The sequence below is a fragment of the Pseudofrankia inefficax genome, assembly GCF_000166135.1.
Lineage (GTDB): Bacteria > Actinomycetota > Actinomycetes > Frankiales > Frankiaceae > Pseudofrankia > Pseudofrankia inefficax.
Map to the genome: position 1 here is coordinate 1,323,646 of NC_014666.1, position 57,000 is coordinate 1,380,645.

56 protein-coding genes and 1 pseudogene (2 of these 57 cut by a window edge) are annotated in these 57,000 nt (G+C 72.9%); 51 read left to right on the plus strand and 6 right to left on the minus strand.

Annotation, left to right across the window (positions count from 1 at the left end; genetic code table 11):
- Positions 1-826: the 3' portion of a bifunctional hydroxymethylpyrimidine kinase/phosphomethylpyrimidine kinase gene (thiD, locus tag FRAEUI1C_RS05270; RefSeq protein ID WP_041260179.1), read on the plus strand. 53 nt of this gene lie to the left of the window's left edge; 826 of the gene's 879 nt are visible here — the last part of the coding sequence; its start codon lies off the left edge, out of view; the stop codon is at positions 824-826.
- A gap of 85 nt (positions 827-911) precedes the next feature.
- Here the strand turns inward: thiD and FRAEUI1C_RS05275 are convergent, their stop codons facing one another.
- The gene (locus tag FRAEUI1C_RS05275; RefSeq protein ID WP_013422244.1) at positions 912-1,361 is read right to left on the minus strand and encodes an SCP2 sterol-binding domain-containing protein; all 450 of its coding nucleotides are present in this window, start codon (positions 1,359-1,361) and stop codon (positions 912-914) included.
- A 248-nt stretch (positions 1,362-1,609) separates the two neighbouring features.
- Positions 1,610-1,798, minus strand: a complete 189-nt coding sequence (gene rpmB / locus FRAEUI1C_RS37375) for a 50S ribosomal protein L28 (RefSeq protein ID WP_013422245.1) — start codon at positions 1,796-1,798, stop codon at positions 1,610-1,612.
- 276 nt (positions 1,799-2,074) lie between these two features.
- Between rpmB and FRAEUI1C_RS05285 the strand changes: the two genes are divergently transcribed.
- The 9 genes from FRAEUI1C_RS05285 (at position 2,075) to FRAEUI1C_RS05325 (ending at position 10,090) form a co-directional block, all read left to right on the plus strand.
- Complete coding sequence (locus FRAEUI1C_RS05285; protein ID WP_041260184.1) at positions 2,075-4,321, plus strand: ATP-dependent DNA helicase RecG; 2,247 nt, start codon at positions 2,075-2,077, stop codon at positions 4,319-4,321.
- Positions 4,318-4,875, plus strand: a complete 558-nt coding sequence (gene rsmD, locus FRAEUI1C_RS05290; protein WP_013422247.1) for a 16S rRNA (guanine(966)-N(2))-methyltransferase RsmD — start codon at positions 4,318-4,320, stop codon at positions 4,873-4,875. Before FRAEUI1C_RS05285 ends, rsmD begins: the two co-directional genes overlap by 4 nt.
- On the plus strand, positions 4,872-5,354 hold the full coding sequence (gene coaD / locus FRAEUI1C_RS05295; RefSeq protein WP_013422248.1) for a pantetheine-phosphate adenylyltransferase: 483 nt from the start codon (positions 4,872-4,874) through the stop codon (positions 5,352-5,354). The genes rsmD and coaD overlap by 4 nt, the downstream gene beginning before the upstream one ends.
- Positions 5,355-5,517: 163 nt before the next feature.
- Complete coding sequence (locus tag FRAEUI1C_RS05300) at positions 5,518-6,120, plus strand: YceD family protein (protein ID WP_041258892.1); 603 nt, start codon at positions 5,518-5,520, stop codon at positions 6,118-6,120.
- Complete coding sequence (gene rpmF, locus FRAEUI1C_RS05305) at positions 6,120-6,290, plus strand: 50S ribosomal protein L32 (protein ID WP_013422250.1); 171 nt, start codon at positions 6,120-6,122, stop codon at positions 6,288-6,290. The genes FRAEUI1C_RS05300 and rpmF overlap by 1 nt, the downstream gene beginning before the upstream one ends.
- Before the next feature lie 7 nt (positions 6,291-6,297).
- Positions 6,298-7,332, plus strand: a complete 1,035-nt coding sequence (locus tag FRAEUI1C_RS05310; protein ID WP_041258894.1) for a phosphate starvation protein PhoH — start codon at positions 6,298-6,300, stop codon at positions 7,330-7,332.
- Positions 7,329-8,288 (plus strand): ribonuclease III, encoded by a 960-nt coding sequence (gene rnc / locus FRAEUI1C_RS05315; protein ID WP_013422252.1) that lies wholly within the window; start codon positions 7,329-7,331, stop codon positions 8,286-8,288. Before FRAEUI1C_RS05310 ends, rnc begins: the two co-directional genes overlap by 4 nt.
- Positions 8,289-8,291: 3 nt before the next feature.
- Positions 8,292-9,230 carry a bifunctional DNA-formamidopyrimidine glycosylase/DNA-(apurinic or apyrimidinic site) lyase gene (mutM, locus tag FRAEUI1C_RS05320; protein WP_013422253.1) on the plus strand — a complete coding sequence of 313 codons (939 nt, stop codon included), beginning with the start codon at positions 8,292-8,294 and terminating at the stop codon, positions 9,228-9,230.
- 125 nt (positions 9,231-9,355) lie between these two features.
- Positions 9,356-10,090 (plus strand): DUF2786 domain-containing protein, encoded by a 735-nt coding sequence (locus tag FRAEUI1C_RS05325; RefSeq protein ID WP_013422254.1) that lies wholly within the window; start codon positions 9,356-9,358, stop codon positions 10,088-10,090.
- Between the two features lie 20 nt (positions 10,091-10,110).
- On the opposite strand, the gene FRAEUI1C_RS05330 is transcribed toward FRAEUI1C_RS05325, so the two are convergent.
- Entirely contained in the window at positions 10,111-10,431 is a 321-nt protein-coding gene (locus FRAEUI1C_RS05330) for a hypothetical protein (protein WP_013422255.1), read from the minus strand.
- Positions 10,432-10,456: 25 nt separating this feature from the next.
- Between FRAEUI1C_RS05330 and FRAEUI1C_RS05335 the strand changes: the two genes are divergently transcribed.
- From FRAEUI1C_RS05335 to FRAEUI1C_RS05415, 17 genes and pseudogenes are all read left to right on the plus strand, one after another.
- Positions 10,457-10,813 carry an acylphosphatase gene (locus FRAEUI1C_RS05335; protein ID WP_232425302.1) on the plus strand — a complete coding sequence of 119 codons (357 nt, stop codon included), beginning with the start codon at positions 10,457-10,459 and terminating at the stop codon, positions 10,811-10,813.
- A gap of 316 nt (positions 10,814-11,129) precedes the next feature.
- A complete protein-coding gene (locus FRAEUI1C_RS05340; RefSeq protein WP_013422257.1) occupies positions 11,130-11,324 on the plus strand; it encodes a hypothetical protein in 195 nt (64 codons plus the stop codon).
- An 864-nt stretch (positions 11,325-12,188) separates the two neighbouring features.
- Positions 12,189-15,848: a chromosome segregation SMC family protein gene (locus FRAEUI1C_RS05345; RefSeq protein ID WP_013422258.1), complete on the plus strand. Its 3,660-nt coding sequence runs from the start codon at positions 12,189-12,191 to the stop codon at positions 15,846-15,848.
- 52 nt (positions 15,849-15,900) lie between these two features.
- Positions 15,901-17,103 (plus strand): signal recognition particle-docking protein FtsY, encoded by a 1,203-nt coding sequence (ftsY, locus tag FRAEUI1C_RS05350; protein ID WP_013422259.1) that lies wholly within the window; start codon positions 15,901-15,903, stop codon positions 17,101-17,103.
- A gap of 656 nt (positions 17,104-17,759) precedes the next feature.
- Positions 17,760-19,319: a signal recognition particle protein gene (gene ffh / locus FRAEUI1C_RS05355; RefSeq protein WP_013422260.1), complete on the plus strand. Its 1,560-nt coding sequence runs from the start codon at positions 17,760-17,762 to the stop codon at positions 19,317-19,319.
- A gap of 222 nt (positions 19,320-19,541) precedes the next feature.
- Complete coding sequence (gene rpsP / locus FRAEUI1C_RS05360) at positions 19,542-19,967, plus strand: 30S ribosomal protein S16 (protein WP_013422261.1); 426 nt, start codon at positions 19,542-19,544, stop codon at positions 19,965-19,967.
- 3 nt (positions 19,968-19,970) lie between these two features.
- Positions 19,971-20,204, plus strand: a complete 234-nt coding sequence (locus FRAEUI1C_RS05365) for an RNA-binding protein (RefSeq protein WP_013422262.1) — start codon at positions 19,971-19,973, stop codon at positions 20,202-20,204.
- Positions 20,205-20,282: 78 nt separating this feature from the next.
- Positions 20,283-20,819 (plus strand): ribosome maturation factor RimM, encoded by a 537-nt coding sequence (gene rimM / locus FRAEUI1C_RS05370; RefSeq protein ID WP_013422263.1) that lies wholly within the window; start codon positions 20,283-20,285, stop codon positions 20,817-20,819.
- Positions 20,820-20,850: 31 nt separating this feature from the next.
- Positions 20,851-21,594, plus strand: a complete 744-nt coding sequence (gene trmD / locus FRAEUI1C_RS05375) for a tRNA (guanosine(37)-N1)-methyltransferase TrmD (protein ID WP_013422264.1) — start codon at positions 20,851-20,853, stop codon at positions 21,592-21,594.
- Between the two features lie 254 nt (positions 21,595-21,848).
- A complete protein-coding gene (rplS, locus tag FRAEUI1C_RS05380) occupies positions 21,849-22,190 on the plus strand; it encodes a 50S ribosomal protein L19 (RefSeq protein ID WP_013422265.1) in 342 nt (113 codons plus the stop codon).
- A gap of 306 nt (positions 22,191-22,496) precedes the next feature.
- The gene (gene lepB, locus FRAEUI1C_RS05385; protein ID WP_013422266.1) at positions 22,497-23,582 is read left to right on the plus strand and encodes a signal peptidase I; all 1,086 of its coding nucleotides are present in this window, start codon (positions 22,497-22,499) and stop codon (positions 23,580-23,582) included.
- A complete protein-coding gene (locus FRAEUI1C_RS05390) occupies positions 23,579-24,301 on the plus strand; it encodes a ribonuclease HII (RefSeq protein ID WP_013422267.1) in 723 nt (240 codons plus the stop codon). Before lepB ends, FRAEUI1C_RS05390 begins: the two co-directional genes overlap by 4 nt.
- Positions 24,298-24,594, plus strand: coding sequence for a DUF2469 domain-containing protein (locus tag FRAEUI1C_RS05395; protein WP_013422268.1), 297 nt, complete (start codon positions 24,298-24,300; stop codon positions 24,592-24,594). The genes FRAEUI1C_RS05390 and FRAEUI1C_RS05395 overlap by 4 nt, the downstream gene beginning before the upstream one ends.
- Before the next feature lie 468 nt (positions 24,595-25,062).
- A pseudogene (locus FRAEUI1C_RS05400) lies at positions 25,063-25,428 on the plus strand (YraN family protein); the annotation flags it as partial.
- The gene (locus FRAEUI1C_RS05405) at positions 25,428-26,966 is read left to right on the plus strand and encodes a YifB family Mg chelatase-like AAA ATPase (protein ID WP_013422270.1); all 1,539 of its coding nucleotides are present in this window, start codon (positions 25,428-25,430) and stop codon (positions 26,964-26,966) included. The pseudogene FRAEUI1C_RS05400 and the gene FRAEUI1C_RS05405, both read left to right, overlap by 1 nt.
- Positions 26,963-28,207 (plus strand): DNA-processing protein DprA, encoded by a 1,245-nt coding sequence (gene dprA, locus FRAEUI1C_RS05410; protein ID WP_013422271.1) that lies wholly within the window; start codon positions 26,963-26,965, stop codon positions 28,205-28,207. Before FRAEUI1C_RS05405 ends, dprA begins: the two co-directional genes overlap by 4 nt.
- On the plus strand, positions 28,207-28,680 hold the full coding sequence (locus FRAEUI1C_RS05415) for a hypothetical protein (RefSeq protein ID WP_157734827.1): 474 nt from the start codon (positions 28,207-28,209) through the stop codon (positions 28,678-28,680). Before dprA ends, FRAEUI1C_RS05415 begins: the two co-directional genes overlap by 1 nt.
- Before the next feature lie 256 nt (positions 28,681-28,936).
- On the opposite strand, the gene FRAEUI1C_RS05420 is transcribed toward FRAEUI1C_RS05415, so the two are convergent.
- Positions 28,937-29,638, minus strand: coding sequence for a murein hydrolase activator EnvC family protein (locus FRAEUI1C_RS05420; protein WP_013422273.1), 702 nt, complete (start codon positions 29,636-29,638; stop codon positions 28,937-28,939).
- Between the two features lie 583 nt (positions 29,639-30,221).
- Between FRAEUI1C_RS05420 and rpsB the strand changes: the two genes are divergently transcribed.
- From rpsB to FRAEUI1C_RS05500, 16 genes are all read left to right on the plus strand, one after another.
- Entirely contained in the window at positions 30,222-31,100 is an 879-nt protein-coding gene (gene rpsB / locus FRAEUI1C_RS05425; RefSeq protein WP_013422274.1) for a 30S ribosomal protein S2, read from the plus strand.
- A gap of 335 nt (positions 31,101-31,435) precedes the next feature.
- Positions 31,436-32,050 (plus strand): translation elongation factor Ts, encoded by a 615-nt coding sequence (locus FRAEUI1C_RS05430; RefSeq protein ID WP_013422275.1) that lies wholly within the window; start codon positions 31,436-31,438, stop codon positions 32,048-32,050.
- Positions 32,051-32,293: 243 nt separating this feature from the next.
- A complete protein-coding gene (pyrH, locus tag FRAEUI1C_RS05435; protein ID WP_013422276.1) occupies positions 32,294-33,073 on the plus strand; it encodes a UMP kinase in 780 nt (259 codons plus the stop codon).
- Positions 33,070-33,627: a ribosome recycling factor gene (gene frr, locus FRAEUI1C_RS05440; protein WP_013422277.1), complete on the plus strand. Its 558-nt coding sequence runs from the start codon at positions 33,070-33,072 to the stop codon at positions 33,625-33,627. The genes pyrH and frr overlap by 4 nt, the downstream gene beginning before the upstream one ends.
- 138 nt (positions 33,628-33,765) lie before the next feature.
- The gene (locus FRAEUI1C_RS05445) at positions 33,766-34,704 is read left to right on the plus strand and encodes a phosphatidate cytidylyltransferase (protein WP_013422278.1); all 939 of its coding nucleotides are present in this window, start codon (positions 33,766-33,768) and stop codon (positions 34,702-34,704) included.
- A gap of 49 nt (positions 34,705-34,753) precedes the next feature.
- Positions 34,754-35,947 (plus strand): dual-specificity RNA methyltransferase RlmN, encoded by a 1,194-nt coding sequence (gene rlmN / locus FRAEUI1C_RS05450; protein ID WP_013422279.1) that lies wholly within the window; start codon positions 34,754-34,756, stop codon positions 35,945-35,947.
- A complete protein-coding gene (locus FRAEUI1C_RS05455; RefSeq protein WP_013422280.1) occupies positions 35,934-37,199 on the plus strand; it encodes a CE1 family esterase in 1,266 nt (421 codons plus the stop codon). Before rlmN ends, FRAEUI1C_RS05455 begins: the two co-directional genes overlap by 14 nt.
- 85 nt (positions 37,200-37,284) lie before the next feature.
- A complete protein-coding gene (dxr, locus tag FRAEUI1C_RS05460; RefSeq protein ID WP_013422281.1) occupies positions 37,285-38,505 on the plus strand; it encodes a 1-deoxy-D-xylulose-5-phosphate reductoisomerase in 1,221 nt (406 codons plus the stop codon).
- Positions 38,505-39,683, plus strand: coding sequence for a M50 family metallopeptidase (locus FRAEUI1C_RS05465; protein WP_013422282.1), 1,179 nt, complete (start codon positions 38,505-38,507; stop codon positions 39,681-39,683). Before dxr ends, FRAEUI1C_RS05465 begins: the two co-directional genes overlap by 1 nt.
- Positions 39,684-39,803: 120 nt before the next feature.
- On the plus strand, positions 39,804-40,958 hold the full coding sequence (ispG, locus tag FRAEUI1C_RS05470) for a flavodoxin-dependent (E)-4-hydroxy-3-methylbut-2-enyl-diphosphate synthase (protein WP_013422284.1): 1,155 nt from the start codon (positions 39,804-39,806) through the stop codon (positions 40,956-40,958).
- A 21-nt stretch (positions 40,959-40,979) separates the two neighbouring features.
- Positions 40,980-41,831, plus strand: coding sequence for a GNAT family N-acetyltransferase (locus FRAEUI1C_RS05475; RefSeq protein WP_013422285.1), 852 nt, complete (start codon positions 40,980-40,982; stop codon positions 41,829-41,831).
- Positions 41,832-42,154: 323 nt separating this feature from the next.
- Positions 42,155-43,177: a sulfate ABC transporter substrate-binding protein gene (locus FRAEUI1C_RS05480; RefSeq protein WP_232425304.1), complete on the plus strand. Its 1,023-nt coding sequence runs from the start codon at positions 42,155-42,157 to the stop codon at positions 43,175-43,177.
- Complete coding sequence (gene cysT, locus FRAEUI1C_RS05485) at positions 43,174-44,031, plus strand: sulfate ABC transporter permease subunit CysT (protein ID WP_013422287.1); 858 nt, start codon at positions 43,174-43,176, stop codon at positions 44,029-44,031. The genes FRAEUI1C_RS05480 and cysT overlap by 4 nt, the downstream gene beginning before the upstream one ends.
- Positions 44,024-44,878: a sulfate ABC transporter permease subunit gene (locus FRAEUI1C_RS05490; RefSeq protein WP_013422288.1), complete on the plus strand. Its 855-nt coding sequence runs from the start codon at positions 44,024-44,026 to the stop codon at positions 44,876-44,878. Before cysT ends, FRAEUI1C_RS05490 begins: the two co-directional genes overlap by 8 nt.
- Positions 44,879-45,814 carry a sulfate/molybdate ABC transporter ATP-binding protein gene (locus tag FRAEUI1C_RS05495; RefSeq protein WP_013422289.1) on the plus strand — a complete coding sequence of 312 codons (936 nt, stop codon included), beginning with the start codon at positions 44,879-44,881 and terminating at the stop codon, positions 45,812-45,814. It abuts the gene before it with no gap.
- A gap of 110 nt (positions 45,815-45,924) precedes the next feature.
- On the plus strand, positions 45,925-46,380 hold the full coding sequence (locus tag FRAEUI1C_RS05500) for an RrF2 family transcriptional regulator (RefSeq protein ID WP_013422290.1): 456 nt from the start codon (positions 45,925-45,927) through the stop codon (positions 46,378-46,380).
- Between the two features lie 24 nt (positions 46,381-46,404).
- Here FRAEUI1C_RS05500 and FRAEUI1C_RS05505 read toward each other — a convergent pair whose 3' ends face one another.
- Together FRAEUI1C_RS05505 and FRAEUI1C_RS05510 are read right to left on the minus strand one after the other, a co-directional pair.
- Complete coding sequence (locus FRAEUI1C_RS05505) at positions 46,405-46,935, minus strand: DUF4439 domain-containing protein (RefSeq protein WP_232425306.1); 531 nt, start codon at positions 46,933-46,935, stop codon at positions 46,405-46,407.
- 54 nt (positions 46,936-46,989) lie between these two features.
- Positions 46,990-47,589 carry a hypothetical protein gene (locus FRAEUI1C_RS05510; RefSeq protein WP_157734828.1) on the minus strand — a complete coding sequence of 200 codons (600 nt, stop codon included), beginning with the start codon at positions 47,587-47,589 and terminating at the stop codon, positions 46,990-46,992.
- A gap of 410 nt (positions 47,590-47,999) precedes the next feature.
- Here FRAEUI1C_RS05510 and rimP point away from each other — a divergent pair, with 410 nt between their 5' ends.
- The 8 genes from rimP to truB form a co-directional block, all read left to right on the plus strand.
- Positions 48,000-48,833, plus strand: a complete 834-nt coding sequence (gene rimP / locus FRAEUI1C_RS05515) for a ribosome maturation factor RimP (RefSeq protein WP_013422293.1) — start codon at positions 48,000-48,002, stop codon at positions 48,831-48,833.
- Entirely contained in the window at positions 48,830-50,005 is a 1,176-nt protein-coding gene (nusA, locus tag FRAEUI1C_RS05520; protein ID WP_013422294.1) for a transcription termination factor NusA, read from the plus strand. Before rimP ends, nusA begins: the two co-directional genes overlap by 4 nt.
- A 193-nt stretch (positions 50,006-50,198) precedes the next feature.
- Positions 50,199-50,414, plus strand: coding sequence for a YlxR family protein (locus tag FRAEUI1C_RS40760; protein ID WP_232425307.1), 216 nt, complete (start codon positions 50,199-50,201; stop codon positions 50,412-50,414).
- A 266-nt stretch (positions 50,415-50,680) separates the two neighbouring features.
- Entirely contained in the window at positions 50,681-53,896 is a 3,216-nt protein-coding gene (gene infB / locus FRAEUI1C_RS05525; RefSeq protein ID WP_013422296.1) for a translation initiation factor IF-2, read from the plus strand.
- 68 nt (positions 53,897-53,964) lie between these two features.
- Positions 53,965-54,309 (plus strand): DUF503 domain-containing protein, encoded by a 345-nt coding sequence (locus FRAEUI1C_RS05530; RefSeq protein ID WP_013422297.1) that lies wholly within the window; start codon positions 53,965-53,967, stop codon positions 54,307-54,309.
- Between the two features lie 51 nt (positions 54,310-54,360).
- A complete protein-coding gene (rbfA, locus tag FRAEUI1C_RS05535) occupies positions 54,361-54,909 on the plus strand; it encodes a 30S ribosome-binding factor RbfA (RefSeq protein ID WP_013422298.1) in 549 nt (182 codons plus the stop codon).
- 44 nt (positions 54,910-54,953) lie between these two features.
- Entirely contained in the window at positions 54,954-56,108 is a 1,155-nt protein-coding gene (locus FRAEUI1C_RS05540; RefSeq protein ID WP_232425308.1) for a DHH family phosphoesterase, read from the plus strand.
- Positions 56,109-56,141: 33 nt separating this feature from the next.
- Positions 56,142-57,000 carry the 5' portion of a tRNA pseudouridine(55) synthase TruB gene (gene truB, locus FRAEUI1C_RS05545; RefSeq protein WP_013422300.1) on the plus strand. Its footprint extends 95 nt past the window's final position, so 859 of the gene's 954 nt are visible here — the first part of the coding sequence; it begins with the start codon at positions 56,142-56,144; its stop codon lies beyond the right edge, outside the window.

Genomic DNA, 57,000 nt, shown 5'->3' on the forward strand with positions numbered 1-57,000 from the left:
TTCCGATTCGGGTGGCGGCGCGGGAATTCAGGCCGACCTGAAGACGGCGGCCGCTTTCGGCGTCCACGGGATGACCGCGGTGACGGCCGTGACGGCGCAGAACTCGGTCGGCGTCCAGGGCGTCTGGGAGCTGCCGGTCGAGGCCGTTCGGGCCCAGATCGCCTCGGTCGTCGGCGACATCGGCGTGGACGCTGTCAAGACCGGGATGCTGGCCAGCCCGGAGCTGGTCCGGGCCGTGGCCACGGAGCTGCGGGGCCTGGCGGCACCGCTCGTCGTCGACCCGGTCGGGGTCTCTAAGCACGGCCACCGGCTGCTGGCGCCCGAGGCGGTGGCCGTGCTGCGGGACGAACTGCTGCCGCTGGCGACGGTGACCACCCCGAACCTCGACGAGGTCGTGCTGCTCACCGGCGTCGAGGTCCGCGACGAGCCGGGCCTGTGGCGCGCGGCCAGAGCGATGCTCGACCTCGGACCGCGGTGGGTGGTGGTCAAGGGCGGCCATCTGCCGGGGGAGGCCGTCGACCTGCTCACCGACGGCACGACCGAGGTCGTCCTGCGGGCCGCGCGGGCGGACAACCGGCACACGCACGGGACGGGGTGCACGCTCGCGTCCGCGATCGCGGCCGGTCTCGCGATGGGCCTCGACGTGCCGGCGGCGACCCGGGCTGGCAAGGACTACGTGACCGGCGCGCTGCGCACCGGCTTCGCCCTCGGCGCGGGGATCGGGCCGGTCGACCACGGCTGGCGCTGGCGGGCGACCGCCAGCCCCACGGCCAGCACCGCCACAGCCAGCACCGCCACGGCCACTGGCGCCGGGGCGGCCGGCTGACGGCCCGCGCCAGCCACCGGGCCAGCCCCGCGCGGGCTGGCCCGGGTCATGCCCGACCGACCCCGTCAGCCGAGGTCGGCGGGCGTCACGGGGTGGGGATGTCGAACCAGCTCATCACCTTGCCGCCGAAGATCATGTCACCGCTGATCTTCAGCTTGCGGGTGAGGAACCACTTGGTCGGGTCGGCCTTGCCGCTGATCAGCTTGATGAAGCGGACGCCGTCGAGGGTCACGGTCACCTTCGCGGACTCGACGACCTGCTTGCTGATCGTGCAGGCGCCGTCCCGGACCACCATCTCGTAGTAGTCGACGCCGCCGTCGGGCCGCTCGGTGATGTGGAAGTGCACCACCGCGTCCTGGCCCTTGATCTTCTCCGGGATGGCCTGGCGGGCGATCCGGCCGAAGTACTCGTCCAGCAGCGTGGTCCGCTCCGGTCCGCTCATCAGCTCGGTCAACGCGGCATCGGAGAGCCCGCCGGTGTAGGCGACCAGCTCCTCGAGGCTGAACGCGGCGAGATCCGGCAAGGTCTGGGGCATGGCGGCACTCCCGTGCTACGTGTGAAAACCGATCCCTCACATATCAGCACGCCCAGGGCGGCCTCCCGCACGGGGCACCCCACACCGGCCCGGCGGCCTTGTCGGAAGCCGCCGGGCCGGTGTGGTCCCCAACGGGCGCCTGGCGGTTCCGGACACGCCGACAAGGCGCCGTCACGACCGTGACGGCGCCTTGTCGAGGAAGCCTGGAGCGTCCCGGTGCGCGCGGCGCACCGGAGGGACGGCGGGAACTACGCCCGCGTCACCTTGCCCGCCTTGATGCACGAGGTGCACACGTTGAGGCGCTTCGGGGTGCGGCCGATGAGGGCATGCACCGTCTGGATGTTGGGGTTCCAGCGCCGCCGCGTGCGCCGGTGGGAGTGGGAGACCGACATACCGAAGCCCGGCCCCTTGCCGCAGACGTCGCACACCGAAGACACGAGGAACTCTCCGCCAAGAAGTAGCTGATTGATCGGCGGCCGGGGCTCCGGCCGCACTGACCCGCCGCTGGCGCGGCTTGCACCCCGCGCCCAGGGCCTGTCGGCTTTGGGCAGTCAGCAGGAGTCACATCATTTTGTGTCGATCCTGCGACGCCGGACGCGGTGGTGCTCACAGCAGGCTACCCCAGCGATGACCGAGTTGGGTTCCGGCCCCGGCTCGGCTTCGGACGGCGTCTCGCGACCGGACTGTCACTGGTCGGGTGCAGTATCGGTTTCGTGATCGAGCTCGACACTCCGCTGACCCGCGTGGTCGAGGCACGGATGGCCAAGCGACTGGCCGAGCGCCCGCTCGGCCTGGTCACCGTCGCCGACCTGCTTGACCACCTGCCGCGCCGCTACCACCAGCGCGGCGAGCTGACGAACCTGCGCGATCTCGTCGAGGGCGAGGTCTCGACCGTGCACGCGAAGGTCGTCAAGCACGAGAGCAGGCAGGCCCGCACCGGCCGGCGGTTCGACGTACTGACCGTGACCGACGGCACCGCCCAGATGACCGTGACCTACTTCAACCCCAGCCGGTCGCCGGCCCGCCGGCTGCCCGCCGGCTCGGTGGCCGCGTTCTCCGGGAAGGTCGACCGGTTCCGCAAGCAGCTGCAGATGGTCAACCCGGAGACCAACCGCCTGGACGAGGATGACGAGAGCGACGACCCGGACCGGTGGGCCCGCGCGCTGGTGCCGATCTATCCGGCGTCGGAGCACGTCGCGTCACCGGTGATCAGCCGCAGTGTCCGGGTGCTGCTGGACACTGTCGCGGAGCTGCCCGACCCGCTGCCCGCCGACCTGCTGGCCCGCTACCGGCTCGTCGACCTGCGGACCGCGTACGAGCTGGCGCACCGACCGGAGTCGCGCGGCGACGTCGAGCGCGCCCACCGGCGGCTGAAGTGGGACGAGGCGCTGACCCTCCAGGTGATTCTCGCCCAGCGTCGCCGCGCTATCTCGGCGATGGCGACGGTGGCCCGGCCCGCGCGCCCTGACGGCATCCTGGCGGCCTTCGACGGCCAGCTGCCGTTCGCGCTCACCGAGGGCCAGCGGGAGGTGGGCGCGACGATCCAGGAGGAGCTCGCCGAGCCGGTCCCGATGCACCGGCTGCTCCAGGGCGAGGTCGGGTCCGGCAAGACGGTGGTCGCGGTCCGGGCCATGCTCGCCGTGGTCGACGCCGGCGGCCAGGCGGCGCTGCTGGCGCCGACCGAGACGCTCGCGACCCAGCACTACCGCGGCATCCGCGCGCTGCTCGGCGGCTTCGGCCGGGCCGGCGAGCTGGACGAGACCCCGCCGGCGACCCGGATCGCCCTGGTCACCGGCTCGGTCGGGGCCCGCGCCAAGCGTGCGGCGCTCGCCGCGGCGGCCGACGGCAGTGCCGGCCTGGTGATCGGGACGCACGCGCTGCTGCACGAGGGAGTCGCCTTCCACGACCTCGGCCTGGTCGTGGTCGACGAGCAGCACCGGTTCGGCGTGGAACAGCGGGACGCGTTGCGCGCGAGGGCCGCCCAGCCGCCACATGTGCTGGTGATGACGGCGACGCCGATCCCGCGGACGGTCGCCATGACCGTCTTCGGTGACCTTGAGGTGTCGACGCTGACCCAGCTGCCGGCCGGCCGGCAGCCGATCTCGACGTTCGTCGTCGACGCCGCGGCGCACCCCGCCTGGCGGGACCGGATCTGGGGCCGGATCCGGGACGAGGTCGCCGCCGGCCACCAGGCCTACGTCGTGTGCCCGCGGATCAGCTCGGTCGCGGTCGGCCGCGACGAGGAGGACCTGGCCGCGGCCGGCGACGACGAGGCCTCCGACGCCCCGCGCCGCGCGGGCAAGGCCACCGAGCGGCCGGTGACCATCCCGGCCGAGGACGGCTCGCTCGCCGGCGCCGGGGTCGAGGAGCTGCTGCCGTGGCTGGCCGACGGGCCGCTCGCCGGCCTGAGGCTCGCCGCGCTGCACGGCCGGCTGCCGGCCGACGCCAAGGACTCGGTGATGACCAGGTTCGCCGCCGGCGAGCTGGACGTGCTGGTCGCGACCACGGTGATCGAGGTCGGGGTCGACGTGCCGAACGCCACCGTGATCGCGATCATGGATGCCGACCGGTTCGGCGTCTCCCAGCTCCACCAGCTGCGCGGCCGGGTCGGGCGCGGGCAGGGCGCCGGGGTCTGCCTGCTGCACACGGAGGTCGACGGCGACACCCCGGCGACGCAGCGCCTCGCGAACGTGGCCGCGACCACCGACGGCGCCGAGCTGGCCCGGCTCGACCTGGGCCAGCGCAAGGAGGGCGACGTGCTGGGCGCGAGCCAGTCCGGCCGGGCTCGTGGCGTGCGGCTGCTGGAGCTGCTCAAGGACGAGCGGCTGATCCTCGACGCCCGCGAGGAGGCGGCCCGGCTGGTCGCCGCCGATCCGGAGCTCGTCGCGCATCCCGGGCTGGGCCGCAGGATCGCCATCGCCCTCGACGACCGGCCGGTCGAGTTCCTGGAGAAGGGGTGACCCGGGTCGTCGGCGGGGTCGCCGGCGGCCGGCGGCTGGCCGTGCCGCCGGGGCAGGGGACCCGGCCGACCTCCGACCGCGCTCGCGAGGGGCTGTTCAACTCGCTGGCGAGCCTGGTCGACCTCGACGGGGCGCGGGTCGCCGACCTGTACGCGGGCAGCGGCGCCGTCGGCCTGGAGGCGCTGTCCCGGGGCGCCGCGCACGCGCTGCTGGTCGAGCGGGACCCGAAGGCGGCCCAGGTCGTGCGCCGCAACGCCGCCGAACTGGGACTGGCCGGCGCCGAGATCGTCGTCGGCGCCGTCGAACGTGTGGTGGACGCCACTCCCGGGCAGGCTTACGACGTGGTCTTCCTGGACCCTCCGTATGCGCTCGATGACGGTCGGCTGGGTGAGGTGCTCGTTCGGCTGGTTGATCGCCGCTGGCTGGATAGGGGCGGTGTCTGTGTGGTCGAGCGGGCCCGTCGCTCGGCGCCCCCGAGCTGGCCGGACGGGCTCGTCGAGGTCCGTTCGCGCGGGTACGGAGAAGCCGTCCTCTGGTACGGTTCTCGATCATGAGGAGGGCTGTCTGTCCTGGTTCCTTCGACCCGATCACGAACGGCCATCTCGACATCATCATGCGGGCCAGCACCCAGTTCGATGAGGTCGTCGTCGCCGTCCTGATCAACAAAGGCAAATCCACCCTGTTCACGGTGGAGGAGCGCATGGACCTGATCCGGCAGGCGGTTCGAGATCATCCGCAGGCCGCCGGCAACATCGTCGTCGAGTCCTCCCACGGGCTGTTGGTCGACTTCTGTCGAGCCCACGGCATCCAGTCGATCGTGAAGGGCCTGCGGGCCGTCAGCGACTTCGACTACGAGCTGCAGATGGCCCAGATGAACCACCGGCTTGCCGGGGTCGAGACGCTCTTCATGAGCACCAATCCGCAGTACGCGTTCCTGTCGTCCAGCCTGGTCAAGGAAGTCGCCCGGTACGGCGGCGACGTGGCCGGCCTCGTCCCCGACGTCGTCCTCAAGCACCTGCGCGAGCGCCTGTAAACCAGGGTCGGGATCTTGTCGCGAGGGTGCATGGTGGTTGCGGGCTTGCGATCAGATAGGCTCGTAACCCGTGCCCGGGGCCGTCGGCCTTGGTGCGCGTGACTTTCGCTGACAACGCCCACTCACCTGCTCAACCTGACGAGATCTCGTGACCCCCGCAGCTATGACCGGACATCGTCCCCGCCGCCAGACCCCGCGTGGCCCCTTCGTGCTCGACATCCGCGAGCTCGGCCGTCGGCCCGGGTCGATGCGGCCTGTCCGCACGCAGGTGCCGGCGGCCCACGACATGGGGACGCCGATGCTGCGGGTGCCGGCCGGCGGGCTGGTCAGCCTGGACCTGCGGCTGGAGTCGGTGCACGAGGGCGTCCTGGTCAGCGGTACCGCGTCCGCCGACCTGGTGGGGGAGTGCGCGCGCTGCCTCGACGAGGTCCACGACGAGGTCACCGTCGAGGTGCGCGAGCTGTTCTACTACCCGGACCGGGCCGAGGAGATCGACGACGAGGAAGAGGACGTGCTCGTCGTCGTCGATGACCACGTCGACCTCGCGCCGGTGGTGCGAGACGCGCTGGTCCTGGACCTGCCGCTGTCGCCGCTGTGCGACCCGGACTGCGAGGGCCTGTGCGTCGACTGTGGCGTCCGGCTGGCCGACGTCGAGCCTGACCACTCCCACGACAGCGCCGACCCCCGGTGGGCGGCACTGTCAGCACTGACCGAAGCTGGAACCGCCGGCGACGCCGCCGCGCGGGAGACGAAGGAGAAGTCCTAGTGGCCGTCCCGAAGCGGCGGATGTCGCGCAGCAACACGCGTTCTCGGCGCTCGCAGTGGAAGGCTGTCCTTCCCGCCCTGTCGAAGTGCCCGCGTGGCCACGTGATCCGGCAGCACAACGCCTGCCCGACCTGTGGCCGGTACGGCGACCGACAGGTGCTCGACGTCTGATCTCGACGTGACCCGCGTCGCCGTAGATCTCCTCGGGGAAGGAGCCCAGCCCGAATCGGTGCTGGACTCCCTTCCCGCCGCCCTGGACGCCGACCCCGAGCTGGTCGTGACGCTTGTCGTCCGACCGGGCTCGACGACCGACGACCTGGCCGGCCGAGGCATCGTGACCGGCGACCGGGTGCACGTTGTCACCGCCGCTCGGGGCATCCCCGCCGGCGCTGGCGCGGTTCGCGACGTGCGGGCCCGTCGGGACAGTGGCGTGCGTGTCGCCGCCCGGCTGGTCCGGGACGGCAAGGCGGACGCGATGGTCTCGGTGGCTCCGCTGGAAGCGATCGCCGCCGCCGCCCAGTTCACCTTCGGGCTGCTCCCGGGAGCGACCAGGGCCTCACTCGCGGCCGTCGTCGACGTCAGTCGTCCGGGTGACCCGGCCGGCGTCGTGCTCTGCGACGCCGGTGGCTCCGTCGACGTGACCTCGGACGACCTGGCCCAGTTCGCGCTGGCCGCGGCGGCCTACGCGCGGGTCCGGGCCGGCGCGGGTGAGCCTCGGGTCGGCCTGCTCGCCGCCCGTCCGGCGCTGCCGGACACGGTGCGCCGGGCCGCGCACGAGCTGCTCGGCTCGCTGGGCATCGACTACGTCGGCCAGGTGGACGCGGGGTCCCTGGTCGCCATGAACGGATCGGACCTGCCGCGCCCGGACGTGGTGGTGACCGACGGCTTCACCGGTGACGTCGTCCTGTCCTGCCTGCGCGCCGTGCGGGCAGCGGCCGCGACGGCCGGCCCGGACGCTTCCGGAGGACTGGACCCGGCCTGGCGCAGTCCGGCCGGCCCTGATCTGCAGGGGGGGACGATCGTGCTGGGGGTGGACGGCGTCGCGGTGCGCGCGGGCGATCCGGTCGGCGGTCCGGACGACCTGTCCACGGGTCTTCCCGCGGCGTTGGCGACCGCGGCGACCGTGTTCCGTGACGGGCTGGTCGGCCAGATCCGCGCCGAGCTCGCGCGGCTGGTCGCGCGGCGCCGGGCACTCGCGGGGTTGTCGCTGTGAGCGCGGGAGCGGGCGAGCGCCGCGGTGCCGGGCCGGAGCGGGCCAGGGACTCCGCCAGCCGCGGCGCGGCGGTGATCGAGCTGCGGGCCGGTCTGCTCGCCGCCCTCGGGCTGAGTCTTGGCCCGGACCTGCTCGACCGGGCCCTCACCCATCGCTCGTACGCCTACGAGAACGGCGGGCTGCCGACCAACGAGCGGCTGGAGTTCCTCGGCGACGCCGTCCTGCAGCTGGTGGTCACCGACGCCCTGTACAACCGCCACCCCGACCTCCCCGAGGGAGCGCTGGCCAAGCAGCGTGCCTCGGTGGTGAACAGCCGTGCGCTCGCCGACGTCGCGCGGGTCATCGGGCCCAAGGGAATCGGGCCCTACCTGCTGCTGGGTAAGGGCGAGGAGACGACCGGCGGGCGCGACAAGGCGAGCATCCTGGCCGACACGCTGGAGGCGCTGATCGGCGCCGTCTACCTGGAGCTCGGGCTCGAGGTCGCCGCGCAGCTGGTCCACCGCTACTTCGACCCGCTGCTCGACGAGGCCGCCGGCCGCGGTGCCGGGCTCGACTGGAAGACCTCGCTGCAGGAGCGCACCGCCGAGCTGGGGATGGGCCCGCCTGACTACGTCGTGACGGACTCCGGTCCCGACCACGCCAAGCGGTTCACCGCCCGCGCCCGGATCTCCGACCGGATCTACGGCGAGGGCGAGGGCGGGAGCAAGAAGGAGGCCGAGCAGCGGGCCGCCGAGCGTGCGTTCCTCGCGCTCGAAGGCCGATCGGCGGCGGGCGCGGCCGAGCCCGCGGACGCCGCGGCGGACCTGAGCGCCGCGCCCGGCGAGCTGGTCGACGGCCAGGCGGCTGACGGCCAGGCGCCGGGCCAGGCCGGGCCAGGCCCCGCCGACGTGAGCGCCCAGTCGGCCGAGGCCGCCACGCTGGAGCCCGAGGGCGCGCCCGCGCTCGATCCGGGCTAGGACGTGCCCGAGCTCCCCGAGGTGGAGGTCGTCCGGCGGGGCCTGGAACGCGGCGTAGTCGGCCGGACCATCGCCACCGTCACCGTGCTGCACCCACGGGCCGTGCGCCGCCACACCGGCGGTGCGGCCGACTTCGCGGGCGTGCTGGTCGGCCAGACCGTCACGGCCGCCCGACGCCGCGGCAAGTACCTGTGGCTGGCGCTGTCCGCAGACCCGGACCGGGGCCCAGCGCCGCATCCCGAGCCCGCCGGCCTCGCCCCGGCCGCCGCGCCGCTACCCGCCGGGCCGCGTGACGGGGACGCGCTGCTGGGGCACCTCGGCATGAGCGGGCAGCTGCTCGTCGTGCCACCCAGCGCCCCGGACCAGACGCATCTGCGGATACGGCTCACCTTCACGGACGGCGGCCGTGAGCTGCGCTTCGTCGACCAGCGGACGTTCGGGCACATGCTCGTCGACGAGGGGGGAGCGGCGCTGCCAGCCCCGATGGCGCACATCGCCCGTGACCCGCTGGATCCGCTCTTCGACGACACCGCCTTCGTCGCGGGCCTGGCCGCCCGGCGTACCGGGCTCAAGCGGGCGCTGCTGGACCAGGGACTCGTGAGCGGGATCGGCAACATCTACGCCGACGAGGCGCTGTGGGCGGCGCGGCTGCACTACGCCAGGCCGACCGAGACCCTGCGCGGGACCGACGCCCGTCGCCTGCTGGCCGAGGTGCGGACCGTGCTGACGGCGGCGCTCGCGGCCGGCGGGACGTCCTTCGACCGGCTCTACGTGTCGACCGAGGGCGTGAGCGGGCTGTTCGAGCGGGAGCTCACCGCCTACGGCCGGGCCGGCCTGCCGTGCTCGCGCTGCGGCAGCCCGATCCGCCGCGACTCCTTCATGAACCGTTCGAGCTTCAGCTGCCCCACCTGCCAGCCCGCCCCCCGCAACGCCCGCTACTAGCGCTGGCGCGGCGGCGACACGCGAATCGGGGGGTGTACCCCCCGACCGTGGCAGAGTCCCGTCGAGGCTGACACTGGGGGCACGGGTGGCCTGAGGGTCATCCCGGGCGACGAAGGAGACACCCCATGAACTCGGATGCCCTGCTCGGGCGGGTGCGCAAGCTTCTCGCGATGGCCGAGGCGGAAGGGCTGACCGACGCGGCCCGCGAGACGTACAACGCGAAGGCCGCCGAGCTGATCGCCCAGTACGGGATCGACCGGGCCCTGGTCGAGGAGGCCGGGCCGGCCCGGGTCGCGGCGGCGGACCTCGTGCTGGAGGTCCACCCGCCCTACGCCCGGGACAAGATCAGTTTGCTGGCCAGCATCGTGGCGCCGCTCGGCTGCCGGCTGGTGCACCGCACGGAGCGGCGCGCGGGTGCCACCGCGCACTGCGCGCACCTGTTCGGCATGGACGCCGACCTGACCAGGGCGCAGCTGCTGTTCACCTCGCTGCTGGTCCAGCAGGCCCACGGGCTGGCCGTGGCGGTGCCGCCGCCGTGGGAGGACCCACGGGCGTTCCGCCGGTCCTGGATGGCCGGGTTCGCGGTCGCCGTGCGGCAGCGGCTGTCCGCGGCGGAGCAGGCCGCGCGGTCGGCGGCCGAGCCGGCGGCGAACACGGGGACGTCGGTCGCGCTGGTGCTCGCGGACCGGTCAGCCCGGGTCGATGAGCACCTGGCGAGCGTCTACCCGCGGCTGCGTTCGGCCCGGGGCCGCCAGCTGTCCGGCTCCGGTGGCCGGGCCGGTTTCGACGCCGGCCAGCGGGCCGACCTGGGCACCCAGTCCCGGGTCGGCGCCACGCCGGCCCCCCGAGCCCTCGGCTGATCCCGCGAGGCGGGACCGCCTTAGTCGATCTTGCCGCCGGGAAGGTTCGGGGCGCCGGTCTGGGTCGGGCCGGCGGTGTGCGGAGGCGCGTAACCATCGCTGGGCGCGGGTACGGCGTTCGGGTTGCCGTAGGGCGTGGCCGTCGGCCCGTTCTGGATGGTCGCCTTCGGGACCGGAACGGCGCCGCCGTCCTGGGAGAAGTTCTGCCCGCAGCCGGCAAGCAACAGCGCCGAGCTGAGGGCACCGACGGTGACGGCCGCGGCGGCGGCTCGCCGGCCGAGCCGGGCGGGCCGCGCGGCACGCCGGACCAGGCTGCTGGGGAGGAAGGATGTCGTGTTCACGATGGCTCAGTACCCTACCGTGCCGATGAATGACCTTCCTCAGATGCCGACGCCGCCGAGCCAAAGCGCGACGTCGGCCACAGTCGGTGGCGGCTCGGCCGGGTCAGTCGAACCGATTCGACTGACCGCGTCCGTGTTCGGCCTGGTGCAGGGCGTCGGTTTCCGGGACTACGTGCGCACGAAGGGCCGGCGGCTCGGGCTCGTCGGCTCCGCGACCAACCGGCCGGACGGGGGCGTCGACGTGATCGCCGAGGGTCCGGCCGAGGGCTGCGACGCGCTGCTGGAACTCCTAGTAACCGGGCACACCCCGGGGCGGACCGATCGGGTAGAACACGCGATCGGTCCCGCCGTGGGCGGGCTGGCCGGCTTTGTCCGCCGCTGAACCCGCTAGACCCCCGATGACCTGGACAGATAGTCCTGCCCGCGACCCCGGATCGAGGCCGAAGTTTCCTGTGTTCCAGGGACGGTCGGCGTGAGCTGTGGCATGCTCTTGACTTTCGGTGACGGGGTGTGAGAGGCTTAGGTCATTCTTTGGGGCGTACTCCGCCCACGTGTGCGGCGCGAGTTGACGCACATCGGAGGAGCAGACCAGCGGTGGAGTTGCATCGTTGGTTGGATGGGACGGCCTCACCGGGATTCGTCCCGGTTTTGTCGCGCCCAACACCCCGCAAGGTCACTCATCGTGGAGGACCATCACCATGGCGAAGGCCCTTTTCGGCCACGTCGGCTCCGGCAACGACCTCCGGCTCTCGTACGAGGTACGTCGGCTTCGTGCCCGCGTAGCCGAGCTCGAGACCGAGCTCGCCCGCACGCGTGCCGTCAACGACGCGCTCGTTGGCGTTGACGTCCCGGAGGACGTCCGCGAACTGGAAGCAGAGCCCGTTCTGACCTGACCTGAGCGGCGGATCCTGCTTGCCGGCTTTGGCCGGTTCGCCGGTCCATCGACCCAGTTGTCTCACGAGGGCCCTGCGTTCCGAGGCTGAGATTCCTCGACCAGGCGGCGTGCCGTTCGCACCGTCAGGTCATGACGGCCGACGGGCCCTCTGGCGGACCTTGCCGTCGACCCGCGCCTTCCACCCCGACTCCCGGCGAGAGCCTGGTCTCGGCGTGGAAGGTGCTGCTCGGCGTCCCACACCCTTGGCTGGTGGCCGGGCGGTCGAGCCGCTTCGCCATGCCCACTGATCGGACCGACCGGGTCGGTCAGGCGCAGGGGTTCAGCTTGGCCTGCCCGGAGCGGGTTGGGGAGTGGTCTCCTCGTTGGCCTCCCGTCGCCAGCGGTGGTCCGTCCCGGCGTACCCGCCTGTGCTGGGTCATACCTTTGTCGCTGACCGCCAACGCCCACGGCTCCCACAACTCTTTCCTGCCTGGTCAGATCGTGTTCAACGCCAGGTCGCCGGTCGTTCGCTGATAATGCCGGGTTCCGTTGGCCTTGGCACGTTTTTTTCGCCGGCGTGTTGGGGACCGCCGCGCCGGGCCCGGTGAACATTGGGTCGTCGAGGTCCGAGTGGTGGTCTCGCGCACACTATCGCGTTCTGTCACCACTTCCCGCGCAGCGGCGTGTCCCGTTCGTGACAGTGAGTTCGCGGCTATCGTGGGCCAGCGGCTCGAAACCCGCCACGGGCGGCGTTGGCCCGGTTGATCCCTGACCGGTCGCCTCGTCGCCCGGCGTGCCGGGTTCGCCGCGGGGAAGCGACCCACGTCGCGCTCCGCGCCGGTCGCGCCGCCCGTCACGACCGTCGCCATCGCCGCGGAGACCCGTGTACCTCAAGAGCCTGACATTGCGGGGCTTCAAGTCCTTCGCGAGTTCGACCACGCTGCGCCTCGAGCCCGGGATCACCTGTGTGGTGGGCCCGAACGGCTCGGGCAAGAGCAACGTCGTCGACGCGATGGCCTGGGTGCTCGGCGAGCAGGGCGCGAAGGCGCTGCGCGGCGGCACCATGTCGGACGTCATCTTCGCCGGAACCCCGTCGCGCCCGGCCCTCGGCCGGGCCGAGGTGCTCCTCACGATCGACAACTCCGACGGCGCGCTGCCCATCGAATACAGCGAGGTCACCGTCGGCCGGCTGATGTTCCGCAGCGGGCAGAGCGAGTACACGATCAACGGCACGTCCTGCCGGCTGCTGGACATCCAGGAGCTGATGAGCGACTCCGGCATCGGGCGTGAGCTGCACGTCATCGTCGGCCAGGGCCAGCTCGACGCGGTGCTGCACGCGAGCCCCGAGGAGCGCCGGGCCTTCATCGAGGAGGCGGCCGGCGTCCTGAAGCACCGCAAGCGCAAAGAGAAGGCGCTGCGCAAGCTGGAGGCGATGGCGGCCAACCTGACCCGGCTGACCGACCTGTCGGCCGAGCTGCGCCGCCAGCTGGGCCCGCTCGGCCGGCAGGCCGAGATCGCGCGCAAGGCCGGCGTCATCCAGGCCACCCTGCGCGACGCCCGGCTGCGGCTGCTCGCCGACGACCTCGTCACCGCCAGGGTGGAGCTGGCCGCGGACATCGCCGACGAGGAGACCGTCCGCGCCAAGCTCACCGAGACCGAGGGGGCCCACGCCGCCGCGGTCGAGCGGGAGGGCGCCCTGGAGCAGGAGCTGGCCCGGCTGGTGCCGCGGGCCGCCGCGGCCCAGGAGACCTGGTACGCGCTGTCCGGGGTCCGCGAACGGCTGCGTGGCACCGGCCAGCTCGCGTCCGAGCGGGCCAGGCTGCTGCGTGCCGGCGCCCAGGCCACCCGCGGCGGGCGTGACCCGGAAGAGCTGGAGCAGGAGGCCGCTGCCGTCCGGGAGCGGGAGGCCGCGCTGCTCGTCCGGCTCGACCGGGACCGGGACACCCTGGCCGACGTCGTGGACCGCCGGTCCGAGCTGGAACGGGCCCTCGCCGCCGAGGAACAGGCGCTGCTCGCCGCCACCCGCGCGGCCGCGGCCCGGCGCGAAGGCCTGGCGCGGCTCGCCGGCAAGGTCGAGGCCGCCCGTTCCAGGGCCGCCTCCGCCGAGGCGGACATCGTCCGGCTGACCGAGGCCCTGGACGCGGCGCAGGCCCGCGACGCCGAGGCCAGCGGCTCCCGGTCCGCCCTGGACACCGAGCTCGCCAGGATCGAGGCCGAGCGCGAGGAGCTGGCCGACCGGCACGAGTCCGCCGTCGCCCTGCACACCGCCGCGAACGAGCGGCTGGAGGCGCTGCGCTCGGCCGAGCGGGCGGCCGACCGGGACCGGGCATCCGCCGCGGCCCGCCGCGAGGCCCTCTCGCTGTCGCTCTCGCCGGCAGACGGCGCGGCGGCGCTGCTCACCGCCACGGCCGGTCCGCGGGAGCCCGGCGCGGCCGAGCGGACCGGGTCCGACCGGGCCACAGCTGGCAAGCCGGGCGGCGGCAAGCCGGCCAAGGGAAAGGCCCCGGCCCCGGTCCCGGACCCGCCTGACACCCCGATCCAGGTCGTCGGCCGGCTCGCGACGATCCTCGCGGTCACCCCCGGCGCGGAGGTGGCGATCGCCGCCGCCCTGGGCCAGGCGGCCGACGCGCTCGCCGTCGGCTCCGTCGACGACGTCGTCACCGCGCTGCGGTGGCTGCGGTCCGCCGAGGCCGGCCGGGCCGCCTTCGTCCCCGCTTCCCCGGCGCCGCCCGCCCCGGCCAGGCCGACGGAGCTGCCGTCCGGCGCGGTCGCCGCGCTCGACCTGGTCCGGGTGGTGGACGACCGGTTCGCCCCGGCCGTCGCCGCGATCCTCGGCGCGGTCGTCGTCGTCGACGACCTGTCCGACGCCGCGAAGCTCGCCGGGCTGCGTCCCGATCTCGCGATGGTCACCCGCGACGGTGACGTGCTGGGCCCGCCCGCCGCCATCGGCGGCAGCGCGCACGCGCCGTCGCTGCTGGAGCTCGCCGCCGCCGCCGACGAGGCCGCCGCCGCGATGGACACGGCGGCCGCGAAGGCCGACGCCGCCCGCGTCGCGATGGAGCCGGCCCGCGAGGAGGTCGCCAGGACGCGCGCCGCGATCGACGCGGCCAGCTCCGGGCGCTCGGCCGCGAACGGGCGCCACCGGGCGCTGACCGAGCAGCTCGCCCAGCTCGACCGGGGCCGGGGCTCCGTCGCCGGTGAGATCAGCCGGCTGGAGCGCAACCGGCTCGCCGCCGAGGCGACCCGCGACCAGGCCTACGGCGCCCTGGGGGAGCTGGAGGCCCAGCTGTCCGCGAGCGACGAGGAGCCCGACGAGGAGGACCTTCCCGCGGACGAGCGGGACCGGTTGGTCGCCGCCACCTCCGCCGTGCGCGGCGAGGAGGTCGAGGCCCGGCTCGCCGTGCGCACCGCCGAGGAGCGGGCCCGTGGCCTCGCCGGCCGGGCCGACGCGCTGGTCCGCCAGGCCACGCAGGAACGGACCGCCCGCGCGGCCGCCGCCAGGACCCGGGCGCTGCGCGAGCAGCAGGCGAAGATCGCGGCCGCGGTCGCCGCCGTCGTCCAGGACGCGCTCGCCGCCTGCGAGACGTCGCTCGCCGCCGCCGCGGCCGAGCGCGAGCAGACCGACGCGGCCCGACGGTCCACCGACACCGAGCTCGCCGGGGTCCGCGACCGGGTCCGGGCCTACGCGGCGGCGCTCGCCGCGCTGCGGGACGAGGCGCACCGCGACGAGCTGGCCCGCGAGGCCAAGCGGCTGCGCTCCGAGGCGCTGGAGGCCAAGTCGCTGGAGGAGCACGGCATCGCGGCCGACGACCTCGTCGCCGAGTACGGCCCCGAACTGCCGGTTCCGCCGGACGAGGAGGGCGGCGCGACGCGGCCCTTCGACCGGACCGAGCAGGCGGCGCGCCTCGCGACGGCCGAGAAGCAGCTGACCAGGCTCGGGAAGATCAACCCGCTGGCGCTGGAGGAGTTCGAGGCCCTGCAGGAGCGGGCCGCGTTCCTCTCGGCCCAGCTGGACGACATCAAGAACACCCGGCGGGACCTGCTGCTCGTCGTCGACGAGGTGGACTCGCGGGTGCGCGAGGTGTTCGCCGCCGCGTTCCACGACACCGCGCGTGAGTTCGAGATCGTCTTCGACACGCTGTTCCCCGGCGGCGAGGGCAAGCTGGTGCTCACCGATCCCGACGACATGCTGGCCACGGGCATCGAGGTCGAGGCCCGGCCGCCGGGCAAGAAGGTCAAGCGGCTGTCGCTGCTGTCCGGCGGCGAGCGCTCCTTGACGGCGCTCGCGCTGCTACTGGCGATCTTCCGGGCCCGCCCGTCGCCCTTCTACGTGCTCGACGAGGTCGAGGCGGCGCTCGACGACCGCAACCTGGGCCGGCTGCTGAACGCCGTCGAGGGCCTGCGGTCGAAGTCCCAGCTGATCATCATCACCCACCAGAAGCGCACGATGGAGATCGCGGACGCGCTGTACGGCGTGTCGATGCGCGGCGACGGCGTGACCACGGTGATCAGCCAGCGCCTCCGCGAGCGCGCCTCGGCTTGAGGCGAGCGTGCCCTGGTGGGCTCCAGCTCCTCGGGACTGGAAGGATCGGGTTGTGGAGTACGTCTACCTGATCATTGCGATCGCCGTCGTCCTGTTCGCCACGACCGGTGCGCTGGTCGGGAACACCGTGCGTCGGCGCCGCCGGCTGCCGCCTGCCCGGACCGGCGCCGAGACGCCGCCGGCCGTCGAGAAGAGCGCCGTCGAGCAGGCGGGCAGCGAGCCGGCTAGCGGTGTCGGCCTGCTGGAACGACCGGCCGCTCCGGCGGCGCGCACCGCGGCCGACGAGACGGACGTCGTGGCCGCGCCGCCGGCACACGAGGTGCCGGCTCCGTCCGCGGGCCGGCTCGTGCGGCTGCGGGCCCGGCTCGCCCGTTCGCAGTCGTCGTTCGGCCGCGGCCTGCTCGCGCTGCTGTCGGGTGACGACCTGACCGACGAGGACTGGGACGACGTCGAGTCGACGCTGCTGCTCGCCGACGTCGGCGTGACCGCGACGAGCGAGCTGGTCGCCGCCCTCAAGGAACGCACCGCGGTCCTGGGCGCGCGCAGCTGGTCCGACGTGCGGGACATGCTGCGCGACGAGCTGCTCGCCCAGATCGGCACGACGGCCGACCGGTCGCTGCGCACCGCCGCCGACGGCCGGCCGGGCGTCCTGCTGGTGGTCGGCGTCAACGGGACCGGCAAGACGACCACCTGCGGCAAGATCGCCCGGTTGCTGGTCGCCGACGGGAAGTCCGTCGTGCTCGGTGCGGCCGACACGTTCCGCGCCGCCGCCGCCGACCAGCTGGAGACCTGGGGCGGCCGGGTCGGCGCGGTCACCGTGCGCGGGGCCGAGGGCGGCGACCCGGCGTCGGTCGCGTTCGACGCGGTCAAGCGTGGGATCGCGGACGGCGCCGACGCCGTCGTCATCGACACCGCCGGCCGGCTGCACACCAAAGTGGGCCTGATGGACGAGCTGTCGAAGATCAAGCGGGTCGTCACCAAGCAGAGCCCGGTTGACGAGGTGATCCTCGTCCTCGACGCGACCACCGGGCAGAACGCGCTGGTCCAGGCGCGGGTCTTCACTGAGGCCGTCGACATCACCGGCGTCGCGCTCACCAAGCTCGACGGCACCGCGAAGGGCGGCATCGTGATCGCGGTGCAGCGCGAGCTGGGGGTCCCGGTCAAGCTGGTCGGGCTTGGCGAGGGCCCGGACGACCTCGCGCCTTTCGAGCCGGAGGGCTTCGTCGACGCGCTGCTGGGCGACCCCGTCCGATAGGCACCGACGGCGGTCGGTGCGGGCCGCCTCTGCTGGTGTGCGGACGATTCGGCGGATGTGTCCTGGGACACGCCGACGTGCCCGCAGGCCTTTCCATCGACCGGGATCGCGATCTAGCATTTTCCGGCGGTCTTCTTTGGCCCGCTGACCGCGCCACGCACGTCCGCCAGGATCCCGTCCCGTGGCGCTGCCCGCGACGGGACACCAGCGTCCGGCGAGGTGTCCCGCCCTCCTCAACGAAGAGGGCGGACCCGGCTGGCGATCACCCGCCAGGCTCGGGTCCGTGCGGCATACCTCGCCGGACCGCGGACGAGCCGCGTCGCCAGAAGGGCGCTTGCGCGCCCGGCCCAGCCCTGACTGAGGTGGACGCTCAAATCTTCGTGCGACCTGTCCAGGGTCAGGGTGGTGGTTGGATTTCGCCGGCCTGGCTGGTCGGGGGTGGTTGCGTCGACTGTCGGCGCGGCCGTCGGTCTGGGTGCGTACCCTAGGACTGTCCGTTCCGATGTTGCCCGAGGTTCCGGCCGGGCCTGCCCGCGGGGCGCGAGTATGGCGGTGCCGGGGGTCGACGGGTGGACGGCGGCAATCCCAACCTCGGTAGGCCGACCCTCGGTAACCCGACGCATTCCAGCGCGGGCCCGTGATTCCGGAGTGTGCGCGTGTTCGACACCCTGTCCAGCCGACTCGAGACGGTCTTCAAGTCGCTGCGCGGCCGGGGCCGGTTGTCCGAGGCCGACATCGACGCGACCGCCCGCGAGATCCGGGTCGCGCTGCTTGAGGCCGACGTCGCGCTCCCGGTCGTCCGGGCGTTCGTCGCGGCGATCAAGGAACGCGCCCGCGGTGTCGAGGTCAGCCAGGCGCTGAACCCGGCCCAGCAGGTCATCAAGATCGTCAACGAGGAGCTCATCGGCATCCTCGGCGGCCAGACGGCGAACATTCGGCTCGCCAAGACGCCCCCGACGGTCATCCTGCTCGCGGGCCTCCAGGGCACCGGTAAGACGACGCTCGCCGGCAAGCTCGGCATGTGGCTGAAGAAGCAGGGCCACACCCCGATGCTGGTCGCCGCGGACCTCCAGCGCCCGAACGCCGTCAACCAGCTGCAGGTGGTCGGTGCGCGCGCCGGCGTCGAGGTGTTCGCGCCGGAGCCGGGCAACGGGATCGGCGACCCGGTCGCCGTCGCCCGTGACGCGATCGCGCACGCCCGTCGCAACGTGTTCGACGTGGTGGTCGTCGACACCGCCGGGCGCCTCGGTGTCGACCAGGAGCTGATGGAGCAGGCGGCCGACATCCGGGACGCCGTCAAGCCGGACGAGATCCTCTTCGTCGTCGACGCGATGGTCGGCCAGGATGCCGTCTCCACGGCGATGGCCTTCCTCGACGGCGTCGGCTTCAGCGGCGTGGTGCTGACCAAGCTCGACGGCGACGCCCGCGGTGGCGCCGCGCTGTCGGTCGCGCATGTCACCGGGCGACCGATCATGTTCGCCTCGACCGGTGAGGCGCTCGGCGACTTCGACGTCTTCCACCCCGAGCGGATGGCGTCGCGCATCCTCGGCATGGGTGACGTGCTGACCCTGATCGAGCAGGCCGAGCAGGCCTTCGATCAGTCGGAAGCCGAAGAGATGGCGCGGAAGATGGCCGCGTCGGAGTTCACCCTCGAGGACTTCCTCAACCAGATGCTGCAGGTCCAGAAGCTCGGGCCGATCGGCAACCTGCTCGGGATGCTGCCGGGCATGGGCCAGATGAAGGAGCAGCTGGCGCAGGTCGACGACCGGGACGTCAACCGGGTGGTCGCCATCATCCGGTCGATGACGCCCGGGGAGCGGCGTGACCCGGGCATCCTGCAGAAGACTCGCAAGGAGCGGGTCGCCCGGGGTTCCGGCGTGACCGTGACCGAGGTCAATCAGCTCCTCGACCGGTTCGCCGAAGCGCGCAAGATGATGCGCCAGATGGCGGGGGGCGCCGGTTTCCCTGGCCTAGGCCGCGGCAAGGGCCCACAGGCGCGTAAACAGCAGAAGAAGGGCAAGGGCGCCAGCAAGAAGGGCAACCCGGCGGCACGGGCCGCTCAGGCGGCCCAGGCCAAGAACAAGCAGCCCGGCGGCGGGGCTCCCGGCTTCGGGGGCCTGCCCGGCGGCCCGCCTCCCGGCGGTCTGGGCGACGTCGACCTCGGCGCCCTGCTCAAGCCAGGTGCCTTCAACCCGCGGGGTCCCGGCGGCCGGTGACTCTCCGTTGACGGGACGGCCCTCGACCGATCCCGCCAGCGATCTGGCAGACTGTAACGGCAAGCCTCACGTACTAAGCTCCTACGAGCCAGTTCCGTACGAGGCCTGCCGCTGACCTTGGGTCAGCTCCCGGAGGTCGTGAGGTCTGGCCGGGGGACGACCCCCGGAGTTCCGGCGCCGCGAGTCCCGTGGCCCCCCAAGCAATGGAGCTTTTCAACAACCGTGGCTACCAAGATCAAGCTGCAGCGCCTCGGCAAGATGCGTGAGCCGCACTACCGCATCGTCATCGCCGACGCCCGTACCAAGCGGGACGGTCGGGTCATCGAGGCCATTGGCCAGTACCACCCCAAGGACGAGCCGAGCACGATCATCGTGGACGGGGACCGGGCGGCCCACTGGCTGTCCGTCGGCGCCCAGCCGACCGACCCGGTGCTCGCCATCCTCAAGGTCACCGGTGACTGGCAGAAGTTCAAGGGCCTGCCGGCTCCCGAGCCGATGAAGGTCGCGGCCCCGAAGGTCGACCGCAAGGAGGTCTTCCAGGCCGCCGCGCGCGAGGCCGCCGGGCTCGAGGACAAGTCGGCGACCACGCCCAAGAAGAAGGGCGGCAAGGCTGCCGCCGAGGCCGACGAGACCCCGGCCGCGGAGTAGTAGGTGCTGGAGGCCGCGCTCGAACACCTCGTTCGAGGCATCGTGGACCACCCGGACGATGTCCGGGTGGACCTGCAGTCCAACCGCCGCGGCCGCACGCTGGAGGTCCGGGTACATCCCGAGGACCTCGGTAAGGTGATCGGCCGCCGCGGCCGGACCGCTCGCGCCCTGCGCACCGTCATGGCCGGAGTGGGCGGCCGAGGCCTGCGCGTCGACGTCGTCGACGTCGATCGGTGACCCGGGCGGCAGCCTTGGCTCGTCGCCCGTCGGTCGGCTCCCCGGTGGCACCGCTGGCCGGGGAGCCTGGGCCCGTCGATGGGTGAGGCCATCGTCGTCGGCCGGATCGGGAAACCGCACGGCGTGCGCGGCGACGTGACCGTCGAGGTCCGGACCGATCTGCCCGACCGGCGGTTCGCCCCGGGGTCGAAGCTGGATCGCTCCGGCGGCGGTCCCGACCTCGTCATCGAGGACTCGCGCTGGCATTCCGGCCGGTTGCTCGTCCGCTTCGAGGGCGTGGCGGACCGGACCGGCGCCGAGTCGCTGCGCGGGGTCGTGCTGACCATCGACGCGGACCTGGCCGGCGACGCCGTTGACCCGGACGAAGCCGACGAGGGCGGCGAGTTCTGGTGGGACCGCGACCTCGTCGGCCTGCGGGCCGTCACCCCGGACGGGAGCCCGCTCGGCGAGGTGACCGACGTGGTGCACACCGCGGCCGGTGAGCTGCTCGCGATCGGCACTCCGACCGGCGGCGAGCATCTGGTGCCGTTCGTCCGTGAGATCGTCCCGACGGTCGACCGGGCCGGTGGCCTGCTCGTCGTCGACGCTCCGCCCGGCCTGCTCGACCTCGACTAGCGGATCAGACACGGGAAGGACCGGCTCCGGCATGCGGGTCGACGTGGTGACGATCTTCCCGGCCTACCTGGAGCCGCTGCGGCTTTCCCTGCTGGGCAAGGCCCGCGACCGCGGCATGCTGGAGATCAACGGTCACGACCTGCGGGACTGGGCGACCGACCGGCACCGCACCGTGGACGACACCCCCTACGGCGGCGGCCCCGGCATGGTGATGCGCCCGGACCCGTGGGACGCGGCGCTGCGCGCGATCGCGGACTCGGACGGCCCGGCTCCCCGGCCGAGGGTCATCGTCCCGACGCCCACCGGGCGGCCCTTCACGCAGGCCTACGCGGCCGAGCTCGCGGCGGCGCCGTGGCTCGTCTTCTGTTGCGGCCGGTATGAGGGAATCGACGCCCGGGTGATCGACGCCTGGGCGGACGACGAGATCTCGATCGGCGACTATGTGCTGTCCGGCGGCGAGGTCGCGACCCTCGTCATGCTGGAGGCGATCGCTCGGCTGCTGCCGGGCGCCGTCGGCAACGCGGAGTCGATCACCGACGACTCGTTCGCCCACGGCCTGCTCGAAGGGCCGGTCTACACGCGGCCGCCGGACTGGGCGGGGCGGCGCGTCCCGGAGGTGCTGCTGTCCGGCGACCACGGGGCGATCGCCCGCTGGCGGCGGGACGAGGCGCTGCGGCGGACCGCCCGGCGCCGTCCCGACCTGCTGGCGGCGATGGACCTCGACCGCCGGGACGAGACGGTCGTCGCGGCGGCGCTGGCCGAGCCGTCGGCCTGACCGAGTGGGCCGGCGCGATGCGTCGCGCCGTTCGTGTGGCACAGTAGGATGCAGTGTCCGTCGGTCCGTGACCGGCGGCCCGTGCTCGACGATCTCTGTACGATCGCCGGCCGGTAGGCGGCTAGGTTGCCTCGCGCGGCTGAGCCCCTTGGCCTGCATGATCGCCGACGGGTTCGCCGCCGTAGGCGCGGCCCGCCGCGAAGACCCCCCACTGTCACCACTGAGTGCCTGTCAACACTGAGGAAGCGACTGCCATGCAAACCCTGGACAGCCTCGACGCCGAGTCGCTGAGGACCGACGTGCCCGAGTTCCGTCCGGGCGACAACCTCAAGGTCCACGTCCGCGTGGTCGAGGGCAACCGCCAGCGCATCCAGGTCTTCCAGGGCGCTGTGATCCGTCGCCAGGGCGACGGCCTGCGGGAGACGTTCACGGTCCGCAAGGTCAGCTTCGGCGTCGGCGTGGAGCGCACGTTCCCGGTGCACAGCCCGATCGTTCAGAAGATCGAGGTTGTCACCCGAGGCGACGTCCGTCGGGCCAAGCTGTACTACCTGCGTGACCTGCGCGGCAAGGCCGCCAAGATCAAGGAAAAGCGGTAGGCGACCGGGTCACCCCGACCCACTGCCTGGCGCATGAGGCGTGGGCATCACCGCAAGGTGGTGTCCACGCCTTTTGCTGATCTAGGCGAGAGCACAACGTCCGCACACCGGCGGCGCGGCGAGGGCGGGTGCCTGCCTGCGTGCGTCGGTTCGATGGGCGAAGATAGACGGGTTGTGATCCAGCGTCGCCGGGACGGGTCTGGCTACGGCTGCCGCTCACAACGGGTGCGTCGGTGGGTGTCGAGCCGGCTAGGCGCGGCGCCGAAGCCTCGCGAACCGGCGAGGACCACAACGTGAGGTGGCGTAGTGAGCTCGTCCGAGCAGAGCACCCCAGACCCGGCCGATGTCGGCGGCGTGCTGCCCGCGGGCTCCGGCCGGGCCGGTGGCTGGTCACCGGCCACCGGGCCCCGGCACGTGGCCCCGCCGTCGGCCGGCCGTGGCGCCTGGGAGGGCGACGTTCCCGGGGATGACCCGGACGGCGACGAGGAACCCGCCTCCGAGGACGCCCCGCCCGCGACCGGGCGGCGCCTGCTGGGTCGGCGAGGCCGGTCCGGCGGGGGTGACGGCCGCGAGCAGCGCGGGTCCTTCCTGCGCGAGCTCCCCGTGCTCGTATTGATCGCCTTCGTCCTGGCGCTGCTCATCAAGGCCCTGTTGGTCCAGGCGTTCTGGATTCCGTCCGAGTCGATGGAACGCACCTTGCTGATCAACGACCGGGTGCTGGTGAACAAGGTCGTCTATCACTTCCGGTCGGTCCATCGCGGCGACATCGTCGTGTTCAACGGCGACGGCACCGGGTTCCAGAGCCACGAGACGGTGATCGCCCCGCCCTCGAACGGCTTCAGCAAGTTCGTCCGCGGCGTCCAGGACCTGCTCGGTCTCGGCGCGCCCAGCGACAAGGACTTCATCAAGCGGGTGATTGGCGTCGGCGGCGACACGGTTGCCTGCTGTGACGCGCAGGGCCGGGTGATGGTCAACGGCAAGGCGCTCGACGAGGGCTACCTGTTCGAGAACGACGCCCAGCCGTTTGGTCCGGTCAAGGTCCCCAAGGGCCAGCTGTGGGTCATGGGCGACCATCGCAGCGCCTCGTCCGACTCCCGCGCCAACGGCACGATCCCGACGAGCGCGGTCGTCGGCCGCGCGTTCGTACGGGTCTGGCCGCTCGGTCGGTTCGGCTTCCTGACCACGCCCGGCACCTTCCACGGCATCCCGTCCGCCAGCGGGCCCGCCCCGGGCGTCGGCGGGTATGGCGGAGATCCATTGTCAGCGGGGACGCCCGCCTCGGTTCCGTTGGTCGGCGCGCTGGCGCTCGCCGTCGGCACCCGTGGCCGGCGCGGTCGGCTCGTCATGCCGCGGGCGGGCCGTCGACGGGTGTGGTCGAAACGTTCCAGATGAGGCCTCCGGGCGTTGTCATCCGGCGTGACAGCGGCCTGTTCGGTTATGAGCGCGCGCTGGCGCGGCGCGGCCTCGGCCCGGTCGCCGGCGTCGACGAGGCCGGGCGCGGAGCCTGCGCCGGGCCGCTGGTCGTCGCCGCCGTCATCCTGGACCCGCGCCGCACCGGCCGGCTGGCCGAGCTGGCCGACTCGAAGCTGCTGACCGAGCGGATTCGGGAGCGGGTGTACGAGGACGTGCTGGCCGTGGCCTCGGCGTGGTCCGTGGTCGTGATCCCGGCGGCCGAGATCGACCGACACGGCCTGCACGTCATGAACATCACCGGCATGCGGCGCGCCGTCGCCCGGCTCGCGATTCATCCGGGCTATGTGCTTGTCGACGGCTTTCCGGTGCCCGGGATCGACACGCCATCACTGGCTGTGCGCAAGGGAGACCGGGTGGCGGCCTGCGTCGCCGCGGCCTCCGTTGTCGCCAAGGTGACCCGCGACCGGATCATGTGTCAACTGGATGAGCGCTACGGCGAGTACGATTTCGCGCAGCACAAGGGATACGTCACCGCGGCGCATGCCGCGGCACTGGCGAGACACGGGCCGTGCGAGGAGCACCGCCTCTCGTATGCCAACGTCCAGTCCCTGATAGTCCGGGACGGGGACGAACGAACGGCGCGGCTGGAGGAGACCGTGACAATGGCCGGCCGGCAGGGCGCGACGGGGATCGCATGAGCGCCGAGGACCTTGAGAAGTACGAGACCGAGATGGAGCTGCAGCTCTATCGCGAGTACCGGGACGTCGTCGGGCTCTTCTCGTACGTGATCGAGACCGAACGCCGCTTCTACCTCGCAAACGAATACAAGATCGAGGTGCGTAACACCGCCGACGGCGAGGTCTTCTTCGAGCTGTCGCTGCGGGACGCCTGGGTGTGGGACATGTTCCGCCCAGCCCGTTTCGTGAAGAACGTCCGAGTTGTGACCTTCAAGGACGTCAACGTCGAGGAGCTCACGAAGGCCGAGCTCTAGGGCGAGCGGCCCGGAAGGGCGCGGAGCGCCCTCGGGCCGCTCGCCTTCGGCGCTGAGCGCCCTCTTGCGCCTGTTCGGTGGCGGTCCGGACGTCGGTGGTTGGGCGTCTGCGGGGCCGGGTCGATGGGCGCGTGCCGCTGTCGGGTTTGGTCGCCTTGGTGCGGCGTGGCTTTCGCGTTCGGGTTGGTCGGTTGGCTGGGGGATCTGTGGATGGCCGGGAGGCGTCCACAGGTGGGGGCTTGGCCTCGACGTCGGGCTTGGGGTCTTCCAATGTGATCTCCGCAGGCGGCAATAGCCGCCGTGGGCGGCGCGCTGACCATCGAGTCCGGTCCGCGCGCCGTCAGGGAAGCCGGTTCCAGGGAGCCGGCGGGCGGCGGAGGTCCGGCTGTGACATCCAGGCCAAGGGCGGGCCAGCGGGCATCGAGTCCAAGAGCGGGACAGCGGGCAGCGAGTCCAAGAGCGGGACAGCGGGCCAAGGACGTGCTCGGCCGGTTCGGCGAGGACCTCGCCGCCCGGCAGCTGGTCGCGGGCGGGGCGCAGATCCTCGACCGCAACTGGCGCTGCCGCGACGGCGAGCTCGACATCGTGGCGCTCGACGCGGGCACGGTCGTGTTCTGCGAGGTGAAGACCCGTACCGGCACCCGGCACGGCACACCGGCCGAGGCCGTCGACGACCGGAAGGTCGCCCGGGTCCGGCGGCTCGCCGCTCGCTGGCTGGCTGAGCACCCGAGGGTGTCCGGCCCGGTGCGGTTCGACCTGGTCGCGGTGTCCCGCGAGGTGACCCCGGGGCAGCCCGGCTCGGTTCGGGTCGACCACCGGCGCGGGGCGTTCTGATGGCGCTGGCGCGCACGCTCGCCGTCGCGGTGATCGGCGTCGAGGGCCATCTCATCGAGGTGGAGGCACATCTCGCCGGCGGCCTGCCCGCGCTGGCGCTGATCGGGCTGCCCGACGCCGCGCTCGCCGAGTCCCGCGACCGGATCCGGGCGGCGGTGCTGAACTCCGGGCAGAAGTGGCCCGACGAGCGGATCACCGTCGGGCTCTTCCCGGCGACGCTGCCCAAGTCCGGTAGCGGGTTCGACCTGGCGATGGCGTTGGCGATCATGGCGGCGGCCGGCGTCGTGCCGCAGCCGGCGCCCGGCCACCGGGTGCTGGTCGGCGAGCTGGCGCTCGACGGGCGGGTCCGTCCGGTGCGGGGCGTGCTGCCGGCCGTGCTGGCCGCCGTCGATGCCGGGGTGACGCGGGTCGTGGTCCCGGCCCGCAACGCGGCCGAGGCCGCGCTCGTCCCCGGTGCCGAGGTCGAGCCGGTCCCGGATCTGCGCAGTGCCATCGGCCTGCTGCGGGGTGAGTACGAACCGGAGGCGGTCGCCGTGCCGCCCGCCGATCACGCGGCGCGGGGCGCCGAGACCGAATTGGATCTCGCCGACGTGGCGGGCCAGAGCCGCGGCCGGCTCGCCGTCGAGGTCGCCGGAGCCGGCGGTCACCACCTGTACCTGCAGGGACCACCGGGCGGCGGGAAGACGATGCTCGCCGAGCGGCTGCCCGGCCTGTTGCCCGACCTGGACCTGGCCGCGGCGATCGAGGTGACCGCCGTGCACTCGGTCGCCGGCGTCCTGCCGCCCGAGACGCCGCTGATCAGCCGCCCGCCCTACCGCAGCCCACACCACACCGCGACCCCGGCCGCGCTGGTCGGCGCGGGCTCCACCGTGATCCGCCCCGGGCTCGCGTGCCAGGCACACCGGGGAATTCTGTTCCTCGACGAGGCTCCCGAATTCGTGCGCACCGCGCTGGACGCCTTGCGCCAGCCGCTGGAGAGCGGCGTGATCGAGATCGCCAGGGCGCGCACGACGATCCGTTTCCCGGCCAGGTTCCTGCTTGTCCTGGCGGCGAACCCGTGTCCCTGCGCCCGCGCCGGCACGGTCGGCCCGAACGCCTGCGAATGCCCCAGCGCCGTGCGCCGCCGCTATCAGGCGCGACTGTCCGGCCCGCTGCTGGACCGGATCGACCTGCAGGTCGAGATCGGCGCACCCACCCGGGCCGAGCTGCGGGCCGACGTCGGTGCCGCCGAACCGAGCGCTGTCGTGGCGGCGCGGGTCGCCGTCGCGCGGGCGGCGATGGCGACCCGGCTGCGTGGCACCCCGTGGCGCACGAACGCGGAGGTACCAGGCGCCGTGCTGCGACGGCGCTGGCCGCTGCCCGCGTCGGTCACCTTCGCCGCCGACCGTGCCTTCGAGACGGGCGCCCTGACGGCCCGGGGCCTCGACCGGGTGCTGCGGGTCGCCTGGACGCTCGCCGACCTGGAAGGTCTGGCCCGCCCTGGGCCGGCCGAGCTGGGCCTCGCCCTCGATCTGCGCATCCCTGGGCGTCCCGGATGAGCGGCGGACCGGCCGTCGACGACGAGTCGCCGGAGCGGCTCGCGCGGGCCGCGCTGTCGCATCTCGTCGGCTACGGCAACGCGAGACTCGCGGCCGCGATCAGGGACCTTGGGCCGGCCGAGGCCTGGGAACAGGCGCGTCCGCGGCATCCCGACATCGAGCCGCGCCGGGACCTGGACCGGCTGCGCGAGGTCGGCGGCTGGCTCCTGTGCCCCGGCGACCCGGGCTGGCCCGACGGGCTCGCGGGTCTGGACCGGGCGGCCGAGCGGGCCGAACCGGAGTACGGGACGCCGATGGCCCTCTGGTGCCGGGGCGCCGCGGGCCCATCCCGGCCGGGCCAGGTCGAGCCGACCGGACTCACCGACTGCGACCGGCACGGCGTCGCGGTCGTCGGGAGCCGGGCGGCGACCGGCTACGGCCAGCACGTCGCCGGTGAGCTCGCCTGCTCGCTGGCCGAACGAGGCTGGACGGTCGTGTCCGGGGCGGCGTTCGGCATCGACGCCGCCGCGCACCGTGGGGCGCTGGCCGGCGACGGGGTGACGGTCGCCGTCCTCGCCTGCGGCGTCGACATCCCCTATCCGGCGGCGCACCTGCGGCTGCTGGACGAGATCCGGGAGCGCGGGCTGCTGGTCAGCGAGGTGCCGCCGGGCAGCCCGCCGCTGCGGCGGCGCTTCCTGATCCGCAACCGGCTGATCGCCGGGCTGGCCCGAGGCACCGTCCTTGTCGAGGCAGGTCTTCGCAGCGGAGCCCTGAGCACGGCCCGGCACGCTCGCCGGCTCGGCCGCGGGCTGATGGTCGTGCCGGGGCCGGTCACCAGCGCGATGTCGGTCGGCTGTCACCGGCTGCTCCGCGAGCACCGGGAGGTCTGCGCGCTGGTGACCGACGCGCGTGACGTCGAGGAGGAGATCGGCCCGATCGGCCTGCGGACCGACGACGGCCTGAGCTCGGGCGGCGGCCGGCCGGCGGGGCCGCGTGACAGCCTGCCCGCCGTCGTGCGGGCGCTGTTGGAGGCCATGCCGGCCCGCGGCTGCGTCGGGGTCGCCGTGCTGGCGGCGCGGATCGGGCAGCGGCCACGCGACGTGCTGGCGATGCTTGGGCCGCTCGCCGTCGAGGGCCTGGTCGAGGCTCGTCCGGGCGGCTACCGGCTGACCGCGCTCGGCCGCGGTCCGACTCAGGGCCGTCCTGGGCGCGATGACGGCGAAGACGACGGTTTGTTTCCTACCCGGGAGGTTCTTCCATGATGTCGAGTTCCGAACTGTCCGGCCTGCGCGCGGCGCTCCGGCTGGTCCAACGCGACCTGGACGGCTATCCGCGCGTCGAGAGCCGCGACCAGCCAGCGGAGGACGGAGATGACGCACGGCGGCCGGCCGGCGTGCCGGGCGCGGCGCGACTTCAGCTGGTCGGCACGGAGCAGGGCGTCTTCGTCGCCCTCCCCGACGGGCAGTTCTGGCCCGCCGGCGCGGGGCCGCTCCCCGGTGGTACGCAGGGTGCCGCCACCGTGGTCGCCGTCGCCACCCGGGTGCAGGAATGCCTCGCCGAGATCCTCTGGCACAGCTGGCCCCGTTGCCCCGACCACGACGCCGCGCTGCGCCCCGAGGACTGCGCTGACGACGCCGTCTGGAGTTGCGACGACGACACCGGCCACCAGGTAGCCCCGATCGGGCGGCTCGCGCAGTCCGGATCGAGCCCGCTCGTCGCCCCGAGCGGGACCTGAGCCGCAGCCAACCGGTCCCGAGCCGCGGCCAGCGAATCCTGAGCCGCGGCCAGCGGGACCTGAGCCGCGGCGAACTGCGTAGCCGCCAGGTCTCACCGGTGAAGACGGTGAGACCTGGCGGCCGACGGCTTGGCTGGTCCTCTCCTGGCCCGGCTCCCGCGATCGGCCCGCCGCCGCGGTGGTTTGATCACCGTTTTCGCCCTCGATGGGTCGCGATGGGGTCTCGCTGACGACCGATTCAGGGCCGAAACCGCGATCAGCTCGTCGTCGCCGGCGGCGTGGCCGTGATCGTCTGGGGCGAAACCGGGACCAGCGGGAGCAGACGGGGTGGGGCGGGCAGCAGGAGAGTGAGCGGGCTCAGGTAGTTCCGGCCACGGATGAGGCCCCAGTGCAGGCAGACCGCTGGCCGGCAGCCCGCGTGCCCGGCGTCGAGAAGGCCGAGTGGCGTCCCTGCGGCGACGGGCTGGCCGACCTGGACCAGCACGGTCAGCGGTTCATACGTCGTGCGGAGCTCCCCGTGGGTGACGGCCACGACGCCCCGCCCGGCAAGCACCCCGGCGAAGCTCACGACGCCTGGTCCCGCGGCACGCACCGTCGTCCCCGCCTGCGCCGCAAGGTCCACGCCGCGATGGCCCGGACCGTATGGCGTCGTCGGCGGCTCGAACGGCCGCAGCACCGTCACGGGCCCGTCCAGCGGCGCCCGCCACCCGGCCGGCCCAGCGATCGGCGACGGCCTCGCGGCGCCGCCCGCTCCGGCCGCCGTACCGGCCTCGGCGGTGCTGCCCGCGGCCCGCACCGCCGTGGGGGGAGCCGGCCGGCGTGCTTCCGAGGCCACGGAAGAAACCGAGGCGGCCAGGGCGGTGACGGGGCGGGGCCAGCCCACGACCAGAAGGGCGGCCAGGAGTGTGGTCACGACGAGTGCCGGGACGCGCGGGTCAGGACGCGGGGACAAGGCCATCGGGAGCTCCTGCGGCTGTGGTGCTGGCTGGGCTCGGGGAGACGTGGGAGCGACCGGGGGCGGCTGGCACGGGTGGAGGACCGGGCCGCCCCCGGTCGCCGGGTGCCGGCCCGGGGGCGGTTGGCCGGCGCCGCTCACGATCGGTCTCCCGGGCGGCCGGGCCAACTGGGCGGCTTGATCTGTGGATCGGCCGCTTCCTGTGGAGAAGTCCTCGAACCGGTGTTTGGGAGAACGTCTGTTCCCCTCCGGCCCGGCCAGGCGGACTCCCGATGAGGCCGAGTATCATCGCACTCGGAGCTTCGCGAGGAGCTCACTTCGCACGCCCGCTCCTGGTGGGCGCGCAGGGCTCGGTGCCCGTCGATGTGTCTGTCGGTCAGGCGTTTGCCGCCGGTCGGCCGTCCATCGGTCATCAACTGCCCGCGCGTCCCGTCCGCCCGGCTCGTCGTCGGCGCGGAGCCAGGAAGGCTCCCTCGGTCCACCGCCTCGCGGTGGTTTGGGGCCGCCCGGGCGTCAGGGGCCGCCGGCGCCAGCCGCGGCTGACAACCGAGACGTTCCGGCCGCGCGCCGGACAGGAAGGGCGGTTATGGCCGTCGTCACGATGAGGCAGCTGCTTGAGAGCGGCGTGCACTTTGGGCACCAGACCAAGCGCTGGAACCCGAAGATGAAGCGCTACATCCTCACTGAGCGCAATGGCATCTACATCATCGACCTCCAGCAGACGCTGTCGTACATCGACCGCGCCTACGACTTCGTCAAGGAGACCGTCGGTCACGGCGGCACGGTGCTGTTCATCGGCACCAAGAAGCAGGCGCAGGAGGCCGTCGAGGAGCAGGCCCGCCGGGTCGGGATGCCCTACGTCAAGGAGCGTTGGCTCGGCGGCATGCTGACCAACTTCTCCACGGTCTACAAGCGCCTGCAGCGCCTCAAGGAGCTCGAGGAGATCGAGCTGACCGGTGGTACCGAGGTCCGCACCAAGAAGGAGCAGCTCGTCCTCTCCCGGGAGAAGACGAAGCTGGAGCGCACTCTCGGCGGTATCCGGGACATGTCGCGTGTTCCCAGCGCGGTCTGGGTCGTCGACACCAAGAAGGAGCACATCGCCGTCGGCGAGGCTCGCAAGCTGAACATCCCGGTCGTCGCGATTCTCGACACGAACTGCGACCCGGATGAGGTCGACTACCCGATCCCCGGGAACGACGACGCGATCCGCAGCGCCGCGCTGCTCACCCGAGTGGTCGCGGACGCCGTCGCCGCCGGTCTGATGAGCCGGGCGGGCGCCAGCGCCGCCGACGTCAAGCCCGACCAGATCGCTGCCGCCGAGCCGCTGGCCGAGTGGGAGCAGGAGGTCCTGCGCCGCGACGCCGAGGCTGCTCCCGCCGAGGCCGCCGTCGAGACCCCTGCGGTCACCGAGGCCGTCGAGGTCGAGGCCCCGGCCGAGACGGTCTCCGCCGGCACCTCCGCCTGATTCGGCCCGGTCGTCGCCTCGGCCGCCGCACCGCGGCCGCCGAGGCGACGACCGGCACTGCCCTGACGGCCTGCCGCGACCCTGCCGGGTGACGGTGGGCCGTCGACTCGAACCGAGCCCGCTCGTTGTGGGCTCACCTTGACGATCATCTGCCGGCTGGCGTGCCGCCGCGCGACTCGGATCGGACCGCGTGAGCGGACCGGGACGGTTTCGCCCCCAGGTCCAGCCAGCCCACGTGGGACCGACCTGTCACATCAGCGGCCGGCCAGCGCGTCGCGGCGCGAGACCAAAGTGGGCCAGCCGGCCAAGGCCACCCAGAACGGGACGACGAAACGATGGCAAACATTTCTGCCGCGGAGATCCGCAAGCTCCGCGAGGTGACCGGCGCCGGGATGAGCGACGTCAAGAAGGCGCTCGTCGACCACGACGGCGACTTCGAGAAGGCCAAGGCCTGGCTGCGGGAGAAGGGCCTCGCCGGCAACGCCAAGCGTTCCGGTCGGTCCACCGCGAACGGCCTGGTCGACTCCTACCTGCACCGGACCGACCCGCAGCTGCCGCCGACCATCGGTGTGCTGGTCGAGCTGCGCTGCGAGACCGACTTCGTGGCCAAGACCGACCAGTACAAGCAGCTCGCCCGGGACATCGCCCAGCACATCGCGGCGGCCGACCCGCTGTACGTGACGGCGGACGACATCCCGAACGAGGTCCTCGAGCAGGAGAAGCGGATCTACGAGGCCGCCGCCCGCGAAGAGGGCAAGCCGGAAGCGGCGCTCGCCAAGATCATTGAGGGCAAGCTCAACGGCTACAAGAAGAGCTCGGTCCTGCTTGAGCAGGCCTGGGTGAAGGACAACAAGGTCACCATCAAGGCCCTCGTCGAAGAGGCCGGCGCCTCCCTCGGCGAGAAGATCGAGATCGGCCGCTTCGCCCGGTTCAACATCCGCCAGGCCTGAGCGGAACCCGCGGGCCGGGGCCGGCGCGTCGTCACTGGTGACGCGCCAGGCGCCGGCCCGCGGCATTTGTCCGAGCTGGTGCCAGGTCCGCCGGGGGACGGGCCGCCGGAGGTGACCCGCGATGGGGCAGACTGCACTCAGCGACGTCTCCGGCCGACGAGTCCGGCGGCCGCAGCGATGCCAATGGGGGCGCGCTCATCTCCGAGCGGGCTTCCGGAAGCCTCCGTGGGGAGAGGGCCACCCGTGATCGATCAAGCCGAGGTGGCCACCGGGCTGGAGAACACCGAGCCCAGGTGGCCGCGCGTCCTGCTCAAGCTCTCCGGCGAGGCGTTCGCCGGGGGGGACCCGCTGGGCATCGACCCGACCACCGTCGCGACCATCGCGCGCCAGGTCGCGACGGTCGCCCGGTCCGGCATCGAGGTCGCGGTGGTGGTCGGCGGGGGCAACATGTTCCGCGGCCCCGCGCTCGCCGAACGCGGCATGGACCGGGCCAGGGCCGACTACATGGGCATGCTGGGCACCGTGATCAACTGCCTGGCGCTGGCGGACTTCCTGGAGCGCGAGGGTGCCGTCACCCGGGTCCAGACCGCGATCGCGATGGGCCAGGTCGCCGAGCCGTACCTGCCGCTGCGGGCCATCCGGCACCTGGAGAAGGGTCGGGTCGTCATCTTCGGCGCCGGCCTCGGTGCCCCGTTCTTCTCCACCGACACCACCGCCGCGCAGCGCGCCCTGGAGGTCAAGGCCCAGGCCGTGCTGAAGGCGACCAAGGTGGACGGCGTCTACGACTCCGACCCGAACACGAACCCCACAGCGGTGAAGTTCGACACCCTCACCTACGGCGAGGTCCTCGCCCGTGGGCTGAAGGTCATGGACGCCACGGCGATCAGCCTCTGCATGGACAACGCGATGCCGATCGTCGTCTTTGACCTGCTCACCGAAGGAAACATCTCGCGAGCCGTCCGAGGTGAGAAGATCGGGACTCTGGTCAGTGTCGACGCCTACGGAACGGAAGGACAGCGGTGATCGACGACACACTCCTCGAGGCCGAGGAGAAGATGGACAAGGCCGTCACGGTCGCCAAGGACGACTTCGCCAACATCCGGACGGGCCGCATCACGCCGTCGGTGTTCTCGAAGATCCTCGTCGACTACTACGGCGCTCCCACGCCCGTGCAGCAGCTCGCGTCGTTCCACATCCCCGAGCCGCGCATGGTCATCATCACGCCGTTCGACAAGTCCTCGCTGAGCGCCATCGAGAAGGCGGTCCGTGACTCGGACCTCGGCGTGAACCCCAGCAACGACGGCACGATCATCCGGGTCGTCTTCCCGGAGCTCTCCGAGCAGCGTCGGCGCGACCTGGTGAAGGTGGCCCGCGGCAAGGCCGAGGACGCGAAGATCAGCATCCGTAACGTGCGCCGGCACGCCAAGGAGGCGCTCGACAAGATCGTCAAGGACGGCGACGCGGGCGAGGACGAGGGCCGCCGCGCGGAGAAGGACCTGGAAGAGTCCACCCACCGCTACGTCGCCCAGATCGACGAGCTGCTGAAGGCCAAGGAGTCCGACCTCCTCTCGGTCTAACCCGTCGGTCTAACCCGCGACCTGCCCGGTCGGCTCCGGTGGCCCGCTCTCTGCCACCGGGGGAGGATCCCTCGGACGTGGCGAGACGTACGGCTGGCCGGACCACGGCCGGCGATCTGACGTGAGCGAAGGGACGAGGTGAGCGAAGGTCTGCGCGCCACCGCGCCCGGGGTTGCGGCCCTCGCGGCCCAGCCGGTCGACGGCGCCATGAGCGCGCCAGGAGACGGGGACGAGCCCGCCGCCCCCCGGCCGCCCCGGCGGCGGATCAGGGCTGGGCGCAACCTGCCGGCCGCCATCGCGGTGGGCGCCATCCTCGGCGCCCTCATCCTGGTTCCGCTGTTCACGCTGAAGCCGGGCTTCGTCGGTGTCGTCAGCCTCGCCGTGGCGATCGGCACCTTCGAGGTGGTCCGGGCGCTGCGGCTCGCGGGGCTGCGGACGCCGCTGGTTCCCCTGGTGGCCGGAGCCGTCGCGATGCCGGTCGTGGCCTACTTCTACGGGCCTGGCGCGCTGATCGGAACGCTCGCCGTCACGCTGCTCGTCGCGCTGGCGGTCCGCGCGGTCGGGGACCCGGCCGGGCTCCTGGCGGACCTCGCCGGGACGATCTTCGCGGCGGTCTACGTCGGCTTCACCGCCGGCTTCGCGGCGCTGCTCACCGCCCCGGACGACGGCGACTGGCGGCTCGTCGCCTTCCTCGGCACCGTCGTCGCCAGCGACATCGGCGGCTACACGGCCGGCGTGCTCTCCGGCGGCCGGCACAAGCTCGCCCCGACGGTCTCCCCGGGCAAGTCCTGGGAGGGTTTCGCCGGCTCGGCGCTCGCCTGCGTGGTGGTCGCCAGCGTCGTCATGCGGTTCGCCCTGGGGGGCAGCATCTGGCAGGGGGTGCTGCTCGGGCTCGCGGTCGTCTGCACCGCGACCGTCGGCGACCTCGGCGAGTCCCTGCTCAAGCGGGATATCGGCATCAAGGACATGGGCAACCTGCTGCCCGGTCATGGCGGGATCATGGACCGGCTGGACTCCCTGCTGTGCACGGCGCCCGTGGCCTGGCTCCTGATCACCGCCTTCCTGCCCCCGACCTGACCCGGCGCCCGCGTGCCGACTCCGCCGGGTTTGGCACACTGGACAAGCCATGACAGCCACCAGCGCCCACAACGACCACCCCGCCGGCGACGCGCCGGGCGCGGGCCGGGCGCTCGCGCTCACCCTCACGCCCCGGACCTCCCGGCTCAGGCCGCCGCGTCACCTGGCCGACCTGTCCCGCGACGAACGGCGCGCGGTAGCCGTCGAGCTGGGCCAGCCGGCCTTCCGGGCCGACCAGCTCGCCCGCCACTACTTCACCCGGCTGGCCACACCCGGTGACACCGCCGGGATGACCGACGTGCCCGCGGCCGTGCGCGCGCCGCTGGCCGACGCCCTGCTTCCCCAGCTGCTCACGGCGACCACGACGTTGACCTGTGACGACGGTGCGACCCGCAAGACCGCCTGGCGCACCGTCGACGGCGCGACCATCGAGTCGGTGCTGATGCGCTACCCGGACCGGGCCACCGTGTGTGTCTCCAGCCAGGCCGGCTGCGGCATGGGCTGCCCGTTCTGCGCCACCGGCCAGGGCGGCCTCACCCGCAACCTGACCGTCGCGGAGATCGTCGAACAGGTCGTGGATGCCGCCCGCGTGCTCAGGCGCGGCGGGCTGCCGGCCGGGCAGGCCACCGACACCCGGCTGTCCAACGTCGTCTTCATGGGCATGGGCGAGCCGCTGGCGAACTACAAGGCGCTGGTCACCGCGCTGCGCCGGATCAGCGACCCGGCTCCGGACGGGCTGGGGATCTCGGCCCGCACGCTCACCGTCTCCACCGTCGGGCTGGTCCCGGCGATCGGCCGGCTGGCGGGGGAGGGGCTGCCGGTGCGCCTCGCGGTCTCGCTGCACGCCCCGGACGACGAGCTGCGCGACACGCTGGTCCCGATCAACACCCGGTGGAAGGTCGCCGAGGTGCTCGACGCCGCGTGGGACTACGCCGCCCGGACCGGCCGGCGCATCAGCATCGAGTACGCCCTCATCGACGGCGTCAACGACCAGCCCGAACGAGCCGACCTGCTCGGCCGGCTGCTGCGCGACCGTCCGGTGCACGTCAACCTGATCCCGCTCAACCCGACCAGGGGCTCGAGCTGGCACGCCAGCGCGCCGGCGGGCGAGCGCGAGTTCGTCGCGCGGCTGCGCGCCCGCGGGATCACCACGACGGTCCGGGACACCCGCGGCCGGGAGATCGCCGCCGCGTGCGGCCAGCTCGCCGCCGACAACGCAGCGGTGGACCATGGCCGTCGGTAACCCCGCGTCGCGCGGCCGCCGGGACGACCCGGCCGGCCGGCGGGGCGCGGGCCGCGGCCTGTCGACGCGCGCCGGCGCCCGGACGTCCGCCGCGCGCCGTCGGGCCGGCCTGGCCGCTGGCTCCCGAAGCAGCACGTTCTGGCTACCGATCGTCGCCGCGCTGGGCGTGCTCGTCCTGCTGCTCTGGTACATCCTGGCCCACCAGCCGTCCCACCCGGCGGCCGGCGGCGGCAGCCTGGGCGCGGCCGCCGCGAAGGCGGGTTTCCCCGACGCGGCCGCGAGCGGATCGTCCGTGGCCGGTGGCTCCAGCGCCCCCGCGGTGGTGGCGGTGCCCACCGGCCCGAGCGGCTGCCAGACGGGCAAGACCCTGCCGGGAGGGGTGACGAGCCAGACGGTCACCGTCGGCTCGGTGAAGCGGACCTACCTGCTCGCGGTTCCGCAGCCCCTGCCGAACACCGGCCCGCTGCCGCTGATCCTGAACTTCCACGCCGCCGGCCAGAGCCCGCTGCAGGCCGAGGCGGACACCGGGCTCGCCGGGACGGCCACCAAGCGGGGCTACGTCGTCGCGTATCCGGCCGGGGTGAGCAACCGGTGGAACGTGACCAGGGCGACGGCGGCCGGGCCCGACGACGTGGCCTTCATCGCCGCCCTGCTGGGTGACCTGCGCACCCGCGGCTGCATGGCGGACAACAAGGTCTTCGCCGCCGGCCTCGGGGACGGCGCCGACATGGCCGTCACCGCCAGCTGCGCGATGCCCGGCCGGATCGCCGCGGTCGTCTCGGTCGCCGGCAGCCTCGTGCCCGCCAGCTGCCCGAGCCCGGTCACGAACCTGTTCGAGATCCACGGCGCGGCGGACCCGATCGCGCCCTGGGACGGCGGCGGCCCGGCGCGCACGGCGCCGTTCGCCGGTGTCACCACGCAGCCGGTGACCGAACGGCTCGGCCGGTACGCGCAGGCCACCGGGTGCGCCGCGGCGGCGGCGACCGAGCAGCTGCCCGGCCTCGGCGCCCTGACGTCGTGGACCTGCAACGGCAAGCCCGACGTCGGCGCGCTGTCGGTCATCGGGGGCGGTCACACCTGGCCGCAGGCGCCGGCCCACCCCGAGCTGGGCCCGACCGCCGCGACCTTCTCCGCGACCGTCGTCAGCCTGCTGTACTTCCAGTCACACCCAGTCCTGGGCTCGGTCGTCTCCCCGACCTCCCCAAGCCTTGCCCAGTCCCTGGGCGGTGCCCTAGGCGCCGCTGGCAACTGATCGGGCCTAACGGGTGTCGTGCAGAGAACAGGATGAACTGAACAGGCCGTCGTCGGTCGACCGATGGGCCTGCGACAATGGTCTGGTGTCGAAACCGCGCGCCGTTCGTGAGGTCGTTCTGCTCGGGTCGACGGGATCGATCGGAACCCAGGCAATCGACGTAGTCCAGCGCAATCCGGACAAGTTCCGGGTGGTCGGGCTGCTCGGTGGGGGTTCCCGGGTGGACCTGCTGGCTCAGCAGGCACTCGACCTGGGCGTCGAGGTGGTCGGCGTCGCTGCCGCCTCGGCCGCGCAGGACCTGCAGCTCGCCTTCTACGCGGAGGCCGCCCAGCGCGGCTACCGCAAGGGCGAGTTCGCGGTCCCGAAGATCCTCGCCGGGCCGGAGGCGGCCATCGAGATCGCCGCCTGGCAGTCGGATGTCGTGCTCAACGGCATCACCGGCTCGGTCGGCCTCGCGCCGACCCTGTCGGCGCTCGCCGCGGGCCGGACCGTGGCCCTGGCGAACAAGGAGTCGCTGGTCGCCGGTGGCCCATTGGTGCTCGACGCGCTCGGTGGCGACCCGGACCGGCTGATCCCGGTCGACTCGGAGCACTCGGCACTCGCGCAGTGCCTCCGGGGCGGCCGGCGGGACGAGGTTCGCAAGCTGGTGCTGACGGCGTCCGGTGGCCCGTTCCGTGGCAGGACCCGCGCGGAGCTGACCGAGGTCACCCGGGAGCAGGCGCTGGCCCACCCGACCTGGGACATGGGGCCGTTCGTCACGATCAACTCGGCGACGCTGATGAACAAGGGTCTCGAGCTGATCGAGGCGCATCTGTTCTTCGGCGTTCCGTACGACGACATCGCCGTGGTCGTGCACCCGCAGTCGCTGGTGCACTCGATGGTCGAGTTCCATGACGGCTCGACGATCGCCCAGGTGTCGCCGCCGGACATGCGGCTGCCGATCGCCCTCGCGCTCGGCTGGCCGGACCGGGTTCCGGAGGCGCAGGCGCCGATGGACTGGACCCGCGCCCAGAACCTCACCTTCGAGCCGCTGGACACGACGGCGTTCCCGTCGGTCGCGCTCGCCCGCGAGTCGGGTAAGCGCGGCGGGACGGCGCCCGCGGTGTTCAACGCGGCCAACGAGGAGGTTGTCGGCGCGTTCCTGGCCGGGAAGCTGCCGTTCGTCCGCATCGTCGACATCGTCGCCGAGGTGCTCGCCGCCCACGAGGTGATCGCCAAGCCGACGCTCGACGAGGTGTTCGCCACCGAGGTCGAGGCGCGGGCCGCCGCGACTCGCCTCATCGAGGGTGTGGTGGTGTCGCGGTGATGGCGCTCGGCATCGTCGCCTTCGCGGCGGCGCTGCTGATTTCGGTCTGCCTGCACGAGGCCGGGCACTTCATCACGGCTCGGCACTACGGGATGAAGGCGTCCCGGTTCTTCGTCGGCTTCGGCCCGACGCTGTGGTCACGAGTCCGCGGCGAGACCGAGTACGGCGTCAAGCTCATCCCGGCCGGTGGGTTCGTCAAGATCGAGGGGATGACCCCGCTCGAGGAGATCGACCCGGCGGACGAGCCGCGGGCGTTCTACAACAAGTCCGCGAGGGCCCGGCTGGTCGTGATGTCGGCCGGCTCGGTCGTCCACTTCATCATCGCGATCGTCATGATCTACGGCGTGCTGCTGGCCCTGGGCACTCCGACCGACAGTCAGAACAAGATCGGTGTCACCAGCTGCGTCTCGACCAGCAGCGCGTGCACCGGCCCCGGGCCGGCCGCGGCCGCCGGCATGCGGGTGGGCGACCGGGTGGTCAGCTTCGACGGCACCCCGATCACCACCTGGAAGCAGTTCACCCAGCTCGTGCGTGACCATGGCCAGGGCGTGGCGACGGTCGTCGTCGACCGCGACGGCCGGCGGGTCACCCTGACCCCTGACCTGGTGCAGGTGCTGCGGGACCGGACGACCGGTCTCGCCGGCAACGACCCGGTCGGCGCCCTCGGGGTGCGGCAGGGCACCGACACCAAGCACTACGGGCCGATCTCCGCCATCTCCAGCACCGGCAACTTCATGTGGACCGGCGCCAAGGGGATGTACGAGACGCTGACGCACCGGCTGTCCAGCCTGGGCGACCTGTTCAGCAACCACCGGGACGCGAACGGCTTCGTCAGCGTGGTGGGGGCCGCGCGGATCGGTGGCGACGTGGTCGCGGCGCCGGACACGTCGTGGACCGACCGGATCCGCGGCTTCCTGGTCCTGGTGGCCGGCATCAACCTGGCGGTCGGGATCTTCAACCTGCTGCCGCTGCTGCCCTTGGACGGCGGTCACATCGCCGTCCTCGGCTTCGAACAGACCAGGCACGGGCTCCGCCGGCTGCGTGGCTACCGTGGTCCCGTGAAGCGGGTGGACTTCGCCAAGCTGTTACCAGCCACGTACGCCACGGTGTTCATCCTGCTCGGGTTCAGCCTGCTCGTCCTGTCCGCCGACATCGTCAACCCGATTCGCCTGCAGTGATCGCCGACCCGATCCTGGTCGAGGTACCACAGCCGATCCTGTTCAAGGCGGTACAGCCGGTCCTGTCGAGACGAACACAGGGCCACGCGCACACCGTAATCACATTCCAGTGAGGACAAAGTGACCGTAACTCTGGGCATGCCACAGGCTCCGGCTCGTCCGCTCGGCAAGCGCCGGGTGAGTCGGCAGATCAAGGTCGGCAGCGTCCTGGTCGGTGGCGACGCCCCCGTCTCGGTGCAGTCGATGTGCACCACGCTGACCGCGGACGTCAACGCGACGCTGCAGCAGATCGCTCAGCTGACCGCGTCCGGTTGCCAGATCGTCCGGGTCGCCGTGCCGAGCCAGGACGACGCCGACGCGCTCGCCGAGATCGCCCGCAAGTCCCCGATCCCGGTGATCGCCGACATCCACTTCCAGCCGAAGTACGTGTTCGCCGCGATCGACGCCGGCTGCGCCGCCGTCCGGGTGAACCCCGGCAACATCAAGACCTTCGACGACAAGATCGGCGAGATCGCCAAGCGGGCCAAGGCCGCTGGCATCCCGATCCGGATCGGCGTCAACGCCGGCTCGCTCGACAAGCGGCTGCTGGCCAAGTACGGCAAGGCCACGCCGGAGGCGCTGACCGAGTCGGCGCTCTGGGAGTGCTCGCTGTTCGAGGAGCACGACTTCCGCGACATCAAGATCTCGGTCAAGCACCACGACCCGGTCGTGATGATCCAGGCCTACCGGATGCTCGCCGAGCGGTGCGACTACCCGCTGCACCTCGGTGTCACGGAGGCCGGCCCGCAGTTCCAGGGCACGGTCAAGTCGGCCGTCGCGTTCGGCGCGCTGCTCGCCGAGGGCATCGGTGACACCCTGCGGGTGTCGCTGTCCGCCCCGCCGGTCGAGGAGGTCAAGGTCGGCATCGCGATCCTGGAGTCGCTCGGTCTGCGCGACCGTCGGCTCGAGATCGTCTCCTGCCCGTCCTGCGGCCGGGCTCAGGTCGACGTCTACACCCTGGCCAACGAGGTCGCCGCCGGCCTGGAGGGCATGGAGGTGCCGCTGCGCGTCGCGGTCATGGGCTGCGTCGTCAACGGCCCCGGCGAGGCCCGCGAGGCCGACCTGGGCGTCGCGTCCGGCAACGGCAAGGGTCAGATCTTCGTCCGCGGCGAGGTCGTCAAGACCGTGCCCGAGGCGCAGATCGTCGAGACCCTGATCGAGGAGGCCATGCGACTGGCGGAGGAGATGGAGGCCGAGGGCGTCGCCTCCGGCGATCCGTCCGTCTCCGTCGGCTAGCGGCGGCGGGCACGGCAGCGGATGGGACTGCCGCTTCGGTCAGCCCCGGTGAGGCTGCTGGACGACCGTGACCTGCCCTCGGTACGCCAGCTGCTCGCGCGCGACCCGGTGACCGACGTCTTCGTCGCGTCCCGGGTCGAGGCGTGTGGGCTGGACCCGTGGCGGCTCGGCGCCGAGGTCTGGGGACACGTCGTCGACGGCCGGATCGCGGCGCTGTGCTACTCGGGCGCGAACCTGTGGCCGGTCGGCGCCGGGTCCACGTCGGTGAAGCTGTTCGCCGAGCGGGCCAGGCGCGCCGGCCGGCGCTGTTCGTCGATCGTCGGTGAGGCGCGCTCGGTCGCCGAGCTCTGGCGCCACCTGGAGCCGGCCTGGGGGCCGGCGCGGGAGGTGCGCGGCGAACAGCCGCTGCTGGTCATCGACGGCCCGCCGCTGATCCGGCCGGACACCGCTGTGCGCCTGGTCCGGCCGGATGAGCTGGACATCCTGATGCCGGCGAGCATCGCGATGTTCACCGAGGAGATCGGCGTCTCACCGATCCTCGCCGACGGCGGGGCGCTCTATCGGGCCAGGGTCGCGGAGTTCGTCGGGCAGCGACGTTCGTTCGCGCACATCGAGGACGGCCGGGTGCTGTTCAAGGCCGAGATCGGCGCGATCGCCGGCGGGGTCAGCCAGGTGCAGGGCGTCTGGGTGGACCCTGCCCTGCGCGGCCGCGGGTACGGCGCCGCTGGCACGGCGAGCGTCGTGGCGCTGGCCCAGGCGATGTACGCGCCGGTGGTCAGCCTGTACGTCAACGACTTCAACACCCCGGCCCGCCGCGCCTATGAACGGGTGGGCTTCCGGCGGGCCGGCACGTTCGCGTCCGTTTTGTTCTAGATCGTCGGATACCCGGGTGTTCCCGGCCGCTCCATTCTTCATAATTCCGATGAGATAACTAGAGAAAGCGATTCTCTCGACCGCGCAGGGTTTTTGAGCTTGGTCATTCCGCTCGTTCTACGCTGATGGCCGATTGTTACAAGATCGTGTCATTGGTGCAACGAGCGGCTGGTTCTCCCATGATCCCTCTGGCATGCTGTCGTTCCCGACAAGTCCGATTGACTTGCGTGTACCGTCGCTGTGTGCGTGTCCTGGGAGGAACAGATATGAAGCCCACGAGGCTGGGGTCAACTGGGCGGGGAGCGCGTGTCCTGCGCCGTGGGGTGCCCCTGATCGCTGCCGGTGCGGCTGTCGCGCTGGCGGTGGCCGCCTGCGGCGGCAGCTCGGGCGGCGGTAGCGCGGCGGCGAGCGGCACCCCGGGCCCGAACGCGGGCCAGACGGTCGCGATCGTCGGGTATTCGGTTCCCAAGCCGGCGTACGACGCGCTGGAGGCGGCGTTCCTCAAGACCGACGCCGGCAAGGGCGTCAAGTTCTCGGAGACCTTCGGGGCCAGTGGAACCGAGAGCAAGGCCGTGGCGGCCGGCCAGAAGGCCGACTTCGTCGCTTTCTCGCTCGACCCGGACATGACCCGCCTGGTGCCGAAGTTCGTGGCCTCGGGTTGGAACTCGGACCCCAACAAGGGCCAGATCTCCGACTCGGTCGTGGTGATCGCGGTGCGTAAGGGCAACCCGCTGCACATCACCGGCTGGGACGACCTGATCAAGCCGGGCGTGAAGATCGTCACTCCGGACCCGGCGTCCTCCGGCTCGGCGAAGTGGAACATCCTCGCGGCCTACGAGCACATCATCGCCGAGGGCGGCACCGACGCGGACGCCCAGGCGTACCTGACGTCGTTCTTCAAGAACGTCGTCAGCAAGCCCTCCAGCGGCGCCGACGCGACCACGACGTTCACGCAGGGCACCGGCGACGTGCTGATCTCCTACGAGAACGAGGCCATCGGCGCCCGCCAGAAGGGCACGTCGCTGGACTACGTCGTCCCGAAGGAAAGCTTCCTGATCGAGAACCCGGTCGCGGTGACCCTGACCGCCAACTCGGCGGCCAAGGCGTTCCTGGACTTCGCGCGCAGTGACGCGGGTCAGGCCATCTTCGCCAGCAAGGGCTTCCGGCCGGTCGACACGAACGCCACCATCGGCACGGTGGCGGGCGCGAACGACCCGAGCAAGCCGTTCCCGACGGTCGCCAAGCTGACCACCATCGCGGACCTCGGCGGCTGGTCGAAGGTCAACAAGGAGTTCTTCGACGCCGACAACGGCATCGTGACGAAGATCGAGAACGCTACCGGATGAGTATCGCGGTGGAGCCGGCTCCAACGGCTTCACCGGCTCGGACCCGAGCCGCGCGGGACGCCTCTGGCGCCGCGCGGCTCGGTCGCGGGCCGGGGCTGGGGCTCGGCATGGCGGTTCTGTGGCTCAGCCTGCTGGTACTGATCCCGCTGGCGGCCGTCGTCGCGCGCGGGTTCACCGGCGGGTGGAGCGGGTTCTGGGACAACATCACCGACCCCGCGGCCCTGCGGGCGCTGCGCCTGACGGTGACCAGCTCCCTGCTGGTGGCCGTGATCAACGCGGTGATGGGGACGTTGCTGGCCTGGGTGCTGGTGCGTGACCCGTTCCCCGGCCGGAGACTGGTCGACCTGATCATCGACATCCCGTTCGCGCTGCCGACCATCGTGGCCGGACTGGTGCTACTTGCCGTGTACGGCACCGACAGCCCGGTCGGGATCCATCTGCTCGGCACGCAGCGGGCGATCGTGCTCGGGCTGCTCTTCGTGACGCTCCCTTTCGTGGTCCGGTCGGTCCAGCCCGTGCTGATGGCGCTGGACACCGAGGCCGAACAGGCAGCGGCCTGCCTGGGCGCCGGGCCCTGGACCATCTTCCGGCGGATCGTGCTTCCGCTGCTGCTGCCGGCCATCGCCTCCGGCGCGGCGCTGGCCTTCGCCCGGGCGATGGGGGAGTACGGGTCGGTGCTGCTGATCTCCGGCGGCCTGAGCCGGACCAGAGTCTCGTCGATGTACGCGTACCAGAAGATCGAGAACTTCGACTTCGCCGCCGCCTCGGCGACCGCGACCGTCCTGCTGGTGGTGAGCCTGCTGGTGATCGTCGGCCTCAATCTGCTCCAGCGCTGGGCGGCTCGCCGTGGGTAGCCGCGGCGCCGGGCGCTTTGTCGGCCGGTTCATCGCGCTGGCCTACGTCGCGGTCCTCGTCCTGGTCCCACTCGTGGTGGTCTTCTGGAAGACGGTGAGCGCCGGACCGTCCGAATTCTGGTCGGCGATCAGCTCCCACCAGGCCGTGACCGCCTTCCGGCTGACCGCCGAGATCTCGGTCGCCGCGGTCGCGCTCAACACCGTGTTCGGGGTGGGCGTCGCGCTGCTGATCGCGCGCCATCGGTTCCCCGGGCGCCGCCTGCTCAGCGCGCTGGCCGACCTGCCGATCTCGGTGTCGCCGATCGTCGTCGGTCTCGCGCTGGTGCTGGTATACGGACCGATCGACGGCTGGTTCGGGAAGGGTCTGCACAGCGCGGGCATCGAGATCATCTTCGCGGTCCCCGGCATGATTCTGGCGACCGCGTTCGTCTCGATGCCGCTGATCCTGCGCGAGATCGTCCCCGTGCTGGAGGAAGCCGGCACCGAGCAGGAGCAGGCAGCACGGGTGCTCGGCGCCAATGCCTGGCAGCGGTTCGTCCGGATCACGATTCCGATCATCCGCCCCGCCCTGCTGTACGGCATCGTGCTCAGCCTGGCCCGCTCGATCGGCGAGTACGGCGCCGTGCTGGTGGTGTCCGGCAACGTCAGCGGAGCCAACCAGACCCAGACCGTGCCGCTGCTGGTCTCCGAACGGATCCAGCAGCTGGAGCCCGGCGCATACCAGCTCGCGTTCCTGCTGATCGTGGTCACCGTTCTCACGATCGTCGTCGTCAACCTCCGGCGGACGAGGGACGAACCGAACAATGTCGAACCGCATGACGCGGGACTGAACGAGGGTGGACTCTAGGTGAGCATCGAGGTCAACTCGGTCGGGAAGCGGTTCGGCACCTTCGTCGCGCTGGACGATGTCAGCCTGACCGTGGCGGACGGACGGCTGACCGCCCTGCTGGGGCCCAGCGGCGGCGGCAAGTCGACCCTGCTGCGCATCATCGGCGGCCTGGAGCAGCCGGACACCGGAACCGTCCGGATCAACGGGACGGACGCCACGCGCATCCCGCCGCAGCGGCGCAACGTCGGCTTCGTCTTCCAGCACTACGCCGCCTTCAAGCACCTGTCGGTGTACCGGAACGTCGCGTTCGGCCTGGAGATCCGCAAGCGGCCGAAGGCCGAGATCCGCGAGCGGGTGCACGAGCTGCTGGCCCTCGTCCACCTGGAGCAGTTCGCCGACCGGCTGCCGGAGCAGCTCTCCGGTGGCCAGCGCCAGCGGATGGCGCTCGCGCGCGCCCTCGCGGTCGAGCCGTCGGTGCTCCTGCTCGACGAGCCGTTCGGGGCGCTGGACGCCCAGGTCCGCAAGGAACTGCGCGACTGGCTGCGCCGGCTGCACGACGAGGTGCACGTGACCACCATCTTCGTGACGCACGACCAGGAGGAGGCCCTGGAGGTCGCCGACGAGCTGGTGGTCATCAACCACGGCCGGATCGAGCAGGTCGGCAGCCCCGCCGAGGTCTATGACAAGCCCGCGAACGACTTCGTGATGAGCTTCCTCGGCCCGGTCACCCATCTCGCCGGCCGGCTGGTCCGCCCGCACGACCTGGAGATCTTCACGGCAGAGACGCCCGAGGCGGTGCCTGCGGCGGTCGCCAGCCTGCAGCGGATCGGCTTCGAGGTCCGGGTCACGCTGGACGCCGGAGCTGAGCAGCCCTGGGCCCAGCTCACCCGCGGGCAGTCCGAGGCGCTGGGTCTCGCCACCGGCGACCGGGTGTGGATCCGCGCCCCCCGCTGATCGTCACGGGCCGGTCACCCCTGCACCCAGGACCGAGGGTGGCCGGCACCTGGGGCGCGGCACGGTACCCGCCGTGGGCGTGATCATGGCAGGGGCGGCAAGATGGAGGCATGCAGATCTCCGCGCGTGCCGACTACGCCCTGCGCGCACTGCTGACCCTCGCCGCCAGCGACGGCGGGCTGGTCAAGGGTGAGACGCTCGCGTCGGCGCAGGACCTGCCGCTGCGCTTCCTCGAGAACATCCTGACCGACCTGCGCCGCAGCGGCCTGGTGGCCAGCAGGCGCGGTGCCGAGGGTGGTTACCAGCTGGCCCGCCCGGCCGCCGAGATCGACGTGGCCACCGTCATCCGGGCGACCGACGGCCCGCTCGCCGGCGTGCGCGGCCGGCGGCCGGAGGAGGTCACCTACGAGGGCGCGGCCAAGAACCTGCAGGACGTCTGGATCGCGGTGCGGGTGAGCCTGCGCCAGGTGCTGGAGTCCGTCACCCTTGCCGACATCGCCTCGGGGGAGCTGCCCGAGCTGATCCGCGAGCACAGCCAGGCCCCGGGCGCCTGGTCGCGCCGCTGACCCCGGGCCGTCCCGCTTCCCCGGTCAGGAACCACCGGGAAACGCCTGGACGGCGCTCGCGGGGTTCTTGCCGGCGGTGAGCCTGGCCCGCTGGGCGCGGACGGCCGCCTGGGTCAGCGCGTCGACGACGAGCTCGCGGGTGGGGCCGCCCACCGTCGCGACCGCGTCGTAGGCGGCGGCCGCCGTCCGGTCGTCGAGCTGCGCGAGCAGGCTCAGCGCCGCCGGGACGGTCGTGGGACTGACGGGCAGGGTGTAGGCCGGCAGCGCGGCCGGCGGTTGGGCGCCGGCCGCCAACAGCAGCCCGGTCAGCTGGTCTCTTAGCTGGCGGTGCGCGGCGTAGGCGGCGAACGCCAGCGTCCGGGCGTCTCCGGCCGGCGCGCCGAGCGGCGCGAGTGCTCCGCCGGCCGCCGACGTCCCGTACACCGCGCCGTGCTCGACGGCGAGCAGTGCCGACAGCGCCGTGACTCCTGCCGGGCTCAGCGCCCCGATCGAGGACGGCGTGGTCGAGGACGGCGTGGTCGTCGGCCGGCTGGTCCCCACCATCGTGCCTTTCATCCGTGCGTTGGTCGGGCGGTCGGCCGCGGGGCGTCCGGGCGGGACGCGGCCGGGTCAGCCGGTGGCGCCGAGCGCGAGCAGGTCGGCGTGGCAGGACTCGGCCGCGTACAGGCTAGCGAGCAGCGGCGCGAGCCGGGTGGTCGTCGACAGGCAGGTGGCCCGGTGGGCGCCGGCCGCGCCGCGCTCGGCCGCGGCCAGCGCCGCCAGGGCGCTCGCCCGCGCCGCGGTGGAGTCGTCCACCGGCGCGGTGGCCGTCCCAGGGGGCGTCCCGGTGGGCGTTCCGGCGCCGCCGGCCGGGCTGGCGGCAGGCGTGCTGGAGCCGCCCGCCGACGGCGTCGTGGTCGGGTCGGCGGTCGACACCCCGGGCACCAGAGCGGCCAGCGCCGCGAGGTGCTGGGCGTGGTGCGCGCGCAGGCCGGCCAGCAGGCCGGTGAGTGCCGGGTGGCTGGCGATGGCGGCGTCGTAGCGAGCCAGCAGGGCCCGCTCGGTGCCGGCCGCGGCCTGGGCGGCCGCGAGATCGACCGGTGGTTCGACCGCGCTGGTCGGCAGCTTCGTGGAGCAGCCCGCGGCCAGCGTGCCCAGGCCGGCCGCGGCCAGGCCTGTCGCCGGCAACGCCAGCACTGCCCGCCGGGACGGGGCCGCGACCCTACGCACGCTGCGCAGCCAATCACACTCCTGTGCGCTCCACGTGGTCTGGGCTCCCCGCCCGGGTGCGCCGCCGGAGCTCTGGCCCACTCGGTTCCCGGCCGGACAGTCCGGTCATAGTTCGACTCCGCCGGCCAGAGGTGGCAGACCGTCGGGAGCCTGGATTGGAGCCGTACCGCGGCGGACGTAGGCTAAGGATCTCGAAGACCACCCAGACCGCGGGCGGCGTCCTGGCGGTCGGGCGTCCTGATCGTCCCGGGCCGGCGACGGCACCCGGTGACGCGGCGCCAGGCGGTCGGCAGTCATGGCGCGGGGCGAGAACGGGCCGGGCGAACACTTCCCGGGGATCCGCCTCAGACCAGCACACACCTACCGAGGCACGAGCCTCGGGACCAGAAGGAACGAAGGGATCGGGCGACGTGGCACGGGACGCGAGTGGCCGGACGGGCCACCGGCCGCAGGCGAGCGGCTCGGCGCCGCCGGCCGAGATCCGCGACCGGCTCGCCGAGGCGCTCGCGCGCGCCGGGTTCGACCTGGACGACCTGAGCCTGTCGCGCGCCGGCTCCCGCAGCGTGCTGCGGGTGGCCGTCGACCGCGACGACGGCATCGACCTGGACGCTGTCGCTGACGCCAGCCGGTTGATCTCCGACCTGCTCGACCAGGTCGACGAGGGCGGCCTGGCCGGCGCGTACGTGCTGGAGGTGACGTCGCCCGGTGTCGACCGGCCGCTGACGGAGCCTCGGCACTGGCGGCGGGCCCGCGGCCGCCTGGTCGAGGCCCGGCGGGTGGACGGCACCGTCGTCCTCGGCCGGGTGCTCGGCGCGGACGACGAGGGCGTCGACCTCGCGGTCGCCGCCGGCCCGGTTCGGCGGGGCCGCCCGGTGAAGACGAAGATTGAACGGCTACGGTTCGCCGACGTGGCGAGGGCCGTGGTCCAGATCGAGTTCGGCCCGGCCGGCGACGAGTCGGCCGCCGCCGGCCCGGTCCGGACGGACGCGGACGTGGACCTGGCCGAGGACGCGGCCGGTGATCTCGACGGCGCGGGCTTCCAGGACGCTCTCGCGGACGCCGACGAGATCGGCGACGAGCTGGATGACGGCTGGGCCGACGACGGCTGGCCCGCTGGCCTTGACGAGCTGGACGTCGCCGATGACCAGCACGGCGCCGACGACCCGGGCGATGCCCGGCGCGCGCCGACCGCCGGGCGCCGCAAGGATGTCGGCGGGAGCCCGGGTGAGGAGACAGACCGGTGAAAATTAGCGTCGCCGAGCTGCGCGGCATCGAGCGTGAATATGATCTTTCGTTCGAGACGCTGGTCGAGGCGATCGAGACCGCGCTGCTCAAGGCCTACCAGCACACCCGCGTCCAGCAGGACGCCGGTGACGAGGAGGAGCCCCGGGTCGCCGACGCCCGGGTGGTCGTCGACCGCAAGAGCGGCGAGGTGACCGTCCTGGCCCAGGAGATCCAGCCGGACGGCTCGGCCCGGGAGTGGGACGACACGCCGGCGGACTTCGGCCGCATCGCCCAGGCGACCGCCAAGCAGGTCATCATGCAGCGGCTGCGGGAGGCCAAGCAGGAGGTCACCTACGGCCAGTACGCGGACCGCGAGCACGAGATCGTCTCCGGCGTGGTCCAGCACCACGAGCAGCGGGCCGGCTCCCGGGTGGTCCTCGTCGACCTGGGGACGATCGAGGGCGTGCTGCCGCCGGCCGAGCAGGTGCCCGGCGAGACGCTGGAGCACGGCGACCGGATCAAGTGCTATGTGGTGCACGTCGCGCGCGGCCCGCACGGCGCGGCCGTGACCCTGTCGCGGACCCACCCCGAGCTGGTGAAGGGCCTGTTCCGGCTGGAGGTCCCGGAGGTCGCGGACGGTACTGTCGAGATCGCCGCGATCGCCAGGGAGGCCGGCCACCGCAGCAAGATCGCGGTCCGGTCCAAGGTCGCCGGGGTGAACCCGAAGGGCGCGTGCATCGGCCCGATGGGCAGCCGGGTGCGCGCGGTGATGGCCGAGCTGCACGGCGAGAAGATCGACATTGTCGACTGGTCGGCCGACCCGGCGACGTTCGTTGGCAACGCGCTCTCGCCCGCCCGGGTGTCCCGCGTCGAGGTCACCGACCTCGCCGGCCGGGCGGCTCGGGTCACGGTGCCGGACTACCAGCTCTCACTGGCGATCGGGCGGGAGGGCCAGAACGCTCGGCTCGCCGCCCGGCTGACCAGCTGGCGGATCGACATCCATTCCGACACGGAAGGTGATCATGGTGGCGCCGGGCGACGCCCCGCCGACTCCCCGCGCCGCGCCGGCGCCGGGCCGGCGGATCTCCGCCGCCCGGACGCAGCCCCGGCCGTCGCCGGACCAGGCGCCGGCGGACCGGCCGCGCGACGCTCGCCGGCAGCGGGCGGGCAGCCTAGGGGCGCAACGGGATAGACTCACCGTGGAGCGCCGTGCGGAAGAGCCAGTCAGCCTGTCAGCTAGTCAGCCAGCCGGTACAGCACTCGCCGGTACTTCAGGTGGGCGTACTGCGACAGGTGAAGGTACTGCAGTTGGAAAGTCAGCTGTTCGCACCTGTGTTGGTTGTCGATCCCGGGCGGCGCGGTCCGACCTGCTGCGTATCGTCGTGGTGGACGGTGAACTCCTGCCCGATGTTCGCCGCCGCTTGCCCGGCCGGGGGGCGCATCTGCACCCCGACCTGGCATGTCTCGACCTCGCGGAGCGCCGGAGGGCGTTTCCCCGTGCGTTGCGGGTGCCTGGGCCGCTCGGTTGCGAGCGTGTCCGGGCGTACGTCCAGGAGATTCCTCGTCCCGAGCGGGACGAGGACGAGCCGGGACGTTGTTGACAGGTCTGACGGGAGTGTCACCGGCCCCACTGGGGCTGGTGCGGCCCGGGCAGGACCGGGTGGCGCGCGACGCGCGCCGGCCGGGCAAGGAGCCAGGGTGGGGGAGTGCCCCACTGGACGGTGGCGTTCGCCGGAGGTAACCGGCCGACGCCGACACGGAAGCAGGTCGAGAGCGATGACCGCGCAATGAGCACGCAGCCATGATCGCGACCAGCAGGTAACGAGGTCACGCGGGCGCCGAACCGCGGGCCGAACGAAGGAGCACCGTGGCAGGTAAGGCCCGCGTACACGAGCTCGCCAAGGAGCTCGGCGTCGACAGCAAGACCGTCCTTGGCACGCTGAAAGACATGGGCGAGTTCGTCAAGTCCGCCTCTTCCACCGTTGAAGCACCCGTCGTCCGCAAGCTCAAGGAGCGGCTCGGCGGTCCCGCGGAGGCCGGCCCCAAGCCGGGCCGTCCCGGTCCCGCCGGCAACGGCGGTCGTCCCGCCAATGGCGCGGGTCCTCGCCCCGGCCCCGGCGCCGGTGTGCCCGGCCGGCCGGGCCCCCGTCCCGGCCCAGCCCCGGCTCCCGGCCGTCCCGGTCCCGCGACCGGCCCGCGGCCCGCCGCGGCTTCCGGTGGCGGCGCGGCTCCGGCACCGGTGTCCAGCCGTCCGTCGGTGAACGCTCCGGTCGAGCCGGTGCGCCCCGAGCCGGTGCCCCAGGTGGACCGGCCGGCCGCGCCCGCCGCGACCGCCTCGCAGTCCCCCACGCAGTCAGGTCCTCGTCCCGGCCCCCGGCCTGGGATGCCTGGCCCGCCCGGAGCGCGCACGCGCCCCGGTGCCCCGGCAGCGGCTCCTGAGAGTCCGGCGGCTGCCGGCGATCAGGCTGCCTCCGGCGGCTCGGCCGCTCCCGGTGGTCAGGCCGCACCGCCCGCCGCCGGTGGTCCGGCTCCCGGTGCCGCGCAGGCGTCCGCCGGTGGTCCGGCGGCCGCGCCGCCTCGTACCGGTGGCCCGCGGCCCGGTCCGCGTCCCGGCCCCCGGCCGCAGGGACCCGGCAACAACCCGTACACCACGCCCAGCTCCGCCGCGCCCCGCCCCAGTGGTGGCGGCGCTCCCGGCGGTCCCCGGACTGGTGCTCCGCGTCCCGGTGGCGCGCCCGGCGCGCCGCGCTCGGGTGCCCCGAGCGGTCCCGGTGGCCCGCGGCCGAGCCCCGGCAGCATGCCGCCTCGGCCCGGTGGCAGCGGTGGCCCGCGGCCTGGTGGCTCCGGCGGCATGCCGCCTCGGCCCGGTGGCTCCGGCGGTCCGCGTCCCGGCCCCGGCATGTTCCAGCCCCGCCCGGCGGGCGGCGCTCCTGGTCGCCCCGGCGGCCCGGGGGCGCGTCCCGGTGGTGGCGGCGGTGCCGGCGGTCCGCGTCCCGGCGGCGGCGGCTTCGCCGGCCGCGCGGGCGGCGCTCCTGGCCGTCCCGGCGGTCCGGGCGGTGCCGGTGGCGCCGGTCGTCCCGGCGGTCCCGGTGGCGGTGGCGCGGGCGGCGGTGGCCGTCCGGCCGCCGGCGGTCGTGGCCGCGGCGGTACGACGGCGGGCGCCTTCGGCCCAGGTGGTCGTGGCCGTCCGGGTCGTCAGCGCAAGTCCAAGCGCGCGAAGCGGCAGGAATGGGAGAGCGGCCTCGAGGCGCCGCGCATGGGGGCGATGGTCCCGCGCGGTAACGGGCAGGCCATCCGGCTCCCACGTGGCGCGTCGCTCGCCGACTTCGCCGACAAGATCGAGGCGAACCCGGGCGCGCTGGTCCAGGTGGTCTTCACCCAGCTCGGCGAGATGGTGACGGCGACCCAGTCGTGCACCGACGAGACGCTGCAGCTGCTGGGCGTCACCCTGGGCTACGAGGTCCAGATCGTCAGCCCCGAGGACGAGGACAAGGAGCTCCTGGAGAGTTTCGACCTCGAGTTCGGTGGCGAGTACGCCGAGAACGTCGTGCTCGGTACCCGTCCGCCGGTCGTCACGGTCATGGGCCACGTCGACCACGGCAAGACGAAGCTGCTCGACGCGATCCGGTCGGCCGACGTGGTCGCCGGTGAGGCGGGTGGCATCACCCAGCACATCGGCGCCTACCAGATCACGGCGACGGTCGACGGCGACGAGCGGCCGATCACCTTCATCGACACCCCGGGTCACGAGACGTTCACCGCCATGCGTGCCCGCGGTGCCCAGGTGACGGACATCGTCGTCCTGGTCGTCGCGGCGGACGACGGCGTGATGCCCCAGACCATCGAGGCGCTCAACCACGCCCAGGCGGCGAACGTGCCCGTCGTGGTCGCGGTGAACAAGATCGACAAGGAAGGTGCCGACCCGGCGAAGGTCCGCGGGCAGCTCACCGAGTACGGCCTGGTGGCCGAGGAGTACGGCGGCGACACGATGTTCGTCGACGTCTCCGCGCGCAGCCGGACCAACATCGACGGGCTGCTCGAGGCGATCATCCTGACCGCCGACGCGTCGCTCGACCTGCAGGCGGCGTTCGGCGTCGACGCGCAGGGTGTGGCGATCGAAGGCCGGCTCGACCGCGGCCGTGGCCCGGTGGCGACGGTTCTGGTCCAGCGCGGCACGCTGAAGATCGGTGACTCGATCGTCGCCGGCGAGGCGTTCGGCCGCGTCCGGGCGATGCTCGACGAGCACGGCGCGAACGTGACCGAGGCTGGTCCGGCCCGTCCGGTGCAGGTGCTGGGCTTCACCAGCGTGCCGGACGCGGGCGACAACTTCCTGGTCGTCCCCGAGGACCGGGTCGCCCGGCAGATCGCCGAGCGGCGTCAGGCCCGCGAGCGCAACGCCGAGCTGGCGATGAGCCGTGGCCGCCCGACGCTGGAGACCATCCTCGAGCGGATGAAGGAGGGCGAGAAGACTCAGCTCAACCTCATCCTCAAGGGAGACGTCTCCGGTTCGGTGGAGGCCCTCGAAGACGCGCTGCTCAAGATCGACCTCGGCGACGAGGTCGGGCTGCGCATCATTGACCGCGGTGTCGGCGCGATCACCGAGACCAACGTCATGCTGGCCTCCGCGTCGGACGCGCTCATCATCGGCTTCAACGTCCGCCCGCAGGGCAAGGCGACCGAGCTGGCCGACCGCGAGGGTGTCGAGGTCCGGTACTACTCGGTCATCTACCAGGCGATCGAGGACATCGAGAACGCCCTCAAGGGCATGCTCAAGCCGGTCTACGAGGAGGCCCAGCTCGGCACGGCGGAGGTCCGCGAGGTCTTCCGGGTGCCGCGGATCGGCAACGTCGCCGGCTGCATCGTCCGGACCGGGATCATCCGGCGCAACAGCAAGGCGCGCCTGATCCGGGACGGCGTGGTGGTCGCCGACAACCTCACCGTCGAGTCGCTGAAGCGGTTCAAGGACGACGCCGTCGAGGTCCGCGACGGGTACGAGTGCGGTATCGGACTCGGCTCGTTCAACGACATCAAGATCGAAGACGTCATCGAAACCTTCGAGCAGCGCGAGATCCCGCGCGTTTAAGCCGATATGGCCGCCGGCCGGTCGCCTCGCGCGACCGGCCGGCGGTGCGCCGGCAGGGAACTACATACATGTGGATAGGTCTGCTCAGCGTGGACGTGCGGCTTGGTGACGTTCATTCGCTGAAGGAGAAGCGGTCGCTCGTGCGGCCGGTCGTGGCCGAGCTGCGCAAGCGGTTCCCGGTGAGCGCGGCCGAGGTCGACCATCACGAGCTGCACCGGCGGGTCAAGTTCGGCATCGCGGTGGTCGCCGCCGACCGGGGCTTCTGCGTCGACATCCTCGACGGCTGTGAGCGCCTGGTCGAGGAGCGGCCGGAGCTTGAGGTTCTCGAGACGCGCCGCCGCCTGCTCGCCGAGGACGACATTGACGAACAGGCCGACCTCTCCGGTGGCTGGAGCGGCCTACAAGGGGCATGACCGACGGGGACCGGTTGAGGTCTTCGGATGGCGTGCATGGAGGTGTGAACGGTGGCTGACCCCGCCCGCGCGCGCCGGTTGGCGGTGCGTGTTCGGGAAGTCGTCGCGGCCGCGCTCGAACGCGGCGTCAAGGACCCCCGGCTGGGGATGGTGACGATCACGGACGCCCGGGTGACCCCGGATCTCATGGAGGCGACCGTCTTCTACACCGTCTACGGCGACGACGAGGCCCGGGCCGATTCGGCCCGCGCCCTGGAGTCGGCCAAGGGCCTGCTGCGGTCCCAGGTGGGCAAGGCGACGGGCGTGAAGTCGACGCCGACGCTGACGTTCGTGCACGACCGCTTGCCCGACGACGCGCAGCATCTCAACGACCTGCTCGCGGTCGCCAGGGCGCGGGACGCGGAGCTGGAGACCCGGCGCGAGGGCGCGAGCCACGCCGGCGAGCCCGACCCCTACCGCAAGCCGAGGGAGATCGACGACGAGCTCGACGACCTGGACGACGTCGACGACTCCGAGTACGACGACTTCGGCGACGACGAGCGCGATGACGAGCCGGACGCGGCCGGCCCAGGCCGGTCGGTGGGCGGCGTAGGGCGATGAGCCCCGGGGTTCCTTCCGGCCCGGCGGAGCCGAGCCGGAAGGTCGTGGCGGCGCCCGGTCGGCCGCCGGCCTGGCCGGACCCGGTCGCGTTGCTGCGCACGGCACTGGCCGACGGCTGGACGGTCGGGCTGTTCGCCCACGTCAACCCGGACTCGGACACGTTGGGTTCGGCCCTCGCCCTCGGCCTCGCGCTGCGCGGCGCCGGCGGGACGGTGGCCGTCTCGTTCGACGCCGAGCCGTTCCAGGTGCCGGACGGGCTCGCGTTCCTGCCGGGCCACGATCTGCTGGTCGCGCCCGCGCGGCTGCCGGAGCGGCTCGACCTGGTGGTCACGCTCGACGCCGCGGCGCCGCACATGCTCGGCGTCCTCGCCGACCGGATGGCCGCCGCGCCCCGCACCCTGGTCGTCGACCACCACCGCTCCGGGGCCGACTTCGGCCAGGTCCGGATGGTCGATCCGGACGCGCCGTCCACCTCGACGGTGGTGCTTCAACTGCTCGACCGGCTGGGCCTCGCGTTGACCGCCGACGTCGCGACCGCGCTCTACGCCGGGCTCGCGACCGACACCGGCTCGTTCCGGCAGGCCACCACCTCGGCCGCGGCGCACCGCGCGGCGGCCCGGCTGGTCGACGCCGGTGCCGACCCGACCGTGATCGGCTGGTCGGTCTGGGGAATCCACCGGTTCGGTTACGTGGGCCTGCTCGCCGAGGTGCTGGGCCGCGCGGGCCTGTCCGAATGCTCCGGCGCCGAAGGGCATCGGCTGGCCTGGACCTACATCACCGACGCGGACCTGGCCCGGCACGGACTGCGCCTCGAGCACGTCGAAGGCGTCGTCGACGTGCTGTGGGGGGTGCTGGAGGCGGATCTCGCCGCCGTCGCCAAGGAGCTGCCCGACCGAGGCTGGACCGTCTCGCTGCGCTCGCGCGGGCCGATCGACGTCGGTGCCGTGGCGATGGGCCTCGGTGGCGGCGGGCATCGGGAGAAGGCCGGCTTCATGGTCAGCGCGGCCTCGGGCCAGACCGCCGCGGGCCAGGCGGGGCCCGGGGACGTACGGCCTGACGACGAGGAGCGCGTCGGCCGGATCGTGGCGGCGATCCTGAACCAGGTACGCCGCCACGCCTCCGGGCACAGTGGCGACGGCCCGACGGGCACGACCACGATCCGCGTCGCCCACCTGGCCGCCGCGCCGCGCCCGTTCTGAGAGCGCCGCCGCCGGTCCTTGAACGGAGACCTAGTGACCTTGCCAACGACGTCCCGGGCCGAGCCGTCGCAGGTGCCTGCCGCCCCCCTGCCGGCTCCTGACGGTCTGGTGATCGTCGACAAGCCGGCCGGCTGGACCTCGCACGACGTCGTCGCGAAGGCGCGGCGGATCCTGCGTACCCGCAAGATCGGCCACGCCGGCACCCTCGACCCGATGGCGACCGGCGTGCTGGTGCTCGGGGTCGGCCGGGCGACCAAGCTGCTCGGCCACCTCGCGCTCACCGACAAGGAGTACGAGGCGGTCATCCGGCTCGGTGTCACGACGGTCACGGACGACGCGGAGGGCGAGCCCGTCGAGGAGCGCCCGGTGGACGCCACGGCGGACGCGCTCGCCGCCGCGATCGGCCGGCTCACCGGGGAGATCGACCAGGTCCCGTCCAGTGTCAGCGCCGTGAAGATCGACGGGAAGCGTGCCTACGCCCGGGTCCGGTCCGGCGAGGAGGTCCAGCTGGCCCCTCGTCGCGTCACCGTCAGCGCCTTCGAGCTGCGCGAGCGGCGGGACCGGGACACCGGCGCCCCCGACCCCGCGGGCACGGATCTCGCGGTTCGGGTCGCCTGCTCCAGCGGCACGTACGTCCGGGCCCTCGCCCGCGACGTCGGCGCGGACCTCGGCTGTGGCGGCCATCTGACCTACCTGCGCCGCACCCGCGTCGGCCCGTTCGAGGTCGCGGACGCGCTGGACCTGGACGCCTTCGCCGAGCGGGCGGCCACCGCGGTCACGCCGCTGGCGGCCGCCGTCACCAGCGCCTTTCCCGTCCGGCGGGTGGACGCCGACGAGGCGGACGCCGTCGCCCACGGCCGCCGTCTTCCCGCGGCCGGTCTGCCCGGCCCCT

Bases quoted from the DNA above. Each gene is read 5' to 3' on its own strand.
- rpsB (WP_013422274.1), top strand. From the start codon at position 30,222: ATGGCCGTCGTCACGATGAGGCAGCTGCTTGAGAGCGGCGTGCACTTT.
- rlmN (WP_013422279.1), top strand. From the start codon at position 34,754: ATGACAGCCACCAGCGCCCACAACGACCACCCCGCCGGCGACGCGCCG.
- FRAEUI1C_RS05430 (WP_013422275.1), top strand. From the start codon at position 31,436: ATGGCAAACATTTCTGCCGCGGAGATCCGCAAGCTCCGCGAGGTGACC.
- rplS (WP_013422265.1), top strand. From the start codon at position 21,849: ATGCAAACCCTGGACAGCCTCGACGCCGAGTCGCTGAGGACCGACGTG.
- FRAEUI1C_RS05500 (WP_013422290.1), top strand. From the start codon at position 45,925: ATGCAGATCTCCGCGCGTGCCGACTACGCCCTGCGCGCACTGCTGACC.
- FRAEUI1C_RS05340 (WP_013422257.1), top strand. From the start codon at position 11,130: ATGGCGAAGGCCCTTTTCGGCCACGTCGGCTCCGGCAACGACCTCCGG.
- cysT (WP_013422287.1), top strand. From the start codon at position 43,174: ATGAGTATCGCGGTGGAGCCGGCTCCAACGGCTTCACCGGCTCGGACC.
- FRAEUI1C_RS05395 (WP_013422268.1), top strand. From the start codon at position 24,298: ATGAGCGCCGAGGACCTTGAGAAGTACGAGACCGAGATGGAGCTGCAG.
- FRAEUI1C_RS05530 (WP_013422297.1), top strand. From the start codon at position 53,965: ATGTGGATAGGTCTGCTCAGCGTGGACGTGCGGCTTGGTGACGTTCAT.
- FRAEUI1C_RS05415 (WP_157734827.1), top strand. From the start codon at position 28,207: ATGTCGAGTTCCGAACTGTCCGGCCTGCGCGCGGCGCTCCGGCTGGTC.
- FRAEUI1C_RS05405 (WP_013422270.1), top strand. From the start codon at position 25,428: ATGGCGCTGGCGCGCACGCTCGCCGTCGCGGTGATCGGCGTCGAGGGC.
- FRAEUI1C_RS05465 (WP_013422282.1), top strand. From the start codon at position 38,505: ATGGCGCTCGGCATCGTCGCCTTCGCGGCGGCGCTGCTGATTTCGGTC.
- coaD (WP_013422248.1), top strand. From the start codon at position 4,872: ATGAGGAGGGCTGTCTGTCCTGGTTCCTTCGACCCGATCACGAACGGC.
- FRAEUI1C_RS05505 (WP_232425306.1), bottom strand. From the start codon at position 46,935: ATGAAAGGCACGATGGTGGGGACCAGCCGGCCGACGACCACGCCGTCC.
- FRAEUI1C_RS05275 (WP_013422244.1), bottom strand. From the start codon at position 1,361: ATGCCCCAGACCTTGCCGGATCTCGCCGCGTTCAGCCTCGAGGAGCTG.
- trmD (WP_013422264.1), top strand. From the start codon at position 20,851: ATGCGGGTCGACGTGGTGACGATCTTCCCGGCCTACCTGGAGCCGCTG.
- FRAEUI1C_RS05420 (WP_013422273.1), bottom strand. From the start codon at position 29,638: ATGGCCTTGTCCCCGCGTCCTGACCCGCGCGTCCCGGCACTCGTCGTG.
- rimM (WP_013422263.1), top strand. From the start codon at position 20,283: ATGGGTGAGGCCATCGTCGTCGGCCGGATCGGGAAACCGCACGGCGTG.
- FRAEUI1C_RS05335 (WP_232425302.1), top strand. From the start codon at position 10,457: ATGAATGACCTTCCTCAGATGCCGACGCCGCCGAGCCAAAGCGCGACG.
- FRAEUI1C_RS05475 (WP_013422285.1), top strand. From the start codon at position 40,980: ATGGGACTGCCGCTTCGGTCAGCCCCGGTGAGGCTGCTGGACGACCGT.
- FRAEUI1C_RS05300 (WP_041258892.1), top strand. From the start codon at position 5,518: ATGACCGGACATCGTCCCCGCCGCCAGACCCCGCGTGGCCCCTTCGTG.
- FRAEUI1C_RS05455 (WP_013422280.1), top strand. From the start codon at position 35,934: ATGGCCGTCGGTAACCCCGCGTCGCGCGGCCGCCGGGACGACCCGGCC.
- FRAEUI1C_RS05390 (WP_013422267.1), top strand. From the start codon at position 23,579: ATGAGGCCTCCGGGCGTTGTCATCCGGCGTGACAGCGGCCTGTTCGGT.
- dprA (WP_013422271.1), top strand. From the start codon at position 26,963: ATGAGCGGCGGACCGGCCGTCGACGACGAGTCGCCGGAGCGGCTCGCG.
- FRAEUI1C_RS05325 (WP_013422254.1), top strand. From the start codon at position 9,356: ATGAACTCGGATGCCCTGCTCGGGCGGGTGCGCAAGCTTCTCGCGATG.